At 74.2% G+C, this 57535-nt stretch carries 46 protein-coding genes, 1 tRNA gene and 1 pseudogene (1 of these 48 cut by a window edge); 22 read left to right on the top strand and 26 right to left on the bottom strand.

Annotated features, from left to right (window positions below):
• Positions 1 to 244 precede the first annotated feature (244 nt).
• From ABD981_RS26060 to ABD981_RS26030, 7 genes and pseudogenes are all read left to right on the top strand, one after another.
• The gene (locus ABD981_RS26060) at positions 245 to 1681 is read left to right on the top strand and encodes a hypothetical protein (RefSeq protein ID WP_382748330.1); all 1437 of its coding nucleotides are present in this window, start codon (positions 245 to 247) and stop codon (positions 1679 to 1681) included.
• A gap of 14 nt (positions 1682 to 1695) precedes the next feature.
• Positions 1696 to 2835: a glutamate ABC transporter substrate-binding protein gene (locus ABD981_RS26055; RefSeq protein WP_123954378.1), complete on the top strand. Its 1140-nt coding sequence runs from the start codon at positions 1696 to 1698 to the stop codon at positions 2833 to 2835.
• 15 nt (positions 2836 to 2850) lie between these two features.
• Positions 2851 to 4128, top strand: coding sequence for a coiled-coil domain-containing protein (locus ABD981_RS26050; RefSeq protein WP_046907226.1), 1278 nt, complete (start codon positions 2851 to 2853; stop codon positions 4126 to 4128).
• A gap of 59 nt (positions 4129 to 4187) precedes the next feature.
• Positions 4188 to 6608, top strand: coding sequence for a serine/threonine-protein kinase (locus tag ABD981_RS26045; protein ID WP_123954377.1), 2421 nt, complete (start codon positions 4188 to 4190; stop codon positions 6606 to 6608).
• 2 nt (positions 6609 to 6610) lie between these two features.
• Positions 6611 to 7972, top strand: coding sequence for a PP2C family protein-serine/threonine phosphatase (locus tag ABD981_RS26040; RefSeq protein WP_046907224.1), 1362 nt, complete (start codon positions 6611 to 6613; stop codon positions 7970 to 7972).
• 110 nt (positions 7973 to 8082) lie between these two features.
• Entirely contained in the window at positions 8083 to 9426 is a 1344-nt protein-coding gene (locus tag ABD981_RS26035) for a vWA domain-containing protein (protein WP_046907223.1), read from the top strand.
• A 79-nt stretch (positions 9427 to 9505) separates the two neighbouring features.
• Positions 9506 to 10745 (top strand): annotated as a pseudogene (locus ABD981_RS26030) (FHA domain-containing protein).
• A 7-nt stretch (positions 10746 to 10752) separates the two neighbouring features.
• Here ABD981_RS26030 and ABD981_RS26025 read toward each other — a convergent pair.
• Positions 10753 to 11718 carry a methyltransferase domain-containing protein gene (locus tag ABD981_RS26025; RefSeq protein WP_046907221.1) on the bottom strand — a complete coding sequence of 322 codons (966 nt, stop codon included), beginning with the start codon at positions 11716 to 11718 and terminating at the stop codon, positions 10753 to 10755.
• A 142-nt stretch (positions 11719 to 11860) separates the two neighbouring features.
• Here ABD981_RS26025 and ABD981_RS26020 point away from each other — a divergent pair, with 142 nt between their 5' ends.
• The 5 genes from ABD981_RS26020 (at position 11861) to ABD981_RS26000 (ending at position 20394) form a co-directional block, all read left to right on the top strand.
• Entirely contained in the window at positions 11861 to 12265 is a 405-nt protein-coding gene (locus ABD981_RS26020; RefSeq protein WP_046907220.1) for a globin, read from the top strand.
• A 140-nt stretch (positions 12266 to 12405) separates the two neighbouring features.
• On the top strand, positions 12406 to 15726 hold the full coding sequence (locus ABD981_RS26015; RefSeq protein ID WP_046907219.1) for an ABC transporter permease: 3321 nt from the start codon (positions 12406 to 12408) through the stop codon (positions 15724 to 15726).
• 145 nt (positions 15727 to 15871) lie between these two features.
• A complete protein-coding gene (locus ABD981_RS26010; RefSeq protein WP_240495172.1) occupies positions 15872 to 18700 on the top strand; it encodes an FtsX-like permease family protein in 2829 nt (942 codons plus the stop codon).
• Positions 18697 to 19650, top strand: coding sequence for an ABC transporter ATP-binding protein (locus ABD981_RS26005; protein ID WP_046907218.1), 954 nt, complete (start codon positions 18697 to 18699; stop codon positions 19648 to 19650). Before ABD981_RS26010 ends, ABD981_RS26005 begins: the two co-directional genes overlap by 4 nt.
• A 102-nt stretch (positions 19651 to 19752) precedes the next feature.
• Positions 19753 to 20394, top strand: a complete 642-nt coding sequence (locus ABD981_RS26000) for a hypothetical protein (protein ID WP_131723847.1) — start codon at positions 19753 to 19755, stop codon at positions 20392 to 20394.
• Here ABD981_RS26000 and ABD981_RS25995 read toward each other — a convergent pair.
• The 9 genes from ABD981_RS25995 to ABD981_RS25955 all read right to left on the bottom strand — a co-directional run bounded on the left by ABD981_RS25995 (position 20369) and on the right by ABD981_RS25955 (position 30255).
• Complete coding sequence (locus ABD981_RS25995; RefSeq protein WP_123954384.1) at positions 20369 to 20761, bottom strand: GNAT family N-acetyltransferase; 393 nt, start codon at positions 20759 to 20761, stop codon at positions 20369 to 20371. The genes ABD981_RS26000 and ABD981_RS25995 overlap by 26 nt on opposite strands.
• An 11-nt stretch (positions 20762 to 20772) precedes the next feature.
• On the bottom strand, positions 20773 to 21450 hold the full coding sequence (locus ABD981_RS25990; RefSeq protein WP_046907215.1) for a DUF8010 domain-containing protein: 678 nt from the start codon (positions 21448 to 21450) through the stop codon (positions 20773 to 20775).
• Entirely contained in the window at positions 21447 to 21872 is a 426-nt protein-coding gene (locus ABD981_RS25985) for an acyl-CoA thioesterase (RefSeq protein WP_046907214.1), read from the bottom strand. Before ABD981_RS25985 ends, ABD981_RS25990 begins: the two co-directional genes overlap by 4 nt.
• A 6-nt stretch (positions 21873 to 21878) precedes the next feature.
• Positions 21879 to 23543 carry an energy-dependent translational throttle protein EttA gene (gene ettA / locus ABD981_RS25980; RefSeq protein ID WP_123954376.1) on the bottom strand — a complete coding sequence of 555 codons (1665 nt, stop codon included), beginning with the start codon at positions 23541 to 23543 and terminating at the stop codon, positions 21879 to 21881.
• A gap of 120 nt (positions 23544 to 23663) precedes the next feature.
• Positions 23664 to 24050 carry a hypothetical protein gene (locus ABD981_RS25975; protein WP_131723846.1) on the bottom strand — a complete coding sequence of 129 codons (387 nt, stop codon included), beginning with the start codon at positions 24048 to 24050 and terminating at the stop codon, positions 23664 to 23666.
• 203 nt (positions 24051 to 24253) lie between these two features.
• On the bottom strand, positions 24254 to 25684 hold the full coding sequence (locus ABD981_RS25970; RefSeq protein WP_046907212.1) for a Cys-Gln thioester bond-forming surface protein: 1431 nt from the start codon (positions 25682 to 25684) through the stop codon (positions 24254 to 24256).
• 250 nt (positions 25685 to 25934) lie between these two features.
• Positions 25935 to 26468: a single-stranded DNA-binding protein gene (locus tag ABD981_RS25965; RefSeq protein WP_046907255.1), complete on the bottom strand. Its 534-nt coding sequence runs from the start codon at positions 26466 to 26468 to the stop codon at positions 25935 to 25937.
• 208 nt (positions 26469 to 26676) lie between these two features.
• Complete coding sequence (locus ABD981_RS25960; RefSeq protein ID WP_046907211.1) at positions 26677 to 28509, bottom strand: GTPase; 1833 nt, start codon at positions 28507 to 28509, stop codon at positions 26677 to 26679.
• A gap of 78 nt (positions 28510 to 28587) precedes the next feature.
• Complete coding sequence (locus ABD981_RS25955; RefSeq protein ID WP_046907210.1) at positions 28588 to 30255, bottom strand: dynamin family protein; 1668 nt, start codon at positions 30253 to 30255, stop codon at positions 28588 to 28590.
• A 306-nt stretch (positions 30256 to 30561) separates the two neighbouring features.
• Between ABD981_RS25955 and ABD981_RS25950 the strand changes: the two genes are divergently transcribed.
• The 6 genes from ABD981_RS25950 (at position 30562) to ABD981_RS25925 (ending at position 37635) form a co-directional block, all read left to right on the top strand.
• Positions 30562 to 30634: transfer RNA gene (locus tag ABD981_RS25950), tRNA-Arg, on the top strand.
• Between the two features lie 171 nt (positions 30635 to 30805).
• Positions 30806 to 31627: a hypothetical protein gene (locus tag ABD981_RS25945; RefSeq protein ID WP_046907209.1), complete on the top strand. Its 822-nt coding sequence runs from the start codon at positions 30806 to 30808 to the stop codon at positions 31625 to 31627.
• Between the two features lie 122 nt (positions 31628 to 31749).
• Positions 31750 to 32586: an FAD binding domain-containing protein gene (locus ABD981_RS25940; protein ID WP_046907208.1), complete on the top strand. Its 837-nt coding sequence runs from the start codon at positions 31750 to 31752 to the stop codon at positions 32584 to 32586.
• On the top strand, positions 32583 to 35408 hold the full coding sequence (locus tag ABD981_RS25935; protein WP_046907207.1) for a molybdopterin-dependent oxidoreductase: 2826 nt from the start codon (positions 32583 to 32585) through the stop codon (positions 35406 to 35408). The genes ABD981_RS25940 and ABD981_RS25935 overlap by 4 nt, the downstream gene beginning before the upstream one ends.
• A 268-nt stretch (positions 35409 to 35676) precedes the next feature.
• Positions 35677 to 36732 carry a serine hydrolase domain-containing protein gene (locus ABD981_RS25930; RefSeq protein WP_046907206.1) on the top strand — a complete coding sequence of 352 codons (1056 nt, stop codon included), beginning with the start codon at positions 35677 to 35679 and terminating at the stop codon, positions 36730 to 36732.
• A 69-nt stretch (positions 36733 to 36801) separates the two neighbouring features.
• The gene (locus tag ABD981_RS25925) at positions 36802 to 37635 is read left to right on the top strand and encodes a Sua5/YciO/YrdC/YwlC family protein (protein WP_240495171.1); all 834 of its coding nucleotides are present in this window, start codon (positions 36802 to 36804) and stop codon (positions 37633 to 37635) included.
• Between the two features lie 168 nt (positions 37636 to 37803).
• Here ABD981_RS25925 and ABD981_RS25920 read toward each other — a convergent pair whose 3' ends face one another.
• The gene (locus ABD981_RS25920; protein ID WP_046907205.1) at positions 37804 to 38487 is read right to left on the bottom strand and encodes a TetR/AcrR family transcriptional regulator; all 684 of its coding nucleotides are present in this window, start codon (positions 38485 to 38487) and stop codon (positions 37804 to 37806) included.
• 141 nt (positions 38488 to 38628) lie between these two features.
• On the opposite strand from ABD981_RS25920, the gene ABD981_RS25915 reads away from it, so the two are divergent.
• Both ABD981_RS25915 and ABD981_RS25910 read left to right on the top strand, forming a co-directional pair.
• Positions 38629 to 39270 (top strand): NADPH-dependent FMN reductase, encoded by a 642-nt coding sequence (locus ABD981_RS25915; protein ID WP_123954375.1) that lies wholly within the window; start codon positions 38629 to 38631, stop codon positions 39268 to 39270.
• 11 nt (positions 39271 to 39281) lie between these two features.
• Positions 39282 to 40712 (top strand): DHA2 family efflux MFS transporter permease subunit, encoded by a 1431-nt coding sequence (locus tag ABD981_RS25910; RefSeq protein ID WP_123954374.1) that lies wholly within the window; start codon positions 39282 to 39284, stop codon positions 40710 to 40712.
• A 122-nt stretch (positions 40713 to 40834) separates the two neighbouring features.
• Here the strand turns inward: ABD981_RS25910 and ABD981_RS25905 are convergent, their stop codons facing one another.
• From ABD981_RS25905 to ABD981_RS25880, 6 genes are all read right to left on the bottom strand, one after another.
• Positions 40835 to 41551: a response regulator gene (locus tag ABD981_RS25905; RefSeq protein ID WP_046907204.1), complete on the bottom strand. Its 717-nt coding sequence runs from the start codon at positions 41549 to 41551 to the stop codon at positions 40835 to 40837.
• A gap of 76 nt (positions 41552 to 41627) precedes the next feature.
• Entirely contained in the window at positions 41628 to 42302 is a 675-nt protein-coding gene (locus ABD981_RS25900) for a potassium-transporting ATPase subunit C (protein WP_046907203.1), read from the bottom strand.
• 5 nt (positions 42303 to 42307) lie between these two features.
• The gene (gene kdpB / locus ABD981_RS25895; protein ID WP_046907202.1) at positions 42308 to 44431 is read right to left on the bottom strand and encodes a potassium-transporting ATPase subunit KdpB; all 2124 of its coding nucleotides are present in this window, start codon (positions 44429 to 44431) and stop codon (positions 42308 to 42310) included.
• Entirely contained in the window at positions 44428 to 46092 is a 1665-nt protein-coding gene (kdpA, locus tag ABD981_RS25890; protein ID WP_046907201.1) for a potassium-transporting ATPase subunit KdpA, read from the bottom strand. Before kdpA ends, kdpB begins: the two co-directional genes overlap by 4 nt.
• An 8-nt stretch (positions 46093 to 46100) precedes the next feature.
• A complete protein-coding gene (gene kdpF / locus ABD981_RS25885; protein WP_046907200.1) occupies positions 46101 to 46190 on the bottom strand; it encodes a K(+)-transporting ATPase subunit F in 90 nt (29 codons plus the stop codon).
• Positions 46187 to 46333 carry a hypothetical protein gene (locus tag ABD981_RS25880; protein ID WP_165590922.1) on the bottom strand — a complete coding sequence of 49 codons (147 nt, stop codon included), beginning with the start codon at positions 46331 to 46333 and terminating at the stop codon, positions 46187 to 46189. Before ABD981_RS25880 ends, kdpF begins: the two co-directional genes overlap by 4 nt.
• A gap of 358 nt (positions 46334 to 46691) precedes the next feature.
• Here ABD981_RS25880 and ABD981_RS25875 point away from each other — a divergent pair, with 358 nt between their 5' ends.
• Positions 46692 to 47246, top strand: coding sequence for a hypothetical protein (locus tag ABD981_RS25875; protein ID WP_338058632.1), 555 nt, complete (start codon positions 46692 to 46694; stop codon positions 47244 to 47246).
• A 64-nt stretch (positions 47247 to 47310) separates the two neighbouring features.
• Here the strand turns inward: ABD981_RS25875 and ABD981_RS25870 are convergent, their stop codons facing one another.
• The 4 genes from ABD981_RS25870 to crcB (ABD981_RS25855) all read right to left on the bottom strand — a co-directional run bounded on the left by ABD981_RS25870 (position 47311) and on the right by crcB (ABD981_RS25855) (position 50463).
• Complete coding sequence (locus tag ABD981_RS25870) at positions 47311 to 49149, bottom strand: APC family permease (RefSeq protein WP_046907198.1); 1839 nt, start codon at positions 49147 to 49149, stop codon at positions 47311 to 47313.
• Positions 49150 to 49310: 161 nt separating this feature from the next.
• Entirely contained in the window at positions 49311 to 49664 is a 354-nt protein-coding gene (crcB, locus tag ABD981_RS25865) for a fluoride efflux transporter CrcB (RefSeq protein WP_046907197.1), read from the bottom strand.
• Entirely contained in the window at positions 49661 to 50044 is a 384-nt protein-coding gene (locus tag ABD981_RS25860; protein WP_046907196.1) for a DUF190 domain-containing protein, read from the bottom strand. The genes crcB (ABD981_RS25865) and ABD981_RS25860 overlap by 4 nt, the downstream gene beginning before the upstream one ends.
• A complete protein-coding gene (crcB, locus tag ABD981_RS25855) occupies positions 50041 to 50463 on the bottom strand; it encodes a fluoride efflux transporter CrcB (RefSeq protein WP_046907195.1) in 423 nt (140 codons plus the stop codon). The genes ABD981_RS25860 and crcB (ABD981_RS25855) overlap by 4 nt, the downstream gene beginning before the upstream one ends.
• A 372-nt stretch (positions 50464 to 50835) precedes the next feature.
• Between crcB (ABD981_RS25855) and ABD981_RS25850 the strand changes: the two genes are divergently transcribed.
• Positions 50836 to 52062, top strand: coding sequence for an IS701 family transposase (locus tag ABD981_RS25850; protein WP_046907194.1), 1227 nt, complete (start codon positions 50836 to 50838; stop codon positions 52060 to 52062).
• A 211-nt stretch (positions 52063 to 52273) separates the two neighbouring features.
• On the opposite strand, the gene ABD981_RS25845 is transcribed toward ABD981_RS25850, so the two are convergent.
• From ABD981_RS25845 to ABD981_RS25825, 5 genes are all read right to left on the bottom strand, one after another.
• A complete protein-coding gene (locus ABD981_RS25845; protein WP_046907193.1) occupies positions 52274 to 54307 on the bottom strand; it encodes a helix-turn-helix domain-containing protein in 2034 nt (677 codons plus the stop codon).
• Positions 54308 to 54515: 208 nt separating this feature from the next.
• Positions 54516 to 55418 (bottom strand): AfsR/SARP family transcriptional regulator, encoded by a 903-nt coding sequence (locus tag ABD981_RS25840; protein ID WP_046907192.1) that lies wholly within the window; start codon positions 55416 to 55418, stop codon positions 54516 to 54518.
• A gap of 304 nt (positions 55419 to 55722) precedes the next feature.
• Positions 55723 to 56370 (bottom strand): ScbR family autoregulator-binding transcription factor, encoded by a 648-nt coding sequence (locus ABD981_RS25835; RefSeq protein ID WP_046907191.1) that lies wholly within the window; start codon positions 56368 to 56370, stop codon positions 55723 to 55725.
• Positions 56371 to 56662: 292 nt separating this feature from the next.
• The gene (locus ABD981_RS25830) at positions 56663 to 57136 is read right to left on the bottom strand and encodes an anthrone oxygenase family protein (protein WP_046907190.1); all 474 of its coding nucleotides are present in this window, start codon (positions 57134 to 57136) and stop codon (positions 56663 to 56665) included.
• Between the two features lie 73 nt (positions 57137 to 57209).
• Positions 57210 to 57535, bottom strand: the end of a protein-coding gene (locus tag ABD981_RS25825; RefSeq protein ID WP_046907189.1) for a vWA domain-containing protein. It continues 1243 nt past the right edge of the window; 326 of the gene's 1569 nt are visible here — the last part of the coding sequence; the start codon falls outside the window, past its right edge; it ends in the stop codon at positions 57210 to 57212.

Genomic DNA, 57535 nt, shown 5'->3' with positions numbered 1-57535 from the left:
GCGTGTTCACTCGTACGAGCGACGTTCGAGAAGGAACCGATTCCGGCCGGGCGACGTATTCAAAGTGAGGGATGTGTGAAGGGGGGTTCGCCTGCGGAAGGCCCGCGGGCATGCGGCACGATAGGAACAAGATCCAGTCAATCCCGGTGTACGGGCGAGTCGCTGCGGCCATACTGCTGGCCGGGAGTCGTCCGCCGCTCCACCGGACGGACAGGTCGACGTCTCAGACCGAGGGGGAGGTCACGTGACACACCCGCCGAACGCGCCCGCCGCCTCGGCGGCGCAGGGCGCCACGAGCGCGCCCGTGCGACCGGCATCCGGCGTGCCCGCGCAGACCGGAGCGGGGGCTCCGGCCGAGGTCCCGCCGCCCGCGGCGCCCGGCGCCTGGGCGCAGGGCCGCGAGCTGCTGCGCCGGGCCGCCACGACCGAGCCCGGCCGGCTGCGCTTCCTGGGTGCCGTGCTGGCGCTGCTCGTCGTCGCCTTCGGGGCCGTCACGGCCTTCGAGGTCGCCGACCGCGCCTCGTACGCGGACGACGTGGTCGGCCGCAGCCAGCCGCTGAGCGCCGACGCGGCCGACATCTACCGCTCGCTCGCCGACGCCGACGCCACCGCCGCGAGCGGCTTCCTGGCCGGCCCGCAGGAGTCCGCGCAGATCCGCGAGCGGTACACGGACGACGTCACCACCGCCTCCCGGCTCCTGGTGAAGGCCGCCGCCAGCACCGACGCCTCCGGCGACTCGGCCCGCGAGCTCGCCACCCTCAGCGAGCACCTGCCCCGCTACACCGGCCTGGTGGAGCGGGCCCGCGCCGCCAACCGGCAGGGCCTGCCGCTCGGCGGCGCCTACCTGCGCTACGCGAACCAGACGATGGCCCAGGAGCTGCTGCCCGCCGCCGAACGGCTGTACGCGGCGGAGACCGAGCGGCTGCACGAGGACGACGACGCGGCGCGGGTCTGGCCGTTCCTCTCGCTCGCCCTCGGACTGCTGGCCCTCGCCGCGCTGGTCTGGGCCCAGCGCCGCAGCTACGAGCGGACCAACCGGGTCTTCAACCGAGGGCTGCTCGGCGCGACCGCGGCCTGCCTGGTCGGCCTCCTGTGGCTGCTCGCCGGACACGGCCTGGCCCGCGCGGGGCTCGACGACGCCCGGGCGCACGGCCAGGACTCCCTCCAGGTGCTCAACGAGGCCCGGATCAGCTCCCTGAAGGCCCGCGCCAGCGAGAACCTGACGGTCGTCGCGCGCGGCGCCGTGCTCACCGAGGACGGCAAGCGCGACAAGTACGAGGCGGACTACGCGGCCAGCGTGTCCGCCCTGACCGCCGCCCTCGGCTCGGCGACCCGGCTCGCCGACGACGAGGAGGGCCGCGGCCCGCTCACCGAGGCCGCCACCCGGGCCGGCGAGTGGCGCGAACGGCACGCCCAGGCGCGGGAGAAGGACGACGCCGGCGACTTCGACGGCGCGATGCAGCGGATCATCGGCCCGGCGGATTCGACCGGCCGCTCCTTCGACCAGGTCGACGCGGCCCTCGGCCGGGCCCTCGCCCACGAGCAGGACGAGTTCACCCGGGCCGCCGAGGGCGGCCGGGACGCGCTGACCGGGCTGCCGCTGGGCGCGGCCGTGCTCGGCGTGCTCGGCGCGGCGTGCGCCGTCACGGGGGTCAACCGCAGACTGTCGGAGTACCGGTGAGAGGGGGCGGCGCAATGCCGGACGGCGTCGAGCACACGAGCCCGGCGGGCCGGGTGCCGGACGGCACCGTGCCCGTCCGCCCGTCGGCGGGCCGCGCGGCCGCGCGCCGGGTCGCCCGACGCCTGCGCGGCTGGGGCGGGGTCGCCGCCATGGCGACCGTCTGCGCCCTGACCGTCTCGACGGCCCTGCTGTCGCTGCCGCGGGCGGGCGCCGGAGCCGCCCCGTCGGCCGTGGTCACGGGTCCCGGGGTGGGCACCGGCCTGCAGGTGCGGGCCGAGACCGCCGACAGCTGCAAGGACCCCGACGCCTCGCTGACCCCGTCCTCCGTCGACGGCCCCGCCGTGGCCGCCGTCAAGCGGCGCGGCAAGCTGATCGTGGGCGTCGACCAGAACAGCTACCGCTGGGGCTACCGCACGCCCGCCACCACCAAGGTGCTGCCGGACGGGCGGAAGGAGACCACCCCCGGCCGGCTCGTCGGCTTCGACATCGACCTGGCCCGGGCCATAGCCAAGGACATCCTCGGCGACGAGGACGCCATCGTCTTCCGGACCATCCCGACCAACCAGCGGATCGCCGCCCTGGAGAGCCGCAAGGTCGACCTCGTGGTCCGCACGATGACGATCAACTGCAAGCGCATCCAGCAGGTCGCCTTCTCCACCGCCTACTTCCAGGTCGGGCAGCAGATCCTCGCCCCCAAGGACTCGGAGATCACGGGCTACGACGCCTCCCTCAGCGGCAAGCGGGTCTGCACCGCGGAGGGCTCCACGGCCTACGAGGCCCTGGAGGAGAAGTCGTTCGGCGCGGTCTACAAGGACGTCGGCGACGGCACCAAGGACGACCCGGACCTGCTGACCGTCCCCAACCAGCTGGACTGCCTGGCCCGGCTCCAGATGGGCGAGGTCGACGCGGTCCTCACGGACAACGCGCTGGCCGCGGGCCAGGCGGCCCAGGACCCGGCCGTCGAGCTCAAGGGAGAGCCGTTCACCACCGAGTACTACGGAGTGGCCGCCAAGCTGGGCGACGACGACCTGGTCCGCCGGGTCAACAAGGTCCTCGTCGACTACCGGCAGGGCCCCTGGCAGCGGGCGTACGAGACCTGGCTGAAGGCGGACCTGCCCGGGATATCCGGGCCGCCCGCACCCAAGTACAAGTAGAGCGAGAGGTGATCGATGGGCGTCACGGGACCCCCTGGGCCGGTGATGGACCGGGACGAGGTGGACCGTGCGCTGGCGCGGCTCGGCGCCGAGCACAAGGCGGTCGAGGACTCGCTCCTCGCGCTCCAGGACCACGCCGGCCGCAGGCTGCTCGAAGGCGCCGGGCTGACCGGCACGACCCGGGACCGCTGGCAGTCCACCGAGCGGACGATCACCCTGCTCTGGGCCTACTTCGACGCCTACACCGCCGCCCTGCACGACGCCCGTGAGGTGCGCGCCCGGCGCCGCTGGCCCGGCCGGGAGGAGCTGGCCGAGCTGACCGACCGGCTGCGCGGCGAGAGCGTGCACGTCTCCGGCGGGGCGCGCGAACAGGCCCTGCTGTCGGAGCGGTTCACCCTCGAACAGCTGGTGCGGCGGATGAACGAGCTGTACGCGGCCTCGCTCGACGTGATCGTCACCGCCGACGCCGTCTGGTCCGCGCTGCCCGCGCGGATAGACCTGCTCGCCGCCGAGCTGGGCCGGACCCGCTCCCTGGCGCACTCGGTCGGGGTGCGGCCCGGCGAGCACCCGGCCGGGGACGAACTGGAGTCGATCACCGCCGAACTGACCGCGCTGCGCTCCCAGGTGGTGTCCGATCCGCTCGCCTTCTGGCAGCCCGCGACGGGCAGTTCGGCCCCGGGCGGCGGCCGGCCCGACACCGGACGGTACGACCGGGCGGCCCGCGCCCTGGAGGACATCCGGCGGGAGATCGAGGCCGTGCTCCAGGTCCGGCAGGACTCGGAGGACCGGCTGCTGCGGGTGCGGGACGTGCTGTCCCGGGCGGACCGCACGCTCGCGGAGGCCCGGACTGCCCGCGGCGAGGTCCTCGCGAAGATCGCCGCCTCGGAGGTGCCGGCCGTCAGCGGACCGCCGACGGTCCTGCACGAACGGCTGGCCACCGCCGCCGAGTACCGCAGGCACGCCCAGTGGCACCGGCTCTCCCCGCTCCTGGACTCCCTCGAACGGGAGGCGGAGGACGAACTGCTGCGCGCCCGCGAGTCGTTGACCGCGGTGACCGCGCCGCTGGCCGTCCGCGCGGAACTGCGCGGCCGGCTCGACGCGTACAAGGCCAAGGTGGCCCGGCTCGGCGCGGCGGAGGACCCGCTGCTGATCGAGCGGTACGACGCGGCCCGGCGGATGCTGTGGAGCGCCCCGTGCGACCTGCGGGTGGCCGAACAGGCGGTCCTGCGCTACCAGCAGGCGGCGACCGAGACGCTTTCGGGGCCGAGGGACGACAGGGGGAACCAGTGGTGAGCGGGGAGTCCGGAGTGAGCAGCTGTCAGCGTCCGTCGTGCGAGGGCTCGTACGAGGACATGGGCGGCGGCGAGCTGTACTGCGACACGTGCGGGCTCGCCCCCGTCGTCGCCCCCGGCGGGCTGCTCGCGTCCACGCCGACCGGGATGGCCGTGGCCGGGAAGGGCTCCGACTCGGCCCGGTCGGGCTCGCGCGCCTCGGCGCGCGGCTCCTCGCGCTCCTCCCGCTCCTCGACCTCGCGGCGGTCCGTCTCCGGCCGGCTCTCGCGCGCGCTGTCCGGGCAGAGCACCGCCCGCTCGGTGTCGGTGCGCAGCTCCGGCTCGGCCGGCGGCCAGTCCGGGCGGGGCCGGCTCGGCGCGGGCCTGGTGGCGGTGCCGGAGGTGCCGCGTCCCGACCCGCGCGCCGCGGTGATGGCGAACCCCGAGGTGCCCGAGCGGAAGCGATTCTGCTCGCGCTCCGACTGCGGGGCTCCGGTGGGCCGTTCGCGCGGCGACCGGGCCGGCCGCACGGAGGGCTTCTGCACCAAGTGCGGGCACCCGTACTCCTTCGTGCCGAAGCTGCGCGGCGGGGACGTGGTGCACGGGCAGTACGAGGTCGCGGGCTGCCTCGCGCACGGCGGCCTGGGCTGGATCTACCTCGCGGTGGACAAGGCGGTCTCGGACCGCTGGGTGGTCCTCAAGGGCCTGCTCGACACCGGCGACCAGGACGCCATGGCGGCGGCGATCTCCGAGCGCCGCTTCCTCGCCGAGATCGAGCACTCCAACATCGTCCGCATCTACAACTTCGTCGAGCACCTCGACCAGCGCACCGGCTCCATGGACGGCTACATCGTCATGGAGTACGTGGGCGGCAAGTCCCTCAAGGAGATCGCCAACGACCGGCGCACCCCCGACGGCCGCCGCGACCCGCTGCCGGTCGAGCAGGCCTGCGCGTACGGCATCGAGGCCCTGGAGGCCCTCGGCCACCTGCACAGCCGCAACCTGCTGTACTGCGACTTCAAGGTCGACAACGCGATCCAGACCGAGGACCAGCTGAAGCTCATCGACATGGGCGCGGTCCGGCGGATGGACGACGACGAGTCGGCGATCTACGGCACGGTCGGCTACCAGGCCCCGGAGGTCGCCGAGCTCGGCCCGTCGGTGGCCAGCGACCTGTACACGGTGGCGCGCACCCTGGCCGTGCTGACCTTCGACTTCCAGGGCTACACGAACGTGTTCGTGGACTCGCTCCCGGAGCCCGACGGCATCGAGGTGCTGCGCACCTACGAGTCGTTCTACCGGCTGCTCGTCCGCGCCACCGACCCGGACCCGGGCCGCCGGTTCGCCTCCGCGCAGGAGATGGCCGAGCAGCTGACCGGCGTGCTCCGGGAGGTCGTCGCCCTGCAGTCGGGCCGCCCCCGGCCGGCCCTCTCCACCCTGTTCGGCGCGGAGACGCGGGTCACCGACACCGAGCTGTTCGAGGAGCACACGGACGACGTGTCGGTGCTCGGGGCCCGCGCGCCCCGGCGCGGGCGCAAGGCGCTGCCGACGGCCGTCGCCGGGCGGGGCGGCAGCTTCCTGCGGCCGCTCGACGTCCCCGCGACGGCGCTGGCGCTGCCGGTGCCGCGGGTCGATCCGGGCGACCCCAACGCCGGCTTCCTCGCCGGTCTGCTGGCCGCCGCGCCCGCCGAGCTGATCACCGCCCTGCACGCGGCGCCCGTCCCCTCGCTCGAACTGCGGCTGCGCGAGCTGCGGGCCCGGCTGGAGATGGGCGACGTCGCCGCGGCTGGCCAGGCGCTGGCCGCGCTGGAGGAGCGGCACCCGGACGACTGGCGGGTGGTCTGGTACCGGGGCGTCGCCTCGCTGGTCACCGGCGACCAGGCGGGCGCCGCGCTCTCCTTCGACGCGATCTACGACGCCTTCCCCGGCGAGCCCGCGCCCAAGCTGGCGCTCGGCATCTGCGCCGAGTTCCTGGGCCAGCTGGACAACGCGGCGGAGTACTACCGCCTGGTGTGGGCGACCGACCCGAGCTACGTCAGCGCCGCGTTCGGCCTGGCCCGGGTGCAGCTCGCGGCGGGCGACCGGGCCGCCGCGGTGCGCACCCTGGAGTCCGTGCCGGAGTCGTCGATCCACTACACGGCGGCCCGGGTCGCCGCGGTGCGGGCCCGGCTGCGCCGCCGCCCCGCCAACGAGCCGCTGGGCGCCGATCTGACGGCCGCCGCCGCGCAGGTCTCGGCGCTCCAGGGCTTCGGCCTGGACGCGGTGCGCCGCGAGCGCCTCTCCACGGAGGTGCTGGGCACGGCGCTGGACTGGGTGCTCTCCGGCAGCCCCGGCGCGGGCCCGGCCGGCACGGTGCTGCTCGGCAGCGCACTGGACGAGCGCGGACTGCGCTTCGGCCTCGAACGCTCGTACCGGGTGCTCGCCCGGCTCGCCCAGCAGGGCGAGGAGAGGATCGAACTGGTGGAGCGGGCCAACCGCTTCCGCCCCAGGACGTGGGTGTGAGTATGTCCCTGAAGCCCAAGCCGCCGCACCCCCTGGGGACCTGCCCCGAGTGCGCGGAGCCGCTCGAGTCGGGCGACCGCTTCTGCGGGGCCTGCGGGTACGACCTGTCGGCGGTTCCGGAGCCGGAGCCGGGGACGGACCGCCCGACGGTGCCGATCAGCCTGCCGGTGGACTGGCCCGAGCCGCCGCCCCGGGACCCCCAGTCCCTGACCACGGCCACCCAGCACCCCGGCGACCTGCCCGGCACCGACTCGGGCGGCCGGGACCTGCCCACGGTCCCGGTCCGCACCGACGGCCTGCCGGAACCGACCGCCGCGGCCACCGCGGCCACCGCGGCCACCGCCGAACCGGGCGGTACGGGGGGCACGGGCGGCACCGGCAGCACCGGGGGCAGCGACGGTGACTTCACCCTCGCCGCGCCCGACCCGCGCACCGCCCTCCAGGGCGAGGGCGACGACCGGAAGCTGTGCGTGGCGTGCCGGACCGGCCGGGTGGACCGCGACGGGTACTGCGAGCACTGCGGGCACGCCCAGCCGCGCGAGCGCGACCACATGGAGGAGGAGCTGGCCTCGGTCGCCGCCGTGAGCGACCGGGGACTGCGCCACCACCGCAACGAGGACGCCTTCGCCGTGTCCTCGACCGCGCTCCCCGACGGCTCCCCCGCCACGCTGGCCATCGTCTGCGACGGGGTCTCCTCGGCGACCCGCCCCGACGAGGCGTCCAGCGCCGCCGCCTCCGCCGCCGGTGCCTCGCTGCTCGCCGCGCTGCCGCGCGGGACGCACCCGCAGCAGGCCATGCACGAGGCGATCGTGGCCGCCGCCGAGGCCGTCAACTCCCTCGCGGAGGAGACCGTCAAGGAGCGCGAGCACCAGAACGCCCCGGCCTGCACCATCGTCGGCTCGATCGTCGCGGGCGGGCTGCTCGTGGTCGGCTGGGTCGGCGACAGCCGCGCCTACTGGGTGCCGGACGACCGCACCGCGCCGGCCGCCCGGCTGACCGAGGACGACTCGTGGGCCGCGCAGATGGTCGCCGCGGGGCTGATGAACGAGGCGGAGGCCTACGCGGACGAGCGGGCCCACGCCATCACCGGCTGGCTCGGCGCCGACGCGTACGAACTGGAGCCGCACACGGCCTCGTTCAAGCCGGACCGGCCGGGCGTGGTCGTGGTCTGCACCGACGGCCTGTGGAACTACGCGGAGGGCGCCGAGGACATGGCCCGGGTGGTCCCCCCGGACGCCGCCGGGCGCCCGCTGCACGGGGCACAGGTCCTGGTCGGCCACGCGCTCGACGGCGGAGGCCACGACAACGTCACGGTCGCGCTGCTGCCGTTCGCCCTTCCGTCCGCGGGGGCAGGATCGGCCTGAGGCCGCGGCCCGTCGTTCCCACCCCGCCCACGACCACGACTCCGACCCACGACCACGACTCCGACCTTCCCTTCACCTCACGTGACCGTGAGCCGAGGAGCCGCATCACCATGGCCAACTTCTCCAAGCCGACCGGGCCCCAGTTCTCGGTGGACGTCTACCAGAACGAGTACCTGCCCGAGGGCGGCCGGGACGTCAACGCGATCGTCACCGTCACCGCCTCCGGAGCCGGACCCGGAACCGGAACCGGCACCTCCGTCGCCCCGGTCACCCCGGGCGGCGGCTCCGCCGCCGTCGTGCTGATGCTCGACTGCTCCGGCTCGATGGACTACCCGGCGACCAAGATGCGCGGGGCCCGCGAGGCCGCCGCCGCCGCGATCGACACCCTCCGCGACGGCACCGCCTTCGCCGTCGTCGCCGGCACCCACCTCGCCAGGGAGGTCTACCCGGGCGGGCGGCGGCTGGCCGTCGCCGACGCCCGCACCCGCGCCCAGGCCAAGGACGCGCTGCGCGGACTGAGCGCCGGCGGCGGCACGGCCATCGGCACCTGGCTGCGGCTGGCCGCCGGGCTGTTCGCCACGAGCGACGCGTCGATCCGGCACGGCATCCTGCTCACCGACGGGCGCAACGAGCACGAGTCGCCGGAGGACCTGCGGGCCGCCCTGGACGACTGCGCGGGCCGGTTCACCTGCGACGCCCGCGGGGTGGGAACCGACTGGGAGGTCAAGGAGGTCACCGGCATCGCCTCGGCACTGCTGGGCACGGCCGACATCGTCGCCAACCCGGCCGGGCTCGCCCAGGACTTCACGACGATGATGGAACACGCCATGGACAAGGAGGTCGCGGACGTCGCGCTGCGCCTGTGGACCCCGGTCGGCGTGGAGATCGGCTTCGTGAAGCAGGTGGCTCCGACGGTCGACGACCTGACCGGCCGGCGCACCGAGGCCGGGCCGCGCGCCGGTGACTACCCGACCGGCTCGTGGGGCGACGAGTCCCGCGACTACCACGTCTCGGTCCGGGTCCCGGAGGCCGCGATCGGCCAGGAGATGCTGGCCGCCCGGGTCTCGCTGATCGTCCCCGACCCGGCGGGCGGCACGCCGACGACGCTGTCCCAGGGGCTGGTGCGGGCGGTGTGGACGGACGACATGGCGATGTCCACCTCCATCAACCCGCAGGTCGCCCACTACACCGGGCAGGCCGAGCTCGCCGACGCGATCCAGGAGGGCCTGGACGCGCGCAAATCGGGCGATCGGGACGGTGCGACGGCCAAGCTGGGACGTGCGGTGCAGCTCGCGGCGGCCTCCGGCAACGCCGATACGGCGAAACTCCTTTCGAAGGTAGTGGACGTGGTCGACGCGGCGACGGGTACTGTGCGGTTGAAGGCGAAGGTCGCGGAAGCGGACGAGATGACTCTCGAGACGCGCTCCACCAAGACCGTTCGCGTGAAGAAGTAAGGCTCCGAAAAGCTCCGAAAAGCTCCGAATAGCTCCGGGAAGCGACGCTCGACGGACGACGAGAGGGGGAAGCACCGACATGCCGACCTGCCCGAACGGACACCAGTCGGTCTCCGACGACTGGTGCGAGGTCTGCGGCCATCGCATGGCCGGGGCGGGTGCGCCGACGGGTGCCGTCCCGCCGCCTCCCCCGCCGCCGCCCGCGTACGGATACCCCGGTCCCGGGGGTCCCGGGGGGGTACGAGCCGCACCACGGAGGTCCCGCGGGTCCCGGGGGTCCCGGGGGTTACGACCCGAACGCGACCGCCCAGGCCGAGCTGTGCCCGCAGTGCCGCACGCCGCGCGAGCACATGGCGCCGTTCTGCGAGGAGTGCCGCTGGAACTTCCTCACCAACACGGCGACCTCGTACACGCCGATCGCCCCGCAGCCGCAGCAGGGCCCGCCGCCCGGGCTGAACCTGCCGCCGGGCTTCCAGTCGCCGCCGGCACCCCCGCAGCCCCAGCACACGCAGCCGCCGCAGCCGCCGCACGCGCAGCACCCCCAGCCGCAGCACCCGGAGCCCTTCCGGGACCCGTACGAGTACCAGGGCTCGCGCCCCTCGCAGGTGAACCGTCCGGCCGAGCCGCTGGGCGCCGACCCGACCCACCACCAGGCGCCGCCGCAGCGTCCGCCGCTGGCCCCGCAGCCGCCGCAGGCCCCGCAGGGCTTCCACCAGGCGCCTCCGCCGCCGCCCGCGCCGCAGCCGATGGCGCCCCCGCCGCGGGCGGACGACGACTGGATGATCTCCCCGCCGTCGCAGCCTCGGTCGCCGGCGCCCGCGCCGCCCCCGCTGAGCGTGCCGCCCGCCCCCGTGCCGCCGGCCGGCCCGGCCCCGCAGGGTCCGCCGCCGGGGTTCCACCAGCCCGCGCCGCCCGCGGGGTGGACGGTGCTGATCGGCCCGGACCGCGACTACTTCATGGCGATGATGCAGCGCAGCGGCCCGGAGGCGACCGGGCTCAACCTGCCCGCGTACTCCCCGGAGCAGCACGTCCGGCTCCAGGGCAACCAGATCAGCATCGGCCGCCGCCGGCACTCCACCGGCGAGTCGCCCGACATCGACCTGTCGGTGCCGCCGGAGGACCCGGGCGTCTCGCACCAGCACGCGGTGCTCGTGCAGCAGCCGGACGGCTCCTGGGCGGTGGTGGACCAGAACTCCACCAACGGCACCACGATCAACGGCTCCGCCGACCCGATCCAGCCCTATGTGCCGGTGCAGCTCCAGGACGGGGACCGGGTGCACGTCGGCGCCTGGACGACGATCACCGTCCGGCGCGGCTGAGGTTCCCCTACAGGTCCGGCAGGGGCCAGGCGTACGGCCCCTCGGGGTCGTCCAGCCAGGCCCACTGCCGCCCGCCGCTCACCGTCACCCCGAAGCGCTCCCGCTCCGGCCGCCGTTCGCGCTGCCAGAGCGAGAGCGCTTCGCGCGTGTCGAGGCCCCCGGCCGCCAGGGACACCAGGAACCGGAAGCCCTCGTCCTCGTACACCCGCCGGGGCACCCCGGTGGTGCGCAGGCGCGGGGTGCGGGCGCTGCCGCCGCGCAGGGCGACGAAGTAGGCGGAGGTCGGCAGGAAGCGCCCCTCCGCGTGCTCGGGGTCGCGCACCCGCAGCAGCAGGAGCCCGGTGGAGAGCGGGGTGAGCACGAGGGCGTCCGGCCGGCACTGGTCGAGCCAGGAGTACGGGACGGAGGGCACCGCGCAGGTGGCCACGACCCGGTCGTAGGGGGCGTGCTCGGGGCAGCCCCGGGCTCCGTCGCCGGTGAGCACGGCGGGCCGGTGCCCGGCGGCGGCGAGGTGGGCGCGGGCCGACTCGGCGATCTCCTCGTCCAGGTCGACGGTGGTGACGTGGCGGTCGCCGAGGCGGTGGCAGAGCAGGGCCGCGTGGTAGCCGGTGCCCGCGCCGATCTCCAGGACGCCCTGGCCGTCGCGGACGTCGAGCGCTTCGAGCATCTGCGCCATGAGCGAGGGCTGGCTCGCGGAGGAGACCAGGGCGCCGTCCCGGACCCGGGTGGCGAGGGCGGTGTCCCGGTAGGCGCCGCGCAGCCAGCGGGTGCGGCGGGCGGGGTCGGGGTCGCCGGACCAGAGGCGCTCGTAGCCGCCGGCGCCGGGCACGTAGTAGTAGGGCACGAAGAGGTGGCGCGGGACCCGGCCGAAGGCGTCCCGCCAGGCGGGGTCGCGCAGGACCCCGTACGCCTCGATCTCGCGCACCAGCGCCCGTCGCGCCCGCGCCGCCTCCTCGGCGAACATCTCGGGCATGGGTCCACTGTGCTGCCCCGCGCACGGTTCCGGCCACCGGTCGGCGCGGACCGGCCCGGGGGGCGGCCGGGGGCGGCGGCGGGGGGCGGCCGGGAGTCCTAAGCCTCCGGTCCTCCGTCCGGGCATCTGAGACGATGGAACGGTGAACGAGATTCCGCGCGGCACGCTTCAGGAGCAGACCTTCTACGAGCAGGTGGGTGGCGAGGAGACCTTCCGGCGCCTGGTCCGCCGCTTCTACCAGGGGGTGGCGGAGGACCCGCTGCTGCGGCCGATGTACCCGGAGGAGGACCTGGGCCCGGCGGAGGAGCGCCTGGTGCTGTTCCTCATGCAGTACTGGGGCGGCCCGCGCACCTACAGCGACCACCGCGGCCACCCCCGGCTGCGGATGCGGCACGCCCCGTTCACGGTCGACCGGGCGGCGCACGACGCCTGGCTGCGGCACATGCGGGACGCGGTGGACGAGCTGGAGCTCGCCCCCGAGCACGAGGCGCAGCTGTGGCGGTACCTGACCTACGCGGCCGCTTCGATGGTCAACACCGCGGAGTGACACATTCCGGTGACGGCGCCCCGAATAACGGTCACGATCGTGTCAAGGTGGCACCGAAAGCGGTTTCCAGATCGATATCGCTCTGAAAGCATCCGATGAACGTTCGAAACTGAACGATCACGGTGTTTTCAGGGGGATGGGTGACGGGCTTCGTACTTCTGCGCGTCAGGGCACACCGGCTGCTTCTCGCGGCGGCCCTGCTCGCCGTCCTGCTCACCACCTCGGTGCTGGCCACCCTCGCCGCGTTCTCCGGCTCCATCGGGGACGCCGCGCTCCAGGGCACCCTCCAGGGCCGCTCGGCCCCGGCCGCCGCCCTGATCGTCACCGGCCAGGTCCCCGCCGACAAGCGGGCGAGCGCCGAGGCGGCCGTCGAGGCCGGGGCCCGCGCCACCTTCGACGGGCTCCCGGTGACCGTACGGAAGCTGGAGCGCTCCGGGCCCTACGCACTGCCCCGCTCGCTCCAGGCCCCGGCCGCCCGCGCCGGCGACCCGGACCTCACCCACTTCGCCGGCCTCGACCGCTCCCGCGTCGCCCTGGTGCGCGGCGCCTGGCCGAAGGCCACCGGACCCCGCGACGCCGTCGAGGCCGCCCTCCCCGAAGAGGCCGCCAAGCTGCTGAAGGTCGGCCCCGGCACGGTCCTCGACCTCACCGACCGGCTCGGCGGAAAGCCGCTCAAGGCCCGGATCACCGGCCTCTACCGGCCCCTCGACCTCGCCGACCTGTACTGGCAGCTCGACCCGGCCGCTGGCCGCGGGGTCAAGAGCCTCGTCTTCACCACCTACGGCCCGCTGGTCGCCGACCCCTCCGTGCTCGCCTCCGGGCGGGTCACCACCGGCGGCACCTCCTGGCTCGGCGCCGCCGACTTCACCGGGATCACCACCGACCGGATGGGCGCCCTGCACGCCGCCGCGGCCCGGGGGCCCGAGCGGATGGCCGCCGACACCGCCCCCTTCGGCACCACGGTGAGCGCCTACGCCTCGCTGCCCACCGTCCTGGAGCAGACCGACCGCGCCCTGCTGGTCTCCCGCTCCACCCTCAGCATCGTCGCCGTCCAGCTGGTGCTGCTCGCCGCGTACGCGCTGCTGCTGGTGGCCCGGCTGCTCAGCACCGAACGCTCCGGCGAGACCGAGCTGCTGCGCGCCCGCGGCGGCTCGCGGCGCCGCATCGCCGGACTCGCCGCCGTCGAGGCCCTGCTCCTCGCGGTGCCCGCCGCCATCGCCGCCCCGCTGCTCTCCGGACCGCTCACCCGGCTCTTCGCCGACCGCTCCGCGCTCGACGCGCTCGGCGTGCGGCTCGACGCCACCGCCCCGCCCGCCGTGTGGCTGGTCGCCGCCCTGGTCGCCCTCTGCTGCGCCGGCGCCGTCGTGGCGCCCGCGCTCGCGGCCGGCGACGGCGCCGCCGTCTCGCTGCGCAAGGGCCGGGCCGCCGCCCTGCCCGCGCCGGTGCGGGCCGGGGCCGACGTCGGCCTGCTGCTCATCGCGGGCGTCGCCTACTGGCAGCTGGACCGGCAGACCGGCGAGGGCTCCGGCGGCGGCGCGCTCACCGGCGACCGGGCCGGCGGCCTCGGCATCGACCCGCTGCTCGTCGCCGCGCCCGCCCTCGCCCTGCTCGCCGGCACCGTCCTGACCCTGCGGCTGCTGCCGCCCGCCGCCAAGCTGGCCGAACGGCGCGCCGCCGGCGGCCGCGGACTGCCCGCCGCCCTCGCGGGCTGGCAGCTCAGCCGCCGCCCGCTGCGCGGCGCGGGCCCGGTGCTGCTGCTGGTGCTCGCGGTGGCGATGGGCATGCTGGCGATCGGACAGAGCGCCTCCTGGGACCGCTCGCAGCGCGACCAGGCCGACTTCCGCACCGGCGCGACGATCCGGGTGCTCGGCGCGGGTCCCGGCGACCCGGCGCAGACCGAGCGGATCGCGGCCGTACCCGGCGTCCGCAAGGCGGCGTCCGTGCACCGCAGCGGCACCGACGTCGCCGGACACCTCGCCACCGTGCTCGCCGTGGACACCCGGCAGGCCGCCGACGGAATGCTCTTCCGCCCCGACCTCACCGACGGCCCCGCCGCGAAGAAGCTCGCGGCCCTCATGCCGAAGGCCGGCCCCCGGCCCGGGATCCCGCTGCCCGCGGGCGCCCGCGCGCTCCGCGTCGACCTGCGGGACACCGCGCCGCCCGGCGCGCCCGCGACACGGGTCACCGCCGTCCTGGAGGACCGCTACGGCGTCCCGTACCGGCGCCTCCTCGGCACGCTCCCCGGCGACGGACGCAGCCACCGGCTCGGCCTGCCCCTCGCCGAGCTCGGCGACCCCGAGAACTTCGGCCTGGCCGGCCTGGAGATCGGCGGGCAGTCCCTGTGGGGCGAGGGCGGCGGCGGGCACCAGCTCGTCGTCGAGCGGCTGGCCGTCGAGAAGGCCGACGGCGGCGAGCAGCCCATCGGCGGCACCTCCGTCCTGACCGGCTGGGCCGGGGAGTACGCGGCGGAGCTCGGCAACGGCGACACCACGTCCGTCCCGATGAGCGCCCGCCCCGCCGCGAACGCCCTGGCCACCGTCTACTTCCACGTCGCCACCGAGCACGAGGGCGACACCGGCGGCACCAAGGAGTACACCCTCACGCTCTCCGCGCCGCGCCCCGCGCCCCCGCGGACCGTCCCGGCGATCGTCACCGAGGCCTTCCTCGCCGCGAGCAAGGCCAAGCGGGGCGACCGGGTCGACGTCACCTTCAGCGGATCCACCCTGAGCGTGCGGATCGCCGAGGTCGTCCGCGAGCTGCCGACCACCGGACCGGGCGCCCGGGCGATCTCCGCGACCGCCCCCGCCGCCACCCCCGAGGACGCCGGCGCGATCCTGGTCGACCTGTCCACCGCGAACCGGGCGCTGTCCGTCACGCCCACCGCGAGCCTGCCGCCCACCGAGTGGTGGCTGAGCACCCTGCCCGGCCGCACCGCCGAGGTCGCCGAGACGCTGCGGGCCCGCCCCGACGCCGACCCCGCGCTGGTGCTGGTCCGGGACGAGGCCGCGGCCGACCTGCTCGGCGACCCGCTCGGCGCGGGCCCCAACTCGGCCCTGATGGCCGTGGCGGTGGCCGCGGCGGCGCTCGCCGCGGTCGGCTTCGCGGTCGGCTCGGCCGGCTCCCTGCGGGAACGGCAGGCCGAGTTCGGCCTGCTGCGGGCGCTGGGCGCGCCGCGCCGCCAGCTGGCCCGGCTGGTCGCCGCCGAACAGGGCCTGCTGGTCGGCATCGGCCTGCTCGTCGGCGTCGCCCTGGGCACCGTCCTCACCCGGGCGGTCGTCCCCCTGATCGTCCTCACCGGCCAGGCGGAACGCCCCGTGCCCGCCGTCCTGGTCCAGCTCCCCGTGGGCCACGTGGCCCTGCTCCTCGCCGGGGTGTCCGCGCTCCCGCTGGCCGTCGTCGCCGCCATCGCCCTGCGCCGCACCGACCCGGCCGTGACGCTGCGGACCCAGGGGGAGAACTGATGCCGCTGCCCAGCCCGCCGCCCCGTGTGGCCGCGATGGCCCTGCGGACCCCCCTGGCCGCGCGGACCCCACGGACCGCGGTGGCCGCGCGAGCCCCCCAGGTTCCGCCGACCCCGTCGACCCCGCGGACCGAGGGGGACCACTGATGCCCTCCACCGCCCCGACCCGCGGAAAGGCGGACGTCATGCCCCGCAAGCCCGCCCGCGCCGTGGCCCCCTGGGTCCGCACCCGGCTGCGGACCGCCCCGGGCACGGCCCTCGCCTACGGGCTGCTCGTGCTGGTGACGGCCTTCCTCGCGGCCGCGCTGCCGCGGGCCGTCGACGCGTACGAGACCGAGGGCATGTGGCACGCGGTCGACTCGGCCCCGCCGCGCCGCACCGTCGTCACCCTGACCAACAACGTGGCGGCCAGCCTCCCCCCGGAGCGGCAGGCCTCGGAGTACCGGCAGGACAAGCTGCGCGCGACCCGCGACCAGCTCACCCCCCTGCTGCCCAAGCCGCTGCGCGCCGACCTCGCGAACTCCGCGTACGGCGTGCACACCACGAAGCGGCTCCCGGCCCTCGACCCGTGGCTGCCGCAGCCCGACGGCCTGCCGCCGGAGTTCGTCCTCGACTCGCCCTCCGACCTGGCCGCCCACTCCACCCTCACGGCCGGCCGCGCGCCCGCCGCGGGGCCGGGCGGCGCCATGGAGGCGGCGGTCACCGCGAAGACCGCCGAGGCCCTGGGCCTGAAGGTCGGTTCCGTCGTCCACCTGCCCGGCACCGACGGCGGCGGGACACCGGTCACCGTCACCGGCGTCATCGAGCCGCGCGACGTCCACAGCGCCTACTGGGACATCGACCCGACCCTGCACACCCCGCTGTTCACCGCCCGGGGCATCGCCGAGGTCAAGTGGTACTGGGTGGCCAGCCTGATCGTGTCCCCCGAGAGCGCGCCCGCGCTCTCCCGCACCCTCGGCGAACCCGAGCAGTACTGGCGCTACGCCCCCTCCGTCGGCCACCTCACCGCGCGGGACGCCGACACCCTGCGCTCCTCGCTCGACTCGGCCGCCGGCGGCCCCGCCCTGGTGGAACTGCGGTCGGCCCTCGGCCCCAACGGCCAGTTCGCCACCGACCTCGACGAGGTCCTCGCCGAGTACGCCGGCATGCGGGACGCCATCGCCTCGGTCGTCGCCGTCGCCGCCGCCGGCGTCGGCGCGGTCGCGGCCGTCGTGCTCGCCATGACCGGCGGCCTGTTCACCGCCCGGCGGTACGCCGAACTCGCCCTGCTGCGCGCCCGCGGCGCCTCCCTGCCCGGCATCGGCCTGCGGCTGCTCGGCGAGACCGCCGCGGTCTGCGTCCCGGCCGCCGCGCTCGGACTGCTGCTCGCCGTCCCGCTCGTCGGCGATCCCGGCGGCGCCCGCCTGTGGCCCGCCGCCCTGGCCGCCACGGGCGCCGCCCTGATCGCCGCCCTCGTGCTGCCGGTGCGCGCGATGGTCCTGCACCGCCGCCCCGTGCTGCACGGGGGCCGCGAGGACCTGGTCTCCGCCCGGCCCTCCCGCCGCCGCACGGTCACCGAGCTCACCCTGCTGGTCCTCGCGGCGGGCGCGGTCACCGCGCTGCGCCGGCGCGGCACCGGCGCCGGCTCCGGCGACTACCTGGTCAGCAGCGCGCCCGTACTGGTCGGTCTGATCGCCGCGTTCGTGCTGATCCGGGTGTACCCGCTGCCGCTGCGCTGGGCGGCCCGCCCCGCCCGCCGGCTGCGCGGCGCGGTCGGCTACCTGTCGCTGGCCCGGGCCGGACGCTCCTCGGCGACCGGCGCGCTGCCGCTGCTCGCCCTCCTGATGGCCCTGACCACGGCCGCGTTCGGCGGCTCCGTCCTCGCCGGCGTCTCCGACGCCCGTGACCGGGCCGCGTACCTCGCGGCCGGCGCGGACGCGCAGATCACCCACGACGTGGGCTGGACCCCGCTGCCCGCCGGGCTCGCCGACACGGTCAAGGCCTTCCCCGGGGTCCGGGAGCTGTCGCCGGTGCAGATCGAGTACGGCCTGGAGCTGCCCTCCGCCCAGGGCAGCACCGACAACGGCATGGGCGCCCCGCTGGTAGGCATCGAGCCCGTCTCGTACGCCCGGCTCGCGGCCCGCAGCGGCTTCGGTCCCTTCCCCGCCGACCTGCTGAGGTCCACCGGCACCGGTGGCCCCCGCAACGTCGGCAACACCGACCGGGTGATCCCCGCGATCGCCTCGCCGCGGGTCGCCGAACGCCTCGGCGAGCGCCCCATGGAGATCACGGCCGCCGCCGGCCGCTTCCACGTCAAGGTGGTCGCCGTGCGCACGGTCACCCCCGCGCTGCCCGACCAGGACTTCCTGATCGTCAACGCCGACGACCTCGTCAACCGCGCGCCCACCGCGCTGTTCGTCACCGGCGGCCCGGACGACGCGCTCGACGGCACGGCGCTGCGGACCGCGGTCTCCGCCAAGGGCGGCAAGCTCCACGTCGTCCTGCGCGAGGAGGAGCGCGCCCGGTACGTCGACTCGCCGATGCAGACCGGAGCCGAACGGCTCTACCTGGCCGCCGTCGGCGCGGGCGCCGGCTACGCCGTCCTCGCCGTGCTGCTCTCGCTGCTCCAGGTCGCCCCCGAGCGCACCACGCTGCTGGCCAGGCTGCGCACCATGGGCCTGACCCGCGGGCAGGCCCGGCGGCTGCTCGTCCTGGAGGCGCTCCCGCAGGCGCTGCTGGCCGCCGTCGGCGGCGTCCTGGTGGGCTGGGCGACGATCCTGCTGCTCGCGCCCGGGGTCGACCTGGTCCGGCTCGCGCTGGCCGACGCCCCGGTGGAGACGCTGGCGCTCGGCGCGGCCCTGCGGGCGGACGTCTGGTCGCTCGGGCTCCCGGCGGCCGGGGTGGTGCTGCTCGCGGGCGCGGCGGCGACGGTACAGGCCTGGTGGGCCTCGCGCAGGGGCTCGATCAAGGAACTCAGGGCAGGAGACGCACGATGACCACGTCGACGGGTACGACCACCACGCTCGAAGAGCTGGAACGACGGGCGACGGCGCACCGCGACCGGCCCTCGTACGGTCATGACGCGCTGATCGCCTGCGACCGGCTGGTCCGCATCTTCACCACCGACGGGGTGGAGGTGCAGGCCCTGCAGGGCCTCGACCTGCTGGTCAAGGAGGGCGAGCTGATGGCCCTCGTCGGGGCCTCGGGCTCGGGCAAGTCGACCCTGATGAACATCCTGGCCGGCCTCGACGTGCCCACCGCGGGCGCGGCGAAGGTCGCGGGCTGCGACCTGCTCGCCATGGACGGCAAGGCCCGGCTGCGCTACCGCCGCGAGGTCGTCGGCTTCGTCTGGCAGCAGACCGCCCGCAACCTGCTCCCCTATCTGACGGCGGCCCAGAACATCGCGCTGCCGATGCAGTTGGCGGGCAGCTCCAAGAAGAAGGCGCAGCGCGCCGAGGAGCTCCTCGCCATGCTCGGCATCTCGGAGATCCGCGACCGGCGCCCGAGCCAGCTGTCCGGCGGTCAGCAGCAGCGGGTCGCCATCGCGGTCGCGCTCGCCAACCACCCGTCCGTGCTGCTCGCCGACGAGCCGACCGGTGAGCTGGACTCGGCCACCGGCGAGCAGGTCTTCGCCGCCTTCCGGCGGGCCAACGAGGAGCTGGGCACCACGATCGTGATCGTCACCCACGACCAGGCGGTCGCCACCGAGGTGCGCCGCACGGTCGCCATCCGCGACGGCCGCACCTCCTCCGAGGTGCTGCGGCGCACCGAGATCGACGCGGAGGGCCAGGAGTCGGTGGTGGCCCGCGAGTACGCGATGCTCGACCGGGCCGGGCGGCTCCAGCTGCCCGCGGAGTACACCGAGGCGCTGGGCATGGAGCACCGGGTGGCGCTGGAGCTGGAGCAGGACCACATCGGGGTGTGGCCGGACGACGCGGCCCGCTGAGGCGGCCGGGGGTCGCGGGGGTCGCGGGGGTCGCGGGGGTCGCGGGGGTCGCGGAGGAAACCGGTCCGCCCCCGCGCGCGTCCCCTTCCCCGGGGGTGACTCGTGCGAAGGAACCTGAGGTCTCTGCCGTCGCTGCCGTACCTGCGCTGCGCGGGCGCCGTGCTCGTACCCGTCGGCGCGGGTGTCCTGCTGCACCTGTGGGCGGGCTGGAGCATGCACAGCCCGGTCCGCCTGCCGGCCGTGCTCGCCCTGCTGGCCGGGCTGGGCCTGGCCGCCGTGGCGCTGTTCGCGCACAACGCCCTCTTCCGCGAGGGCGGCAGCGTCCTCGCGGTGCTGCTGATCCTGGCGGGCCTGGGGTCGGTGTGGGTGGAGGCGCGGGACTCGCGGATCCGCGCCGAGGTCGTCGAGTGCCTGGTGTCGGGCCGGGTCACGGTGACCCACCACCCGACCTTCGGCGAGGGCGCGCCCGCCGAGAAGACGCTGTACCACCACCCGCTGAGCTGCCCGGGCGGCTACCCCTCGCAGTTCGCGGCCGAGCGGAAGGTCGCGGAGGAGGGGCGGACGGTACGGATCGCCTACGACCCCGCGCACCGGATGGACCCGGTCCTGGAGAGCGAGAACACGGCCCACGGCTCGCTCGTCGTGCCGGCCGTCCTGCTGCTGTCCGGCGCGGCGCTGTCGGTCGCGGCGATCGCGGCGGAGGGGCGGGACGGGACGGTCAGGCGTCGCCGGTCAGCGCCATGAGGCCGGCCGCCGTGGGCCGGAAGCCGCACTGCTCGTAGAAGCCGGTGAGGTGCGGTTCGTAGTCGACGTGCAGCCAGTGCGCCCCGCGCTCCCGGGCGGCCTCGGCGGCGGCCCTGACCAGGGCGACCCCGAGCCCCTTGCGGCGCTCGTCGGGGTGGACGGTGGTGTCGAGCACGAAGGCGTGCGCGCCGCCGTCGCCGGCGACGTTCACGTAGCCGACGAGCCGTCCGTCCCGGCGCGCGGTGACGTGGACCAGGCGGCGGGCGAGGACCGGGCCGAAGTCGGTGTCCCGGTGGCCGGGCCAGGAGGCGCGGAAGAGCGCGTTGAGCTCGGGGCCGGGGAGTTCGGCGTCGACGGTGAGGAGCACGGACGGCTCCGTCACCGCGGCCCGCCCGGCGTGACGCTCAGGGACATCGGCACGCTGCGCAGCGCGACCGAGCCGTACGGGGTGCGCAGCCGCAGCCAGGGGCCCGCCGCGAGCAGGGCGACCGGGAGCTCCCGGTCGGGCAGGTCGGGCAGGAAGCCCAGCGACTGGGCGGCGTGGACGGCCCGCAGCGGAAGCCCGGAGGGGGCCAGGGTGCGGGACCAGATCTCGCGGCCGATGCGGTCGCGCTCGGCCCGGGTGCGCCGCTCCTCGCCGAGGGCCTCGTCGCGGGTGCGGAACTCGGCGACCGCCGCGGCCACCGCGCCCCGCAGGTCGGCGACCGACGGCACCCCGGCGACCGGCTCCCAGCCGGAGCGGGGCGGCAGGACGCCGGCCCAGGGCGGGCCGGTGACGGCGTCGGGGACGACCGCCTTGCCCGCCGACTCCTCGACGCCTTCGAGGAGTTCGCCCGCGGAGACGGTCACGTCCAGGTCGACGGCGTCGACCAGGCGTGCCGTGCGGATCGCGAGCACCTCGAAGGACGGCGGCCGCCCGAACACGGCGAGCGCGCCGGCGCCGGCCTGGAGGCGGACGGCGGCGGCGCGGTCGTAGTGCAGCAGCCGGCGCAGGAAGGCGGCGAGGCCCGCCGCCTCCCTGGCGTCGGCGAAGTGCAGGGGCGCGAGGACGGTCATGCGGCGGACGTCATCCCGTCGTCGACGTACTCCTGGAGGAACGAACGCTCCTCCTCGGTGATCCGGCGCGGGCGCTGGGACGCCAGGTCGAAGGGCACGACGACCGTGGAGGCCCGTACGTACGTGACGTCCGGGTCCTTGATCTCGTACGCGATCGTCAGCGACGCCGCGCCTATCTTCGTGACCCAGGACTCGACGGTCACCGGCTCGTGCCGGTGGACCAGCGGGCGCAGGTAGTCGATCTCGTGCCGGGCCACGACGGACCCGCCGGAGAAGGACGGGCTCCCGTTCCCCGGCGCCAGCCGGAACATGAAGTCGATCCGCGCCTCTTCCAGGTACCGCAGGAAGACGACGTTGTTGACGTGCCCGAAGGCGTCCATGTCCGACCAGCGCAGGGGGCAGGAGTAGAGGTGTCTCGCCATGGAGTCTCAGCCCCGGGTGAGCTTCTTGTAGGTGGCGCGGTGCGGACGGGTGGCGTCCGGGCCGAGCCGCTCGACCTTGTTCTTCTCGTAGGACTCGAAGTTGCCCTCGAACCAGAACCACTTGGACTCGCCCTCGTACGCCAGGATGTGCGTGGCGACTCGGTCCAGGAACCAGCGGTCGTGGGAGACGACCACCGCGGCACCCGGGAACTCCAGGAGCGCGTTCTCCAGCGAGGACAGGGTCTCGACGTCCAGGTCGTTGGTCGGCTCGTCGAGGAGCAGCAGGTTGCCGCCCTGCTTGAGGGTGAGCGCGAGGTTGAGGCGGTTGCGCTCACCGCCGGAGAGCACACCGGCCGGCTTCTGCTGGTCCGGGCCCTTGAAGCCGAACGCGGAGACGTAGGCGCGGGACGGCATCTCGACCTGGCCGACGTTGATGTAGTCCAGCTCGTCGGAGACGACGGCCCACAGCGTCTTCTTGGGGTCGATGTTGGCGCGGGACTGGTCCACGTACGAGATCTTGACGGTCTCGCCGACCTTGATCTCGCCGGAGTCCGGCGTCTCCAGGCCCTGGATCATCTTGAAGAGCGTGGTCTTGCCGGCGCCGTTCGGGCCGATGACGCCGACGATGCCGTTACGGGGCAGGGTGAAGCTGAGGTCGTCGATGAGGACCTTGTCGCCGAAGGCCTTGGAGAGGTTGGTGACCTCGACGACGATCGAGCCCAGACGCGGGCCCGGCGGGATCTGGATCTCCTCGAAGTCCAGCTTCCGCATCTTGTCGGCCTCGGCGGCCATCTCCTCGTAGCGCGCCAGACGCGCCTTGGACTTGGCCTGACGCCCCTTGGCGTTGGACCGCACCCACTCGAGCTCTTCCTTGAGGCGCTTGGCGCGCTTCTCGTCCTTCTTGCCCTCGACCTTGAGCCGCTCGGACTTCTTGGTGAGGTAGGTCGAGTAGTTGCCCTCGTACGGGATGGCGCGGCCGCGGTCGAGCTCGAGGATCCACTCGGCGACGTTGTCCAGGAAGTACCGGTCGTGGGTGATGGCCACGACGGTGCCCTTGTACTGGGCGAGGTGCTGCTCCAGCCAGTTCACGGACTCGGCGTCGAGGTGGTTGGTGGGCTCGTCGAGGAGCAGCAGGTCGGGCGCCTCGAGCAGCAGCTTGCAGAGGGCGACGCGGCGCTTCTCACCACCGGAGAGGTTGTTGACCGGCCAGTCGGCGGGCGGGCAGCCCAGCGCGTCCATGGCCTGCTCCAGCTGGGCGTCCAGGTCCCAGGCGTTGGCGTAGTCCAGCTCCTCCTGGAGCTTGCCCATCTCGTCCAGCAGCGCGTCGGAGTAGTCGGTCGCCATCTCCTCGGCGATCGCGTTGAACCGGTCGAGCTTGCCCTTGATCTCGGCGACGCCGTCCTCGACGTTCTCCAGGACCGTCTTGGACTCGTCGAGCTTCGGCTCCTGCATGAGGATGCCGACCGAGTAGCCGGGCGCGAGGAACGCGTCACCGTTGGAGGGCTGCTCCAAGCCGGCCATGATCTTCAGCACGGTGGACTTACCGGCACCGTTCGGGCCGACCACACCGATCTTCGCACCGGGCAGGAAGCTCAGCGTCACGTCATCGAGGATGACCTTGTCGCCGTGCGCCTTGCGCGTCTTGCGCATGGTGTAGATGTACTCAGCCAAGAGAAACCGTCCGGCAAGGAGTGAGTGGGCAGATACACCCCATCTTGCCTGACCGCCACCCTCAGAGGAAAACGAGTAGGCGGGAAGCCCCTGACCTGGGGCCCTCCAGGCCCCTCCCGCTCAGCAGGCGGACACGTCCCGGGACCTCGACGCCCTGCGGGACAGGTACGCGACCAGCCGGCCCGCGCAGGTGGCGACGTAGAACACGGTCAGGACGCCGAGTCCGAGGTCGATCAGATCGAAGTCGTCGCCCCTGAGGAGCGCGCCCGTCGCCGTGGTCCCCGCGACGGATCCGGCCACCACCACCAGCACCGCCGCCACGGCGTACAGCGCGCGGGCGGCCCGGGGCCGCCGCTCCTTGAGCAGCTCGCCACCGGCTCCGAGCGCGACGACGGCGGCGAAGGCGTGGTGCGGCTCGGGGCGGCCCGATCCGATCGCGTCCACGATGTTGATCAGGACGCCGATCGAACCGACCACCAGGGCGCCCTGGGTCATACGGCGGCTCATCGGCCCCCCTCGCTCTCGGATCGGTCTGCGAGGGCAGTGGAACAATTTTCTCCGTCCCAGGTCAACACGGTCGGCCGCGCCCCGGATCCCGCCCGGGTGACCGCCCGCTCACGCTCCGCCCTCCCGGGGCAGCGGACCGGCCCCGCCGCGCGGTGCGCGACGGGGCCGTCCCCTCAGATCACCCGATCGGTGACCCTGGTGCCTCAGTGACCGGCAGCCTTCTTCTTACGGAGGAAGAAGACCGCGCCGCCGCCGACCACGACGAGCGCGACGGCAACGCCGGCGATCATCGGGGTGGCGCTGGAGCCACCGGTCTCGGCGAGGTCGCCGCCACCGGTCGTGGAGCCGGTCGAGCCCGTGGTGCCACCGGTGGCCGGGGTCTCGGACGGCGAGGGGGTGCCGGACGGGGTCTCGGACGGCTTCGGGCCGGGGGTGGCCGTCTTGCAGTCGAGGACGCCCTCGATGACCTTCTCGAACTCGTTCGGGCCCGTGATGGTGAACTTGTAGGCCTCGTCCTCGGCGACCGGGACGGTGATCGTCTCGGAGGCGCCGGGGGCGATCTTGTAGGTCTGGCCCTTCAGCTCGAAGGTCCAGTCCTCGTCACCCTTGTTGGAGACGGTGATGTCCACGCCACCCTTGGCGCAGTTCTCCTTGAAGTCGACCGCAGGGACAGCGCCCTGCTTGGCCCAGGTCGCGTCGATCTGCGCGGTGACCGTGGAGTCGCTGCTGCCCGCGAGGATCAGCGTCTGGCGCCGCTTCTCGGTGGTGCTGGCGAACACACGGCCGATGGAGACCTTGGTGGTGGACTGCAGGTTCACCTTGGCGGAACCGTCACCGGTGCCGGCCGGAACATCGAGGTACAGCTCGTCACCGTTGCTGACCGAGGTGATGGCCTTGCCGGCCTTGTCGACCACCTTGACGCCCTGCGGGGCGTCGGCGGACAGGGACACCTTGGTGACACCCGCGGCCGCGTTGGTGGTGACCTTCGCGGGGCCGAGGCGGCCACCGGCCTTGCCGCCGATGGAGGTCGGCGAGACGCTGAGGGAAGCCTTGGGCTCCTCCTGGTCCGGCGCCTTCTCGGCCTCGGCGACGAGGTACTCCGTCAGCGCGTTGGCGTCGGCATCCTTGGGCGCGGTCTTCACGTTGTCCGAGAAGTGCCAGATCGCCGCCTGGGTCGCCGCCGCGGCGTCGTCGTTGGTCAGGCTCTTGGCATTGGCCTTGGAGGCCAGCGCGGCGAGGTCGTTCACCTCGGGGTACGAGTGCTGCAGGATCCAGCGGATCTTGCCGGCGTTCTTGTTGTTGTGGAGCGTCGACTCGTCCCAGCCGACCTCCTTGTACGACGTACCCACCTTGGTCCCGGTGAACAGGTCGATGCAGTAGGCCTTGAGCGAGCCGCCACCCTTGACCTCGAGGTTGAAGAGACCACCGCGGACGGTGTCGGTCTCCCCCCTGACCTCGATGGCGATGTCGCCGCCTTCGACAACGGACGTGCTCAGCGTCGCCGCCGCACCGCCCGTGCTGATCTCGTCGGCCATCGCCGGACCGGCGATGGCTATGGTCCCGGCCGCGACGAGGCCGGAGACCAGAGTCGCGGCGGCAAGGCGGGCAACGCCGCGCCTCCGTGCAGAAAACATGGAATTTCCCCTCCGGGCAGGCTGCTCCGCGTCATCGATCGATACGCGTGGGGGGAGCACCTGCCAGCAGACTCACACTGACCCATTGGAAGCAAGTGCCTCATGAGTACTCGGGAATCCTAGGTAAGCGGAACCCCCCGGTGTCCAGTCGTGCCATCTGATAACCATTCCGACTCGAAATCGTTATCAGGGACCTGAGTTGGCCATGAAACCGCTGGTCACGGTATCGACATATCCCCACAACGCAAGGTCAGGACGCGGTTACTAGATCGACCGATACCCCCTCAATCACAGCCACTTGGACTGGACCAACGGCCGGATCGACGGTATCGACCGCCGGGTCGACGGCCGGTTCCGGGGTCTGCCAGAGGTCGGCCGGGGGCGGTTTCGGAATCCCCGCGTCCAGGGCGGAGGCTTCGGGATTCTGGCGGACCGTCCGGCGGAAGGCGGCCGTGCCGCGGGTCAGGTCGTGGCCCACCGCCACCGCGTCGACGTCCACGAAGGTCTTGCGGCGCCCGTCGTGTTCCTCCTCGCGGACCTTCAGGCGACCGTGCACCACCAGCGGTTCGCCCACCGAGACCGAGGCCGCCACATTCATCCCCAGTGAACGCCAGGCCGATACCGAGTAAAAACTGGTGGGACCGTCCGTCCAGAGCGCCCTTTCACGGTCCCAGCGACGGGCCGTCACCGCGAAGCGGAATCTGGCCACCCCTCCCGTCAGCGTCTCCCGGTACTCCACATTGGTCGCCACGTTGCCGACCAGCGTCACCGTCGTCTCGTTCATGTCCCCGCCCCTCACCCTTCGTTCCGTCGGACCGCTCCGGCCACGGAATCCATGCTGGCCCCGGCGGAGGAAATCCGCCGAAGCCTGTGGACAACGGGAGAGTTGGGGAAAACGCCGTCACCCGCGCGAGGGGCCGTCAGGAACCGGCAGGGGCGGGCGCGAGGGGACGGCGCACGTCATCGCGGCGCCGCCTCACCGCGTCCTCGCCTCACCGCGTCCTCGCCGCGCCCGTCCTCCTCGTCGGGCCGAGCCGCGTCCCCCCGATCCGCGTCCCGCCGATCCGGCTCGCCACCCGCGTCGCGCCCGACGCCGTCACGTACTGCTCGCGCACCTCCCGATAGCGCATCAGCTCCGCCGCGATCGGGTCGAGCACCCGCGCCCTGCCGCACGCGGCCGCCGCCTCGCGCAGGCGTCGTTCGGCCTCCTGGCCGTAGCGCCGGGCAGGGCCCCGTACCGCCGCTGCGCAGGCCCACTCCACCAGCGGACCGCCGACGATCCCGACGATCATGATCAGCACCGGCGGCCACAGCAGGGGCTCCACGACGCCGACGATCTGGGCCACCAGCCACAGCGCGCCGAAGATCTGCAGACAGGTCATCACCACCTGCGCGAAGACCGCCGCCGGCCACCACGCGGGACGCGGCGGACGGGCCGCCGGATCGCCCATGGACACGGTCAGTTCGTCCAGCGCCTCCGGCAGTCCGTCGGCGCCCCGCAGCGCCGCCTCCCGCACCGCGTGCGCCCACGGCCCGGGCAGTCCGCGCGCGGCCTCGTCGGAGACGGTCCGCACCGCCTGCTCGACCCGCTGCCGCGCCGTCAGCTCGTCCTCGACCGGGTTCTCCAGCCGCGGGTCCGTACTGCCGTGCGCGCGGACCCGCTCGTACCAGCGGTACAGCCGCAGCCACGGCGTGCCGCAGGCGCGGATGGCGCCGCGCCGCCAGACGCGTTCGGCGGCCTCGCCCGCGGCCTGGGCGCCGACCGCGAGCGCGAGCCGGTCGGCGAACTCCTCCCGGGCCCGCTCCCCCAGACCGGGCCGCCCGTCCGCCACGTACACCGGGCGCAGCCGGGCCGCGGCGGCGTCCACGTCGGCGGACAGGCGCCGCTCGGGCGCGGTGCGGTCCAGCACGAACCGGCCGAGCAGCTCGCGCAGTTCCGGCACCCCGTCCCCGGTCAGCGCGGACAGGGCGAGGACCGTCGCGCCGGGCTCGCCGTGCTCGCCGAGGGCCATGCCGTCCTCGTCGAGCAGCCGGCGCAGGTCGTCGAGGACGAGGTCGGCGGCCTCGGTGCCGAGCCGGTCGGTCTGGTTGAGGACGACGAAAGTGATCTCGGCGTGACCGGCGAGCGGCCGCAGGTACCGCTCGTGCAGGGCGGCGTCCGCGTACTTCTCGGGGTCCACCACCCAGATCACCGCGTCCACCAGGCCGAGCAGCCGGTCCACCTGGTCGCGGTGCGCGGTGACGGCCGAGTCGTGGTCGGGCAGGTCGATGAGGACGAGCCCCTGCAGATCGGCGTCGCCCGCCCCGCCCGCGAGCGGCCTGCGCCGCAACCGCCCGGGGATGCCGAGCCGGTCGAGGAGTCCCGCGGCGCCCTCGGACCAGCTGAGGGCGATCGGCGCGGAGGTGGTGGGGCGGCGCAGTCCGGTGTCGGAGACGGGCACGCCGGCCAGGGCGTTGAAGAGGGTCGACTTGCCGCTGCCGGTCGCCCCGGCGATGGCGACGACGGTGTGCCGCGCGGAGAGCCGCTGCCGCGCCGCGGCCTCGTCGAGCACCCGGCCGGCCTCGGCGAGGGCGTCGTTCTCGACCCGGGTGCGGGAGAGGCCGACGAGCTCGTGGAGCGCGTCCAGGCGGGTGCGCAGTGACCCGCCGTAGACCCCGCCGAGCGGCGGCAGCCCGTCGGCTTCCTCGTCCTCGTCGCGCGCCGCGCCGGCGTCCTCCGCGCCCGCGGGCGCGGCCCGTTCGGCGGCCCGGCGCGCGATCAGCCCGTCGTCCCAGCGCTCGCGCCCGGAACCGGCGGCGCGCCCCCGCTCCCCCTCCCCGCCCACGGCCGGCTCCCCGGCCCCGCCCGCAGCGCCGCTTCCTCCCTCACGGCTCCGTGCGTCACTCCCTGCGTCACTCACTGCTCACTTCTCCTTCTGCAGTACGGAGAGCGCGGCGATCAGCTCGGCCTGCGGCTCGGGGGTCACGTCGAGGGCGTCGAGGGGCGCGAGACGCCGGTCGCGTTCGGTGTTCAGGGCGCGGTCGAGGTACGTACGGAGGAGTTCGCCGCCCTTGTCGCGGAGGAGCAGGGCGCCCTGGGCGCCGAGCAGTTCGGCGAGGCGGTCGCCCGCGGCGCGGGTGCGGCGCCCGCCGAGGAGGACGGCGGCGAGGAGGGCGGTGAGGGTCTCGCTGTCGGGCGCCGCGGCGGTGGCCCCGCGCCCACGGCCGGACGCCCGGCCGGAGCCCCGGCCCGATCCCCGCGAGGCGGCCGGGCGTTCCATCCCCCGTACCTCCTCCTCGACCGTCTCCTCCAGGACGCGCCGCCACCGCCGTACGGTCACGCCGATCCGCTCGCCCGCGTCCTTGCCGGGACCGGTCCGGTCGGCGGGGGCGAGCGCGCCGGCCGCGGGTTCGCGGTGCCAGGCGTCGCGCACCCGCTCGTCGGCCGCGGCGACGGCGCACTGGACGAGGGCGGCGAGGGATTCGACGAGGGCGTCGAGGAGCTCCTCGGCCGTGCTGTCGCGGGGGTAGCCGCGCCAGCGGGTACGGGCGTCGCCGGCCAGGACGGCGCCGCGGCGCACCTGTTCGCGGACCCGCCGCCCCTGTTCGCCGTACGCGCCCTCGACGGCGCCGCCGAGCCGTACGGCCGCCGCGTACTGGGCGGCGACGGCGCCGGCGAGCTCGGGCATGCGGGTGTCGAGCGAGTCGATGACGCCGGCGGCGGTGCGGCCGACGGCCTGCTGACGGGCGGCCGGGTCCTGGGCGCAGTGGGCGAGCCAGCCGCGCAGCGGGGCGACGGCGGTGTCGGGCAGCAGCCCGCTGCCGCCGCCCGCGGACTCGGGCAGCTCCGGGATGGTGAACCGGGGCAGGTCGCCGAGTCCGGCCTTGTCGAGCAGGGCCTCGTACTGGCGGGAGACCTCGCCGATGACCTGGTGGGGGACGCGGTCGAGGACGGTGACGAGGGTGGCGTCGTACTCCTTGGCGGTACGGAGCAGGTGCCAGGGGACGGCGTCGGCGTACCGGGAGGCGGTGGTGACCATCACCCAGATGTCGGCGGCGCAGATCAACTCGGCGGCGAGGAGCCGGTTCTCGACGACGAGGGAGTCGATGTCGGGGGCGTCGAGGAGGGCGAGGCCGCGGGGCAGGGTGGCGGCGGTCTCGACGCGCAGGGAGTTCTCCTCCTCGGGCTCCTCGGCCGGGTGCCCGTGCTCGTCGTCCTGCTGGGGCAGCCAGACGCGGGTGAGCTGGGGCAGCACGCGCATGCCGGCGAACCAGTGGTGGTCCTCGGGGTGGCAGACCAGGACGGGCGTGCGGGTGGTCGGCCGCAGCACGCCGGCCTCGCTGACCCGGCGGCCCACCAGCGAGTTGACGAGGGTGGACTTGCCGGCCCCGGTGGAGCCGCCGACGACGGCGAGCAGCGGGGCGTCGGGATCTCTGAGACGGGGCACCAGATAGTCGTCGAGCTGGGCGAGCAGCTCGGCCCGGGTCTGGCGGGCCCGGGGGGCGCCCGGGAGGGGGAGGGGGAGGCGCACGGCGGCGACTCGGTCGCGCAGGGCGGAGAGTGCGTCGATCAGCTGAGGCCGTTCGTCCAAGGTCACCACATGTGAAGAATGACCAATTTTGGAGGCTTTTTGAAGCATATAGAGGCCCTACGCGCCGACCGAACGGATGTAGCCGGAAGACCCCAGGCATAACGAGTGCACAACACCCGGCCCGAGTGGCGCGAAAAGCGCTGCACGAATCGCACCTGCCTGCGATTATCGGACCGCTTCACCGAACCTCCACATCGTGGCACGCAGGTGAAGCAAGCGGGCCAGGGGGATCGGAGCCCTATCCTTGTCCCGACAGGCCACACCCGCCCCACCCGCGGACCCCGGCCCACCACCGGGCCGCCGTCGGCCCCCGTAGCTCAGCGGATAGAGCAGGTGCCTTCTAAGCACTTGGCCGCAGGTTCGAGTCCTGCCGGGGGCGCATCGTTCAAGACCCTCCTTCGGGAGGGTCTTCTTGCTGCTCCAGGCCCCTTTCGGCCAAGTCCGGCCGAAGCCGGGAGGGTGAATCACCCGGGCGGGTGCGGGCCCGGGCCGGGCCGCGCGGCCATGCTGGGGGCCCGTCCGCCTGCGGGTCGCCACGAGGAGAACCGACATGGGCCGCTTCCGAACCGTCGCACTGGCCGCCACGACGATGCTCACCGCCGCACTGCCCGCCGCGGCCGTGCCCGCCTGGGCGGAGGGCGCGCCGGCGCCCGCCGCCCGCACCATCGGCCAGCACCCGGGCCACCCCGCGATCATGTACCCCGGCCGGCAGGTGACGGTGGCGGCGTTCTGCCCGGCGGGGACGAAGGCCACCGGGGGCGGCGCGACCGCCGAGAGCGACCCGCAGAGCGCCGTCTTCATCAAGGAGTCGGGCCCGGTCGGCGAGACCAGCTGGCGGGTGCGGGCCTACAACGCCTCCGACGAGGTGCAGACCCTGCACCCGCGGGTGATCTGCTCGTCGGAACCCGCCCTGGAGTACCACGAGGGACCGTCCAGCCCGCTGCGGCCCGGCGAGTCGGACAACCCCAGCGAGGTGGGCTGCGGCACCGAGCAGTTCGTCGCGGGCGGCGGGTTCCAGGCGGGCGACATGACGTACGCGAGCCAGTCGGTCTACGACAACATCAGGCGGTGGACCGCGCGGGCGAAGAACACGGGCTCCGGCCCTTCGTTCGTACGGGCGCTCGTCGTCTGCTCCGACGTCGAACCCAGCCTCCGGAGCGAGCGGATGGAGCTGCGGCCGGGTGCGGTGGGCACGGTCCACGTGGAGTGCCCGAGCGGGCAGGTGCCGACCGGCGGCGGCGTGGACGGCAGCCTGGACACCCTCCTCAACTCCTCGGGACCGACGCCCACCGGCTGGACGGTCCGCGTCACGAACACGGCCGCCGTCCCGCTCGGCGTCGCCTACGCCTCGGTGGTGTGCACCACCCCCTGACCGGCGCGGGGGAGGCGCACGGCCCTCCCTGGTCGATCCTCCAGGGCCGGCCCCTCCCCCGCCCCCTTATTCCGGGCCCCGCACCAGTCGTTCCGCCCCCGTCGCCGGGCTTCACTGGCGCCATGGACCTGAACACGGTGACGGACGTGCGCGATGCCCGGCTGCGCGAGCCCTGGCGGCCGGGGGACGCCTGGCTCGGCGGGGGCACGTACCTCTTCTCCGAGCCGCAGCCGCACCTGCGGCGGCTGATCGACCTCGGCGCAATGGGCTGGGAACCGCTCACCCGCCCTCCGGACGGGTCGCTGGAGATCGCCGCGACCTGCACGATCGCCCGGCTCTCGCGGTACGCGCGGCGGGGCCTGGACGCCGTGGCGGCGCCGCTGTTCGAGCAGTGCTGCCGGGCCTTCCTCGCCTCGTTCAAGATCTGGAACATGGCCACGGTCGGCGGGAACCTGTGCAACGGGCTGCCCGCCGGCCCGATGATCTCGCTCACCGCCGCCCTCGACGGCACCTGCCTCCTCCGGGCCCAGGACGGCTCGCTGCGGGAGGTGAAGGTCGTCGACTTCGTCACCGGCGCCGGGCGCAAGGACCTCGCCGAGGGCGAGCTGCTGCGCTCGGTCACCCTGCCCGCCCGGGCGCTGGAGTGCCGTACGGCGTTCCGGCAGGCCTCGCTGTACGGGCTCGGCCGGTCGGGCGCGCTGGTCATCGGCGCCCTCGACCCGGTGGACGGCTCGCTCGCGGTGACCATCAGCGCGGCGACCGTACGCCCGTTCCGGCTCTGGTTCCCGCTGCCGCCCTCCCGCGCGCAGCTGCGTGCGGCGATCGAGGCGGCCGTCGGGGACGAGGACTGGTTCGACGACATCCACGGACTCCCCGAGTGGCGGCGGCACATGGGCTTCCGCCTCGCCGAGGAGGTCCGCCGCGACCTCACCACCGGCCTTCAGGAGCGTGCCCGATGAGCTTCCGCGTCCGGGTCAACGACCGGCCCTTCGAGGACGAGCCCCGCGCCGGGCAGTGCCTGCGCACGTATCTGCGCGAGCGCGGCTGGTTCGGGGTGAAGAAGGGCTGCGACGCCGGCGACTGCGGCGCCTGCACCGTCCACGTCGACGGGGAGCCCGTGCACAGCTGCGTCTACCCGGCGGTGCGGGCGGCGGGGCGCGCGGTCACCACCGTCGAGGGGCTGGCCACCCCCGACGGCGGACTCCACCCCGTACAGGAGCGGTTCCTCGCGGCGCAGGGCTTCCAGTGCGGGTTCTGCACGGCCGGGTTCCTGATGACCGCCGCGGCCCTGGAGGCCGAGCGGGGCACCGAGCACGACGACGGCAAGCTGGACGACCTGCCCCGCGCCTTCAAGGGCAACATCTGCCGCTGCACCGGCTACCGGGCCGTCGAGGACGCCGTCCGCGGCGTCGCGCACACCGAACGCCCCCGCGCGGGGCAGGCGGTGGGCCGCAACGTCGGCGCCCCGGCCGGACCGCAGGTGGTCACCGGCACCGCCCGCTACACCTTCGACGTGCAGGTCCCCGGCCTGCTCCACATGAAGCTGCTGCGCTCCCCGCACCCGCACGCCCGGATCCTCGCGATCGACACCGAAGCCGCCCTGCGGGTCCCCGGCGTGGTCGCCGTCCTCACCCACGAGGACGCGCCGGACACGCTCTACTCCAGCGCCCGGCACGAGCACCCGACCGAGGACCCCGACGACACCCGGGTCCTCGACGACGTCGTCCGCCACGTGGGGCAGCGGGTGGCCGCCGTCGTCGCCGACAGCGAGCGGGCCGCCGAGGAGGGCTGCCGTCGGATCGAGGTGACCTACGAGGAACTGCCGTACGTCACCGACCCCGAGGCCGCGATGCGCCCCGGCGCGCCCGTGATCCACGCGGGCAAGGGGCCCGAGGTGCGGATCGCCCGGGTGGAGAACAACGTGGCGGGCGAGGTGCACGGGGAGATCGGCGACGTCGAGGCCGGCTTCGCCGAGGCCGACGTCGTCTACGAGGAGACCTTCCGCACCCAGCGCGTCCAGCACGCGAGCCTCGAGACCCACGGCTGCGTCGCGTACTTCGAGCCCCGGGAGGACGGCGAGGGGGAACGGCTGACCGTGCGCTCCTCCACCCAGACGCCCTTCCTCACCCGGCGCGCGCTCTGCGCGCTGTACGGCCTGCGCGAGGACGAGGTGCGGGTGGTCGCGGGCCGGGTCGGCGGCGGCTTCGGCGGCAAGCAGGAGATGCTCACCGAGGACGTCGTCACCCTCGCCGCGCTCAGACTGCGGCGCCCGGTGAAGCTGGAGTACACCCGCGCCGAGCAGTTCTACGGGGCCACCACCCGTCACCCGTTCACCATCGGCATCAAGGTCGGCGCCCGCGCGGACGGCACCCTCACCGCCGTGCAGATGCGGGTGGTGGCGAACACGGGCGCGTACGGCAACCACGGCCCGGCCGTGATGTTCCACAGCGTCGGCGAGTCCTTCGCCGTCTACCGCGCCCCGCACAAGAAGGTCGACGCCTACTCCGTCTACACCAACGCCGTCCCGGCCGGCGCCTTCCGCGGCTACGGCCTGGGCCAGGTGACCTTCGCCGTCGAGTCCGCCATGGACGAGCTGGCCCGCCGCCTGGACATGGACCCGCTGGCGCTGCGCGAGAAGAACGTCATCGGGCCCGGCGAGCCCATGCACAGCCCGATCGGCGAGGAGGAGGACCTGCACATCGCCTCCTACGGGCTCGACCAGTGCCTCGCGGTCGTGCGGAAGGCGCTCGCCGAGGACCGCAGCGCCGAGGAAGCCCCCGAGGGCTGGCTGGTCGGCCAGGGCAGCGCGATGGCGATGATCGCCACCGGCCCGCCCGGCGGTCACCACGCCGACGCCCGGGTGTCGCTCCTGGCGGACGGCACGTACGACATCGCCGTCGGCACCGCCGAGTTCGGCAACGGCACCACCACCGTCCACCAGCAGATCACCGCCGGGGCGCTGCGCACCACCGAGGACCGGATCGGCGTCCGTCAGTCCGACACCGACGTCGTACGGCACGACACCGGCGCCTTCGGCTCCGCCGGCACCGTCGTCGCGGGCAAGGCGGTCCTGCTGGCCGCGTCCTCGCTCGCGGAGCGGCTGCGCAGCCTCGCCGCCCGCCACACCGGCGTCGCCCGGCACCTGTGCGTGCTCGGCGCCGAGAGCGTCGACTGCGCCGGGCGGGCCGTCCCCCTCAAGGAGCTGTACGAGGCGGCGCACGCGCTCGGCGCGGCGGAGGAGCTCGCGGCCGACGGGCACTGGGGCGGCTCGCCGCGCTCGGTGGCCTTCAACGCGCAGTGGTTCCGCATCGCCGTCGACCCCGGCTCGGGCGAGATGCGGATCCTGCGCAGCGTCCACGCCGCCGACGCCGGAAAGGTCATGAACCCCATGCAGTGCCGCGGCCAGGTCGAGGGCGGGGTGGCCCAGGCGCTCGGCGCGACGCTCTTCGAGAACGTCCGGATCGACGAGCGCGGCGAGGTGACGACGACGGCCTTCCGGCGCTACCGGCTGCCGCAGTACGCGGACGTGCCCCGGACCGAGGTGCACTTCACCGAGACCACCGACTCCATCGGCCCGCTCGGTGCCAAGTCCATGAGCGAGAGCCCCTTCAACCCGGTCCCGCCCGCCTTCGCCAACGCCCTGCGCGACGCGACCGGCATCCGCTTCACGGAGGCGCCGTTCACCCGCGACCGGGTCTGGCTGGCGCTGGACCAGTTGGCGCATCGGCCTGGAGGTACCCAGCTGGTCGTCCCTCCGACCGCTGCGGCGCCCGGTACGTGAGCACGGTGACCGGGATCCGGGTCGGCACCCTGCCGGTGCGGGGGCTCTCGGGGGCGTGACGGCGGCCGGGCGCAGCGGCGGGCGGGTGCGGAGGACGGGCCGAGCGGGCGGGCCGGGGGTGCGTCGGGGGGTGCCGGGGCGTGGATGACGGGGGGGGATGCCTGGGGATGCCGGGGGGATGCCGGGGCGCGCGTCCGTGATCGTCGGCAACACGGACGGGATTCACCGGCCGGACGGGTCCCCTCCGGGGTAGACACCTCGTGTGAACATGACGTCCGGGACTCCCCGTATCGAGCGGCTCCTCCAGGACGGGGTGCGTTCCCTCGCCTTCCCCGGGGCCGTCTGGGCCGTCGGCGACGCCGGCGGGACGGCGGCGGGCGGGGCCGTCGGGCTGCTCGATCCCACGCGGCGCGACGAGCCCACGCGTCCCGACACCCTCTTCGACCTCGCCAGCCTCACGAAGGTGATCGCCGTGTGGCCGGTCGTGGGCACGCTGGTCGAGGCGGGCAAGCTCCAGCTGCACACGCCGCTGGGCACGTTCTGGCCGGAGGTCGCCGGGCATCCGCTGGCCGCGGTCACCCCGCACCAGCTCCTCACCCACACGGCGGGGCTGCCGCTGCGGGCCAACCTGCGCCATCTGTACGGGACGGACCCCCAGGACGTACGGGACGGGGTGCTGCGCGAGGAGCTGCGGCGGCGGCCCGGCGAGGCCGTCGAGTACACCGACCGGGCGGCGCTGGTGCTGGGCTACCTCGCCGAGCACCTCACCGGCCGGCCGCTGCGGGAGCTGGCCGCCGACCGGATCTGGGGCCCGCTCGGCATGACGGAGACGCGGTACGGGCCGCTGCCGGCGGCCGTGGCCGCGCGCTGCGCGCCGACGGAGTACGACGACCTGAGCGGCGCCCATCTGAAGGGCACCGTGCACGACTTCTCCAGCAGGCTGCTCGGGGGCGCGTGCGGGATAGCGGGCACCTTCTCCACCGCGCGGGACCTGGGGCGCTTCCTCTCCCATGTGCTGGCGGCGGGCGGCGGGCGGTCCGGGCCGTCGGGGCCGTTCGGGCCGAGCTGGGTCGCGGAGTCCCTCCGCATCCGGACCGGCGAACTCGTGCCGCCCCGGGGCCTGTTCTGGCACCTGGCGCCCGGCACGGGGGTGCGGGAGGACGTCTGGACGCACTACGGATTCACCGGCACCGGCATGTGGGTCAGCCCCACGCGGGGCCGCTGGGCGGTGCTGCTCACCAACAAGCTCTACTTCACGCGGGAGACGGGTCCCGTGACGGCGGTGCGGGACGCGTTCCGGGCGGCGGTCTTCCCGGCCACGTGACCGGAGGGCGGCGGCGTCGTTGCACGCCGTAAAACGATCACGTAGGCGAACGGCAGTGGAGGCGCGACCGTGGGTGACGAGCGGACGGTGCTGGTCAGGAACCTGGTTCTGGGCGACGCGGAGGACGCGCGGCGGGCGGCCGAGGAGGTGGCCGCGGGGTGCGCGGTGGTGCACGGCTTCGCGAACTTCTACGCGCTGACGGCCCGGGCCGACCGGGCCGTCGTGGAGCGGGTCAACCGGCTGAAGGGGCGTCCGGCCGGGCAGACCGGCTGCGTCACGACCGTGCCGGCCGCCGTCCCGGCCCTCTTCGACTGGACGCGGCTGCCCGCGGAGCTGCCCCGGCGGCAGGTCCGGTCGCTGATGGAGGAGCTGTACGGGCTCGGCCCGTTCGGCTTCCGGGGCCCGGCCGCGGAACGGCTCCCCGAGCATCTGACGGCGGTCCGGGACGGGGTGCCGACCGTGCAGGTCATCGCGCCGGGCCGGGTCTGCCCGTCGAACGCGTTCTTCGCCGCCGCGCTGGAGCGCACGGGCGCGGAGTTCCTGTTCATCACCTCGGCCAACCGCTCGCGGCAGCTGCCGCACTGGCGCGCCGAGGGGGTGGCCGCGGACTTCGGGCGGGAGCCGGAGACGCGGGTGCTCGCGCACGCGGACGACGTCGCCGCCCGGCACGGGTACCCGCACCATGAGCCGGTGTCGACGAGCGTGGTCTCGTTCCACCGCGCGGCGGGACGCGGGCGGTCGGGGCTGCCGGCGCTGACCCTGGAGCGCCAGGGTTCCCTGTCGGCCGACCACATCCGTTCGATCGCCGCCAACCACGGTTTCGCCCTGGCCCTCGCCCCGGGGGCGGCGCCCCGGCCGCAGCCCCGGGTCTACCTGCCGACGCCGGGCGCGCCGCGGGCGTAGGCGGTCCCGCCGCGGCGGGCTCGCCGAGGCGGGCTCGCCGAGGCGGGCTCGCCGAGGCGGGCTCGCCGAGGCGGGCTCGCCGAGGTCCGGCGGTCGGACCAGGCCCGGCCAGGCACAGTCAGGCCGGGTCAGGCGCGGTCAGGCCGGGTCAGGCACAGCCAGGCCGGGTCAGGCGCGGTAGGCGCGCAGGAAGGCGGCCACTCCGCCCTGGAGCAGGCGGTCGGACTCCTCCTTCGGGAGGGGCACGACGCCGTAGTGGGAACGCTGGACGATCGTGGCCGAGCTGAGGGCCACGAAGTGGACCGCGGCGAGGGGCGCGTCGCCGTGCACGTCGAGCAGGCCGGCGTCGGCGAGCCCGGCGAGGGCTTCGGCGAGGGCGTCGGTGACCGGGGCCGGACCGGCCTGCTGCCAGGCGGCCATGACGTCGGCGGGCACGTGGCCGGCCTCGGCGTGGATGTGCCGGACGAGCGCGAAGTGGTCCGGGTACTCGGCGATCAGGTCGGTGAACGCGTAGGCCAGGGCGACCAGGTCGCGCTCCAGCAGGTCGGGGTGGGGCGGCCGCTCGGGGTCCAGGAGGGCGTGCAGCCGGGCCAGCTGGGCGTCGCGGACGGTGTTGGCGGTCCAGGTGATGACCGTGCGGAAGAGCTCGGCCTTGCCGCCGGGGAAGTGGTTGTAGACCGTGCGCGTGGAGACGCCGGCCGCGGCGGCGAGCGCGTCGACGGAGGCGCGCGCGTAGCCCTCGCGGCCGAAGACGCCGCAGGCCGCACGGACCACGGCGAGCTGCTTCTCCAGCTTGCGGGGCGGGATCTCGCGCCGGGCCCGCTCGATCCACGCCTCGTTGGTGACGCCCATGCACTCCTCCTCGTCGACACCGCAGCGTATCCGCCGCGACGAAGTACAACGAGCGTTGCACTTTCTACAACGCTCGTTGTACTTTAGCGGAGCGCGCCGGACGCACCCCGCGTCCGCACCGCTCCGGGAGGGGACACCGCCATGCCTGACACCACCACCGAGACCGCCGCCGAAGCCGTCACCGACACCGCCGCCGTCGCCCCGCTGCGCGTCGCCGTGCTCGTCGGCAGCGTCCGCGAGGGGCGCCAGGGCGGCGCCGTCGCCGACTGGTTCCTGGGTGTCGCCCGGCGCCACGGCGGCCTGGAGCTCGACGTCGTCGACCTCGCCGAGGTCGACCTGCCGCTCGCCATGCCGGGCTGGGGCGGACAGCCGGACGCGCGGGCCGCCGCGGCGCTCGCCCAGGTCTCGCCGCGCCTCGCCGCCGCGGACGCCTTCGTCGTCGTCACGCCCGAGTACAACCACAGCTTCCCGGCCGCCCTGAAGAACCTCATCGACTGGCACCACGAGCAGTGGCACGCCAAGCCCGTCGGCTTCGTCTCGTACGGCGGCCTCGGCGGCGGCCTGCGCGCCGTCGAGCAGCTCCGGACGGTCTTCGCCGAGCTGCACGCGACCAGCGTCCGCGACTCCGTCAGCCTGCACGGCCCCTGGTCCGGGCTCGGCCCGGACGGCGCGCCGCGCGACACCGCCGTCGCCGAGGGCGCGGCGAAGGGGATGCTCGGCCAGCTCGTCTGGTGGGGGCGGGCGCTGCGCACCGCCCGGACCGCCCTGCCCTACCAGGCCTGAGCGGGGCCACGATGAACACCGCGCCCACCCGCACCGAGAAGGCGGCCACCGGCGACGGCTCCGGTGCCGCGCCCGGCACGCCGCTGGGCCTGGTCCTCACCGTCGTCGTCATCGGCTCCGTGATGTCCGTCCTCGACGTGACCATCGTCAACGTCGCCCTGCGCAAGCTCTCCGAGACCTTCGACGCCCCGCTGGCCACCATCCAGTGGACCGCGACCGCCTACTCGCTCGCCCTGGCCGCCGTCATCCCGACCGCCGCCTGGGCCATGGGCCGGATCGGCGCCAAGCGCACCTACCTCACCGCCCTCGCCCTCTTCACCCTCGGCTCGCTGCTCGCCGCGTTCGCCTGGGACGCGGGCAGCCTGATCGCCTTCCGCGCGGTCCAGGGGCTCGGCGGCGGGCTGCTCATGCCGGTGGGCATGGCCATGGTGATGCGGGCCGCCGACCCGGAGCGCTTCGGGCGGGCCATGGCCCTGCTCGGACTGCCCATCCTGGTGGGCCCGGTGGCCGGCCCCGCGCTCGGCGGATGGCTCCTCGACGCCGCCTCCTGGCACTGGATCTTCCTGGTGAACCTGCCCGTCGGCGCCGCCGCGCTGTTCCTCGCCGCCCGGCTGCTCCGCCCCGACGCCCCGCGCGCGGGCGCCCCCGCGCCCCGTCTCGACGTACCGGGCCTGCTCACCCTCTCCCCCGGCCTCGCGCTGCTCCTGTACGGGCTCGCCCGCGGCGGCGAGACCGGCGACTTCACCGCCCCGGGAGCGCTGGCCCCCACCCTGGCCAGCCTGCTCCTCGTGGCCGCCTTCGTCCGGCGGGCCCTGACGGTCCGCGAGCCGCTGCTCGACCTGCGCCTGCTGCGCGACCGGACCTTCGCGGTCGGCATCGCCACCCTGGCCCTGTTCACCTGCGGCTACTTCGGCTCGATGCTCCTCGCGCCCATGTACTGGCAGGGCGTCCGCGACTTCAGCCCGACCACCGCCGGCCTGCTCGTCGCCCCGGTCGGACTCACCGTCGGCGTGACCATGCAGATCGCCGCCCGGCGCATCGACACGGCCTCGCCCCGGCGGCTGATCCCCGTCGGCGTCGCCCTCGCGGCGCTCGGCATGGCGCTGACGGCCCTGCAGACCGGCACGGCGGGCGTGGCGCCCTGGCGGGTGGTCGCGGCGGCGATGCTCATGGGCGTGGGCGCCGGCATGGTCCTGATGCCGACGATGACCACCGCCACCCGCTCCCTCCCGAAGGACCGGATGGCCGCGGCCAGCACCGCGCTCGGCATCAACGCGCAGCTCGGCGCCTCGGTCGGCACCGCCCTGTGCTCGGTCGTCCTCGGCACGGCGGGCGCCGACCCGGCCGGCTTCCGTACGGCCTTCGCGGTGGCGGCGGCCCTGCTGGCGGCGGCGGTGCTGCCGGCGCTGCTGCTTCCGGGCCGCTCGTCCCGTACGGCCTGAAGGGACCGGGCGGCCGCTCCGGGAGCCGGTGCGCCGTCGAGCAGGTGGCCCCCTCCGAGAGCATCGCCCACGTCTTGCCGGCACCGGGTGCCGCGCCCAGGTGGATCCGGAGCCTGACCCGCCTAGCCACGAGCGCCCCCGGCCGGGTCCGGCCCGCCCGAGGGCTCGAACCGGTATCCCATCCCGGCCTCGGTGATCAGATACCGCGGGCGCGAGGGGTCCGGCTCCAGCTTCCGCCGCAGCTGGGCCATGTACACCCGCAGGTAGTTGGTGTTGCCCCGGTAGCCGGCGCCCCAGACCTCCTCCAGGAGGTGCCGCTGGGCGATGAGCCGGCCGGGGCTGCGGACCAGGATGTCGAGCAGGTGCCACTCGGTCGGGGTGAGCCGGACGTCGCGGCCCCCGCGCCGTACCCTCCGGGCCACCAGGTCGACGGTGAAGTCCTCGGTCGCCACGCCGGTGACCTCGGTCTCGGGGACGGCCTCCCTGCGCCGGGCGGCGGCGCGCAGCCGGGCGAGCAGCTCGTCCATGCTGAACGGCTTGGTCATGTAGTCGTCGGCGCCGGCGTCGAGGGCGTGCACCTTCTCCTCGGAGGCGCTGCGGGCGGACAGCACGAGGATCGGCACCCGGCTCCAGCCGCGCAGCCCCGCGATGACGTCGATGCCGTCCATGTCGGGCAGCCCGAGATCGAGGACGACGACGTCCGGCCTGCGTTCGGCGGCGAGCCGCAGGGCGGTGGCCCCGTCGGGCGCGGCGTCGACCTCGTACGTACGTGCCCGGAGGTTGATGACCAGCGCCCGCGCGAGCTGCGCGTCGTCCTCCACGACCAGTACCCGGGTCATCGTGCGGCCTTCCTGTTCACGGCCCCGCGGGCCCGGGAAGCTCCCGGGCCCGCGGGGCCTCGCTGCGCGGAGCGTGTCAGCCCTTGGCCGCCACGAGTTCCTTCAGGGCGATGTTGAGTTCGAGGACGTTGACCCGGGGCTCGCCGACGAAGCCGAGGATCCGGCCGTCGGTGTGGTCGGCGACCAGCTGGTCGACCGCCGCGACGTCGAGCTCGTTGCGCTCGGCGACCCGGTGGACCTGGAGCTTCGCGTACGCCGGGGAGATGTGCGGGTCGAGGCCCGAGCCGGAGGAGGTGACGGCGTCGGCGGGGACGTCGGACGGCTTCACCGTGTGGTCGGCGGTGGAGTTGTCCTTGACCACGGCGGCCTTGGCGTCCTTCACCCACGTGATGAGGTCGGCGTTGTCACCCGAACGGTTGGTCGCGCCGGAGAGGATCAGCTTGTACCGGGTGTTCACCGAGTTGCTGCCGAGGCCGTTCGACGGGCGCGGCTGGAACCACCTGAGGTCCGGGCTCGCGGTCTCCTCGCCGTCCTTCAGGGGGAGGGTGTAGGTCTGGCCGATGAGCGCGGAGCCGACGACCCGGCCGTTCGCGTCCTTGATCTCGGATCCGTTCGCCTTGCCGTGGAAGGCGAGTTGGGCGATGCCCGTGACGGCGAGCGGGTAGAGCACGCCGCAAACGACCGTGAGGACGAGGAGGGCGCGCAGGCCCGCCCAGAGCAACCGCCCGGCGTTTCCCACTGAGTTGTTCATGTCCGTCAGCCGATTCCGGGGATGAGGGAGAGGAGCAGGTCGATGATCTTGATGCCGATGAACGGGGCGACCAGGCCGCCCAGTCCGTACAGGCCGAGGTTGCGGCGGAGCATCGTGTCGGCGCTGGTCGGCCGGTAACGGACGCCCTTCAGGGCGAGCGGCACGAGCGCGATGATGATCAGCGCGTTGAAGATGACGGCCGACAGGATCGCGGACTCGGGCGAGGCGAGCTGCATGATGTTCAGCTTGTCCAGGCCCGGGTAGGCGACCGCGAACATCGCGGGGATGATCGCGAAGTACTTCGCCACGTCGTTGGCGATGGAGAAGGTGGTCAGCGCGCCGCGGGTGATGAGGAGCTGCTTGCCGATCTCGACGATCTCGATGAGCTTGGTCGGGTCGGAGTCGAGGTCGACCATGTTGCCGGCCTCCTTGGCGGCCGACGTGCCCGTGTTCATCGCCACGCCGACGTCGGCCTGGGCCAGGGCGGGGGCGTCGTTGGTGCCGTCGCCGGTCATCGCGACCAGCTTGCCGCCCGCCTGCTCGCGCTTGATCAGCGCCATCTTGTCCTCGGGGGTGGCCTCGGCGAGGAAGTCGTCGACACCCGCCTCCTCGGCGATGGCCTTGGCGGTCAGCGGGTTGTCACCCGTGATCATGATCGTCTTGATGCCCATGCGGCGCAGCTCGTCGAACCGCTCGCGCATGCCCTCCTTGACGACGTCCTTCAAGTGGATGACGCCCAGGACACGCGCGCCCTCACCGTCCTGAACAGCCACCAGGAGCGGCGTGCCACCAGCCTGGGAAATGGTGTCGGTGAGTGCCTGCGCATCCTCGGCGACATGCCCGCCGTTCTCCTTCACCCAGGCCACGACCGAACCGGTCGCGCCCTTGCGGACCTTGCGCTCCTCGCCGTTCTCGGTGAGGTCGACGCCGGACATGCGGGTCTGGGCGGTGAACGCGATCCACTCGGCGTGGGCCAGCTCGCCCTGGTGGCGCTCGCGCAGCCCGTACCTCTCCTTGGCGAGGACGACGATCGAGCGGCCCTCGGGCGTCTCGTCGGCCAGGCTGGAGAGCTGGGCGGCATTGGCGACCTCGGCCCCGGTGGTGCCCTTGACCGGGACGAACTCGGCGGCCTGGCGGTTGCCGAGGGTGATGGTGCCGGTCTTGTCGAGCAGCAGCGTGGACACGTCGCCGGCGGCCTCGACGGCGCGGCCGGACATCGCGAGGACGTTGCGCTGGACGAGCCGGTCCATGCCGGCGATGCCGATCGCGGAGAGCAGGGCGCCGATCGTGGTCGGGATCAGGCAGACCAGCAGCGCCGCGAGGACGATCATCGAGGTCTGCCCGTCGGCCCCGGCGTAGATCGCGAAGGGCTTGAGGGTGACGACGGCCAGCAGGAAGACGATGGTGAGGGACGCCAGCAGGATGTTGAGGGCGATCTCGTTGGGCGTCTTCTGGCGGGCGGCGCCCTCGACCAGGTTGATCATCCGGTCGATGAAGGTCTCGCCGGGCTTCGTCGTGATCTTGATGACGATCCGGTCGGACAGCACCTTCGTGCCGCCGGTGACGGCCGAGCGGTCGCCGCCGGACTCCCGGATGACGGGCGCGGATTCGCCGGTGATCGCGGACTCGTCGACGCTCGCGACGCCCTCGACGACGTCACCGTCGCCGGGGATGGTGTCGCCGGCCTCGCAGACCACCAGGTCGCCGACGCGCAGCTCGGTGCCGGGGACCCGCTCCTCGTCGCCGCCGGTGATCCGGCGGGCGACCGTGTCGGTCTTGGCCTTGCGCAGGGTGTCGGCCTGGGCCTTGCCGCGGCCCTCGGCGACGGCCTCCGCCAGGTTGGCGAAGATCGTGGTGAGCCACAGCCAGGCGGTGATCGCCCAGCCGAACCAGTCGCCCGGGTTCTTGATCGCGAGCGCGGTGGTGACCACCGAGCCGACCAGGACCACGAACATGACCGGCGACTTGACCATCACCCGCGGGTCGAGCTTCCGGACGGCGTCCGGCAGCGACCTGAGCAGCTGCTTCGGATCGAAGAGCCCGCCGCCGACCCGTCCTGCGTCGGACGCCTCGCGCGGAGTCCGGGCGCCCTCGTCGTGCGGAGCGCGGGTGGGTGTGAGGGTGCTCATGCTGCCAGCCCTTCGGCGAGCGGTCCCAGCGCGAGGGCCGGGAAGTAGGTCAGACCGGTGATGATCAGGATCGTGCCGACGAGCAGGCCGGTGAACAGCGGCTTCTCGGTGCGCAGGGTGCCCGCGGTCTCGGGGACGGGCGTCTGCTCGGCGAGGGAACCCGCCAGCGCGAGGACGAACACCATCGGGAGGAACCGGCCGAGCAGCATCGCGATGCCGATCGTCGTGTTGAACCACTGGGTGTCGGCGTTCAGGCCGGCGAAGGCGGAGCCGTTGTTGTTGGCGCCGGAGGTGTAGGCGTACAGGATCTCGGAGAAGCCGTGCGCGCCGGAGTTGGTCATCGAGTGCACGGGCGTCGGCAGGGCCATCGCCACGGCGGTGAAGCACAGCACGAGGGCCGGGGTGATCAGGATGTAGCAGGCCGCGTACTTGATCTCGCGGGTGCCGATCTTCTTGCCCAGGTACTCGGGGGTGCGGCCGACCATCAGGCCGGCGATGAACACCGCGATGATCGCCATGATCAGCATGCCGTAGAGGCCGGAGCCGACGCCGCCGGGCGCGATCTCTCCGAGCTGCATGCCCAGCATGGTGATGCCGCCGCCGAGGCCGGTGTACGAGGAGTGGAAGGAGTTCACGGCACCGGTCGAGGTCAGCGTGGTCGCCACGGCGAAGATCGACGAGCCGCCGATGCCGAAGCGGGTCTCCTTGCCCTCCATGGCGCCGCCCGCGAGGTCGAAGGCGGGACCGTTGTGCGCGAACTCGGTCCACATCATCAGCGCGGTGAAGCCGACCCAGATGGTGGCCATCGTCGCCAGGATCGCGTACCCCTGCCTGACCGAGCCGACCATGCGGCCGAAGGTGCGGGTGAGCGCGAACGGGATGACCAGGATCAGATAGATCTCGAAGAGGTTGGAGAGCCCGTTGGGGTTCTCGAAGGGGTGGGCCGAGTTGGCGTTGAAGTAGCCGCCGCCGTTGGTGCCCAGCTCCTTGATGACCTCCTGCGAGGCGACCGCGCCGCCGTTCCACTGCTGGGTGCCGCCCGTGAACTGTCCGACCTCGTGGATGCCGGCGAAGTTCTGGATCGCGCCGCACGCGACGAGGACCAGGGCGCCGACCACCGAGATCGGCAGCAGGATCCGGACGGTGCCGCGGACCAGGTCGGCCCAGAAGTTGCCCAGCTCACCGGTGCGGGACCGGGAGAAGCCGCGCACCAGGGCCACCGCCACGGCGATCCCCACCGCCGCCGAGACGAAGTTCTGCACCGCGAGGCCGCCGGTCTGCACGACGTGGCCCATGGCCTGCTCGCCGTAGTACGACTGCCAGTTGGTGTTGGCGACGAAGGACGCGGCCGTGTTGAACGCCTGGTCCGGGTCGATCGAGACGAAGCCGAGGGAGCCGGGCAGGGAGCCCTGGACGCGCTGCAGCAGGTAGAGGAAGAGGACGCTCACCGCGGAGAAGGCGAGCACGCCGCGCAGGTACGCGGGCCAGCGCATCTCGGTGTCGGGGTTGGCTCCGATGGCCTTGTAGATCCACTTCTCGGGCTTCAGGTGCTTGTCCGAGGAGTAGACCTTCGCCATGTACTCGCCCAGCGGCCTGTACGACAGGCCGAGGGCGACGATCAGGGCGAGGAACTGCAGGACGCCGGCGAGGACGGGAGACATGTCGGTGCTCAGAACCTCTCCGGCTTGACGAGGGCGAGGACCAGGTACCCCAGGAGGGCGACGGCGACGATGAGGCCGACGACGTTCTCGGCGTTCACAGCTTCGCCACCCCCTTGGCGATGAAGGCCACCAGCGCGAAGACCGCGATCGTGGTGACCACGAAGGCCACGTCGGCCATCGTGAGCTCCTGACAGAGAGAGCGGATTTTTCTGACGTCCAGAGCAAACCGCTTTTCGGACACGCCACCGCCGCCGTTGACGGGCCCCTAACGCAGCGGGACGCCCTCTTGACGCATCCTCTACGCCGGATCCGGTCAGCAGACGGCCGGAAGCCGATCCGTACTGGTCAGCGCCGCTCGGGAGGGCACGGCGGGACCGCCGGCCGGTGCTGCTCCCGGGACGACCGGCCCGGCCGGCTGCTCGCCCGGACGGCTCCTCGCCCAGCCGGCTCCTCGCCCGGCCGGCCGGCCTCCGGCTCGCGCGCGTACACGCACCGCGCGACGGGCCCCGTCAGACCGGCGTCAAGGTTGCCGTGGGCCGCGTCAACGGTGTGTCAGGGCGGCCCGGCGGCCCCGGCGGCCGGGCCTAGCGTCCGTCGGCATGAAGCCCATGAAGGTCCACCCCAGCCCTTTCGCGGCCGCCGCCCCCGACGAACCCCCCGACACCGCCCAGGACACGAGCTGGCCCGGCGAGGCACGGGCCGCCGCCGGCTGCGCCGGACTCCTCCTGGCGGCCTGCCTCGGCATCGACGCCCTCGACGGCGGCCTGGAGACCTGGGGCGCCGCGCTGTGGCCCGCCCTCGCCGCCCTGCTCTTCGTCGTCCTGCTGCCCGGCCGGGTGTCCGCGGCGCCGGGCCGGCTGACCGTACGCGGCCTGTGGTCCCGGCACACCGTGCGCACCGACGAGCTGGTGTCGGTCCGCTGGTCGAACGGGGTCGCCCAGCGTCTCGTCCTGCGCGACAGGCACGGCGCCCGCGCGGAGCTCGACCCGGGCGTCCTGGTGGCCAACCCGCCCCTCTGGCACCTCCTCGACACCGCCGCCCGCGCCTCCCTGCGCGCGGGCACGCTGCTGTGCGGGGGAACGGCCCTGGACCAGCTGCGGCGCCGGATCGACCGGGAGACGGCGGAGACGGTGTTCAGGGTGTCGGGGCTCTGAGCACCCGCGAAGGGCGCCGCACCCGACGCGGGGTGCGGCGCCCTTCGCGCATGCGGGGACGGGCTCAGATCTTCAGCCGCAGCCGGCACACGGTGGCGTCCGTGTCCCGCCGCACCGCGTGGGCGACGACGGCGCCCCGCTGGTTCTGCAGCAGCCGCTGCCACAGCCGCTCCGGTTCGGCCTCCGGCACGAGGACGGTGACGCGGATGTCCGGTCGGGCGACGGCGAGTTCGCGTACGTACGCGGTGATCGGGCGCCCCAGGGAGCGGCGCTCGGAGCGGAGCCGGACCAGGGGGACGCCCGGGTTCCAGAGGGCCCAGTCCCGCTCCAGCGCCTCCGTCTGCTCCCGGTCCTCCGGGTCGGGGTGGCAGACGGTGACCGCGCGGACCTCGTCGCCGAGGGAGACGGCGGCGGTCAGGGCCTCGCTGGTGAGCCGGGTCAGGGAGGAGACCGGGACCAGGACGAGGGAGTGCGCGCGGTGCGGCGGCTCGGGGATCCGGCCGACCCCGAGCCGCTCGCCGATCCGCCCGTACGTCCGGTGGACGAGCTCGAAGGCGCCGACGAGTAGGGGCAGGGCCATCACGATCAGCCAGGCGCCGTCGTGGAACCTGATGACCGTCACGACCACCGCGCAGACGCCGGTCAGCAGCGCGCCCAGACCGTTCAGGAGGGCCTTGCCGGCCCGGCGCGGGCCGCGCTCCCGGCGCCAGTGCAGGACCATGCCGGTCTGCGCGATCGTGAACCCGACGAAGACGCCGATCGCGAAGAGCGGCACGAGCGTGTTGGTGTCGCCGCCGGAGAAGACCAGCAGCCCGGCCGAGACCACGGCGAGCCACACCACGCCGTGCCGGTGCACCTGGCGGTCGGCCTTCAGCCCGAAGACGTGCGGCACGTAGTCGTCGCGGGCGAGCAGCTTCAGCAGCACCGGCAGCCCGCCGAAGGAGGTGTTGGCCGACAGGGCGAGCAGCGCCATGGTGGCGAACTGCACCACGTAGAAGACCCAGTTGTGGCCGAAGGAGGCGTCGGCGAGCTGGGCGAGGACGGTGACGCCCTCGACCGGCTGGAGGCCGAAGCGGGAGATCAGCACCGACAGGCCGATCAGCATCACGCCGAGGAGCGCGCCGAGGGCGACCTCCGCGCGCTGGGCGCGGCGGACGGCGGGGGCGCGGAAGGACGGCACCGCGTTGGCGATGGCCTCGACGCCGGTGAGGGCGGAGCAGCCGGAGGCGAAGGCCTTCAGCAGGAGCAGCGCGCCGACCGTGGTGGCGTCGTCCGCGAGGACGGAGGCGTGTCCGGCGGAGGTGGCGGTGGAGACGGGCGCGTCGCGGAGGAGGCCGACGACGACCATGGCGAGGATCGCGCCGACGAACACGGCGGTGGGCACGATGAAGGCGCGGGCCGAGTCCACGATGCCCCGCAGGTTCACCGCGGTGACCAGGGCGAGGACGGCGAGGCAGATCCAGAGCCGGTCCCCGTGGAGCCCGGGGAAGGCCGAGGTGAGGGCGGCGACCCCGGCGGTGACGGCGACGGCGACGTTGAGGACGTAGTCGAGGACGAGCGAGGCGGCGGCGACCAGGCTGGTGCGGCGGCCGAGGTGCGCCTTGGCGACGGCGTAGGAGCCGCCGCCGTCCGGGAAGGCCGCGATGACCTGCCGGTACGAGGCCACGAGCACGGCCAGCAGTCCGGCGATGGCCAGCGTCACCGGCAGGGTGAAGCCGAGGCCGTGGGCACCCGCCGCGGCGAGGACCAGGACGATGGCCTCCGGCCCGTACGCCACCGACGCCATCGCGTCGAGCGAGAGGGCGGCCAGCCCGGTGACGGCGGTGAGCCGGTGCCGGGCCCCGGTATCGGGAGGCTCCTCGGCACCCCGTACCGCTGAGCTCTCGGTGGTCTGGACGCCCATGCGCGCGTTCCCTTTCACGGTCGGATCCCCACAGGAGTGCCCAGCCTGGGGTGTGTTCCGGCCACGGACGCGCGTTCCTCCCGCGCTCTTGACGCCCGCGCGCGCCCTCTTGACGGGATCCTGACGTGCGGGCCGCCGCGCGCGGGCGGGAAGCCGCCCGGTCAGCGCGGGGCGACGAGCGCCACGCCGAGCCAGACGGCGCCGAGCCCGGCCGCGATGCTCCCGAGGACGTTGGCCACGGCGTAGGCCCGGGCGCCCGACTCGTACAGCTTCAGCGTCTCGTACGAGAAGGTCGAGTACGTGGTGAGCGCCCCGCACAGGCCCGTGCCGAGGAGGAGTCCCGCGCGGGTGGAGGCGACGCCGGTGAGGAGGCCGAGGACGAGGGAGCCGACGACGTTGACGGCGAAGGTCCCCCAGGGGAACACCGAGTCGTGGCGGGCCTGGACGGCGCGGTCGGTCAGGTAGCGCAGGGGCGCGCCGACGGCGGCGCCCAGCACGACGAGCAGCCAGTTCACTCGGGCGGCTCCTGCGCCGGCGGCCGCGAGGGCTCGGGCGGCTCCCCGCCGCCCCCGAAGTGGACGACCTCGCACGCGTCGAGGAGGACGAGCCCGTCCGGAACCAGCCCCTCCAGCCGCGGCAGGAAAGCCCGTACCCGCTCCTCGGTGTCCACGATCAGGACCGCCACCGGAAGGTCGTCGCCGAGCGAGAGCAGCCGGGTGGTGTGGACGCGGGAGGAGGCGCCGAAGCCCTCGATCCCGCGGAAGACGGAGGCGCCGGCGAGACCGGCCGCGTGGGCGCGGTGGACGATCTCGGTGGAGAGCGGCCGGTGGTGCCAGGTGTCGCGTTCGCCGACGAGGACGGTCAGGCGCAGGGCGCGGCCCGTGAGCCGGGTCATCGCGGCCTCCTCTCCGGTGCGGCGCGGGTGGCGGCCCGGGCCGCGGTGACGCCCGCCCACACCGCGCCGAGGGCGGTGAGCGCGGTCGCGGCCAGGTAGAGCAGCCCCCGCGCGGCGTCCCCGTCGGCGAGCAGCCGCTGGGTGTCGAGCGCGTAGGTGGAGAAGGTGGTGAAGCCGCCGCAGACGCCGGTGCCGAGGAAGGGGCGCAGGAGCGGGTGCGGCGGGGTGAGGGTCTCGGTGGCGAGCACCATGATCACGCCGAGCAGCGCGCAGCCGGCCGCGTTGACGGTGAGGATCGTCCAGGGGAAGGCGCCGGCCGGGGTGGGCCAGGCGAGCGTCGCCGCGTACCGGGCGCAGGCCCCGAGCGCGCCGCCCGCGGCGACCACGCCGACGACCGGAAGCTGCGCGCGGAATCCCATGGGACCAGCGTAGGCGCTGGGAGCGTACGGGCCCGGGCGCGGGTCCGCGGGGGCGGTCGACGCCGCGTACGCAGGGGCGCCGCCGGGCACCTTCGGGTGCGGGTGAAGCGAGGCGCACAGGCGCGGACCCCGGCCTGGGGCATTAACCGGAGCCCGGCCCGTGCAGCCTCGCCATGATGGTCCGGGCCGGGCCGCGCACGGGTCAAAGCTCGTCCGGCGAGTCTGTCAGATCCCCCCGCGGGGTATGGCGGTGGTCCGGCCACCATCAGGCGGCCCAGACGGGTGCCGGGTACACCTCGTCCTGGAGGGCACCGAACCGCGACGGTGGAGGGGCAGCTGGAGGGAGCTGCGCAACCGTCGGTCAGGAGTGTCGTGAGTACATCCGTCGCAACCAGGTTCAGGACCGTCGCCGCGCCCCGGGACGCGGCGGACGAGGACGTCTACGGCGAGCTGTGCGCCGCGCTCTTCTCCGCCTTCCCGCGCCGCGACCAGCGGATCAAGGCCGAGCAGTACCTGCGCGGGCTGCTGACCGCGCAGGGCCGCAAGTCGATCCGCAACATCGCCGCCCAGATCGGCGGGCCGGCCGCGGAGCAGAGCCTGCACCACTTCATCTCCAGCTCGACGTGGGACTGGCGCCCGATGCGGGCCGAGCTGGCCCGGTTCCTGCAGCAGAACAGCGGGCCCCAGGCGTGGGTGGTGCGGCCGATGCCGATACCGAAGGCCGGCGACCACTCGGTCGGCGTCGACCGCCGCTTCGATCCCGAGCGCGGCCAGGTCTTCCGGGGCCAGCAGGCCTTCGGGGTGTGGATGGCCTCGGAGGAGCTGAGCGTCCCGGTCAACTGGCGTCTCTTCCTGCCGGACCCCTGGGTGAAGGACCGCACGCGGCGCGACCGTGCGGAGGTCCCCGAGGGCGCGGCGGAGGAGACGCTGGAGGAGTGCGCGGTCAACGCGGCGCTCGACACCGCCCGCTGGCCGGAGGTGACCCGCAAGCCGCTGCTGCTGGACATCCGCGGCGGCGCGGGGCGGGCGGCGCTGCACCGGCTCGCCGTGGCCGGCGTGCCGGTGGTGGCCCGGATCGGCACGGGCTGCCGGCTGACCGTCGCGGACCGCTCGCTGCCCGGTTTCGGCGCGGGCCCGCTGACGGCCCAGCAGATCCTGGAGTCCCTCAAGGGACTGCGCCGCCCGGTGAGCTGGGTGGACTCGGCGGCCGGAGTGCGCACCTCGCGGACCTCGCTCGCCACGGCGGTACGGGTCACCCTGCCCGTACCGGCCGGGGAGCGGCAGCGCCCGCTGCTGCTGCTCGGCGAGTGGGACGACCCGCGGCGTGCCCCGGCCCGGCTGTGGATCACCGACCTGACCGGCTCGGCGGTCGGCCCGCTGCTGCGGCTGACGAAGCTGTCGCGCCGGGTGGAGCGGGACTTCCGCGCGGTCGGCGAGGGCGCGGGCCTGCGGGACTTCGTGGGCCGCTCGTTCCGCGGCTGGCACCGTCACATCACGCTCGCCTCCGCGGCCCACGCGGCGACCGTCCTCGCCCCCGGCTGGAACACGGCGGCGGCACCGACGGCGTTCGGGCAGGTCCAGGGGCGCTCGGCGGGCTGACGACGAGGGGCGGGGCCCGGGCGACCGCCCGGGCCCCGCGCCCGCGCGCGTCGGCCAGGCCTCCCGTCCGGCGGCCCGGCACCCCGGGCGTGGGCCGCCGGACGGGAACGGGACGGGTACGGGACCCGGGGGGCTCGGGGCCCGGGATCCGGCACCCGGTCCGGGGCTCAGTCGCGTACGGCGGTGCGGGTGGTCCCGGGCCCGGTCGCCCTCATGTCCCCGGCCGCTCGCAGGACTGGGACGCGGTCGTGCCGGTGGTGCGGGCGTCGCGGAGGTCGGCGCGCTGGCGGGCCAGGACGTCGCGGGTGCGCTGGAGCCGCAGCGCCAGCTGCACCTCCAGGACGTGGCCGGGCTTCTGCCACTCCGCGCCCAGGAGTTCGCCGATCCGCTCCAGGCGGCGCGAGACCGTGTTCGGGTGGACGTGCAGCGCCTCGGCCGCGTTGGTGGGGCTGCCGCCGGAGGCGAAGTACGCCTCCAGGGTGCGGGTCAGATCGGTGAACCGCTCGGCGTCGTAGTCGAGCACGGGCCCGATCGCCGACTCGATGAACCCGTCCACGTCGTGGTCGTCCGAGAGCAGCAGTCCGAGGAAGCCGAGGTCCTGCACGGACGCCGCCGCGCCCGAACCGCCCAGCGCGCCCATCGCGTCCAGGCAGCGCATGGCCTCCAGATACAGCCGGCTCACGCTGTCCGGGCTCCAGCCCGGGCCGGCCGCGCCCACGGACACGGGGTGGCCGAGCAGCGGGGAGAGCTCGCCGGAGACGGCCTTCGCGGCGGCCGAGGCGTCCACGCCGGGCAGCAGCAGCACGATGGCGCCGCCGTGCACGGTCTTCAGACCGGACATGCGGTAGGCGTACGAGGAGGCCCAGACGACCGCCCGGCCCTGCTCGCCCCCTTCCGGGCGGGCCACCACGACGACGTGCGGCTTGCGCAGGTCGAGGCCGAGGCGGCGGGCCCGCTGGGCGATCTGCTGCGGGGAGTGCTGCGGCTCGGCGAGCAGGTCGTCGAGGAGTTCGTCGCGGACCGGGCCCTCGGCGACGGCGGTGGAGCGCTGCATCAGGAGCAGGAACGCGACCGACTGGGCGGCGAGTTCGAGCAGCCGCTCGTCCTCGCCGGTCAGCGGGGTGGCGGCGCGGACCACGAGCACGCCGAGGTCCTCGGAACCGGCCAGGACCGGGGCGACCCAGGTCTGGTCGCCGCCGTCGTCCTCGTGTCCGCGCTCCCCCGCGGAGCCCGCGCCCCTCGTGGTGAGGACCGGGCGGCGGCCCGCGTGGGCGTCGAGCGAGGCCTTGGCGACGGCGTCCTCGTCGAGGCCGGGCAGCTCCCCGGCCTGGGCGAGCGTGCGGCCCCCCGGGTCGCGGACGAGGACGGCGCCGTCGAGCGCGTCGCCCGCGGCGGTCGCGACGTTCCGCAGGTCGCCGCCGGCCAGGATCAGGTTCATGATGCGGCTGTGCGCCTCGCCGATGTAGCGCATGCGGGTGAGCCGGGTGCGGGCGCGGGAGCTGTCCCGTTCGAGCTCGGTGACCTCGGCCCTGGTCTGGTCGAGCAGCCCGGCCTTCTCGGTGGCGACGGCGGCGAGGTCGGCGAGCGCGGCGACGAGGGCGATCTCGTCGGCGGTGTACCGGCGGGTGCTGCGGTCGGCCCCGTAGAGCACGCCGAGGGTGGTCTCCCCGGTGCGCAGCGGCACGGCGAGGACGCCGCGCAGGCCCTCGGCCCGTACGAGCTCGTCTATGGCGGCGGAGTGGGCGAACCGCGCGTCGTCGAGGTAGTCCTCGGTCCAGGCGGGCTCGCCGAGGGCGTGCACCAGACCGCCGAGTCCGTCGCCTTCGAAGAGGGTGGGGCAGCCGGCCGGGTCGAGTGCGGTGAGGGCGCCTTCGGCGCTGTGCAGCAGGCGCCCGCCGTGCGGGCCGCGCAGGGTGACGCAGGCCAGGTCGAGGCCGAGGAGGCGCTTGGCCCGGCGGGTGATGACCCGCAGCAGGCCGTCCAGGTCGTACGGGAGGGTCAGGTCGCGCGTGGTGTCGAGGAGCGCGGCGAGCCCTTCCTCCCGCTGCTCGCGGCGGGCGAGGGAGCAGCTGACGCCGGTGGCGAGGTGAACGGCCCTTTCCAGAGCGGCGAGTTCGTGCTCGGGGCGGCCTGCCACGCGGGCTTGGTCGAGCAGCTCGGCGAACCGGCCCGGCGGGGCCTGTCGGGCCAGGAGCTCCAACACGGTGAGCGCGTCGGCGCCCCCGTCCGCGCTGTCGTTGGACATGCCTCAACTCCCTCCGCTGGCCGAAAATAATTCGGTCGTCGACGACGGTCAACGGTGAGATCGACCACTTTCATTCCCCTTTGGGCTTGACGGCACGTCAAAGGCCTTTCGGGGTCCTGCCGGATGCCCGGAAAACGTCTGCGGGTCGCCTGCCGGACGCCCGCAGTGCCCCTGCCGTACGGGGTGCCGGACCTCCGTCGGGCGTCCATCAGACCAGGCTGCCCGCCAGGCCCGCCACGGCCGGCACGGGACGGGGGCGGAGCCAGAGACCGCTCGACTGGGCCGGGACCCGGGGCAGTCCGGCGTCCCGGACGGTCAGCACCGACCGGTGCAGCCGGCGCAGCCGCGCCGAGGGCTCCCGGCCGCCGTCCCGCTGGAGGCCGACGCAGAGCCTGCGGTAGGCCTCCAGGGCGTCGTCGGCGCGCCCGGAGCGCAGCAGGGCCACCATGAACTGGCCGTGCAGCGACTCGTTGACGGGGTGCCGCGCGGCGAGCACGGCGAGCTCGGGCACCATCTCGACGTGCCGGCCGATCCCCAGCTGCGCCTCGACCCACTGGTCGAGCACGCTGAGCCGGGAGGCTTCGAGGCGCTCGGTCTCCGCGCGTAGCCTCGGCCCGGCGTCGACGCCGGCGTACGGCTCGCCGCGCCACAGGGCGAGGGCCTCGCCGAGGCGGAGCGCGGCGCGCGGGAGGTCGCCCGCCTCCATGGCCCGGTAGCCGGCGCCGGCCGCGCGCTCGAACTGACGGACGTCGTGCGAGCCGCCGCCGGTGTCGAGGCGGTAGCCGCCGGACTGGGCGGCGAGGACGGTCTCGGCGGTGCGCCCGTCGGTCCCTTCCGGGTACCCGCCGGCCCTGCCGCCGACGTCGGGCGCGCCCTCCGTGAGCGCGGCGGCGATCAGCGCCCGCAGTCCGAGGATGTGCGACTGGAGCTCGACCCGGGCGCCGCGCGGCGCGCCGGACGGCCACAGCTCCTCCATGAGCACGGTGACCGGAACGACCTGGTCGGCACTGGCGGCGAGCAGGGCGAGAAGTTGTCGTGGCGCGGCGGCGGTCGGGGTGATCGACACCCCGTTCTCGCGTACCGACAGCCCCCCCAGGATCCGGACGTCCACTTTGCCCCCTCAGCGTCTGTGCACGGGATGACCCTCGACGATTAGAAAAGAGACCGCGATGCATGTCAATAAGAAACCGGACGGTACGGAATCGCCGGACCCCCAGGGCGGCGTTTTCGTCCCTTTCATCCCGATTCACCCTCATCAACGAGGCGTCAACGCCCAGGGAAACGTACCTAAGAATCCAGATACTGGACCCACGGGTATCTTTTGGGGATCGTTTTCAGGCAGCCGCGCAGGTGTCATCCGGCCAGGGTGTCAAAGAAACCGCCGTGGCGGTTTGATTTCACGTGCCGAAGGCCCCCTAGGAGCCGTTCTCCGACACTCCGAGTGCACGGGCGCCCCGGCCGGGCTCCAGATCGAGCATGGTCAGCACGGAGGGGACGACGATGCTGGGCAGCAGGTGGTGGTAGAGCGCCGAGGCCCAGCGCTCCATCGAGGAGCGGTGCCCTTCGAGCGCGTGCGTCATCAGGTTGAGTCCCGCGTAGGAGCCGACGACCAGCGGGGCGATCTCCTCGGGATCGGCGTGGGGCAGCAGCTCGCCGCCTTCCTTCGCCGCGGTGAGCAGCCGCAGGTTGATCTCGGTCCACTCCCGGTAGGGGCCGCTCCGGTTGAGCTCGTGGCCCCCCTGGTCGAGGGTCAGCCGGACACTGCCGCTGAGCACCCGGTCGCAGGTCAGCCGGTGTGCGAACACCATGCCGACGTCGACGAACTCCTGCACCTTGGAGATCTGCGGCGGCGCCGTGGGCACCACCGACACCTGGGCGTCGATCACCGCGTGCGCGAGGTCTTCCTTGGAGTCGAAGTGGAAGTAGAGCGCGCCCTTGGTCACCTGGGCGAGCCGGAGGATGTCGGAGAGCTTGGCGGCCTCGTAGCCCCGCTCGTCGAAGACGGCGGCGGCCGCCTCCAGGATGGCCTGACGGGTACGGATCGCCCGATCCTGCTTCGCCATGGGAGTCACGTCCCTCTCATCGCCCGAACCGGCATCCCGGTGGCCCGAGAAAACAAACCTGGGGGTACCGATTTTCCGGCAGCTGGAAGATACCCGAAGCCTTGTTCGCAGTGAACCCGACCATCTCACGTACTGGACGGAAACGGCTCTCACCTGCGTGAATGCCCGGAGGGGCGGCATACAGAACGTCAGGTCTCCCCGACTTCCACACCATCGCTCCGCACGGACGACGCACCACCGTCACTCAGTGCGACGAAAAAACAGACCTTCCGGTCCGCGGTAAGCGGTTTCCTCAGCCGGTGACCACGGCGGAGGCGGTGAGCAGCCCGAAGGAGCCGAGGACGAGCAGGGTGCGGATCCGGTGGAACCCGTTCCAGCGCCTCTCGAAGGCCGCCCGGACCTCGCCCGCCGGCTCCCCGCCGGTCTCGGAGGCCGCCAGGGCGGTGTTGAGCGGGACGTTGCCGGCGACGGTGACCAGGTGATTGGCCACGGCGCACACCAGCCCGGCCAGCACCAGCCACTTCTGGGTGTCCGTCCGCCCGTCGACGGCGACGAACAGGGCGGCGGCGGGGAACACCAGGACCCCGAGGAAGACGAGCAGGAAGACCGGCCTCGGCACGTACTCGTTGATCCGCCGCATGGCCCGGACGAACTCCTCGTCGGAGAGCCGGGCGAGGGCGGGCATGACACCGGTCTGGAAGATCAGCATGAAACCGGCGTAGAGCCCGGTGGAGACGACGGCGAGGGCGAGCAACAGGGCGGCCATGGGCCCATGATGACGGACGGACGGGCGCGGGGGGAGGGACATCGCTCCGGGCACCCGCCCCCGCGCGCCGCGATCAACCCGCGTACGGATCCCCACCCCCGTACCCGTCTCCGTCCCCGGAGCCGTTCCCGTCCCCGGGGCCGGCCCCCAGCGTGTCCGCCCGCCGGATCGCGTCCGCGAGCTCCTGGACGGACGCCGAGCGGGCCCGCTCGGCGAGCGCCTGCGCGCGGGAGGCGAGTTGCCGGAGGCCGGGCGCGCCGGGCAGGGTGCCGCCTCGCAGCCGGTCGGCGAAGTAGGCGGCCATCGCCGTCAGTTGGAGGCTGTCGTGGCCGGGGCCCCACAGGGGCGCGGTGAGGGCGGCGGCGTCGACCGAGCCGGAACGCTCGTGCGGGGCACGGG

Origin of the sequence: Streptomyces showdoensis (genome assembly GCF_039535475.1) — a bacterium.
Classification (GTDB): domain Bacteria; phylum Actinomycetota; class Actinomycetes; order Streptomycetales; family Streptomycetaceae; genus Streptomyces; species Streptomyces showdoensis.
Note: the sequence above shows the minus strand (reverse complement) of the source record. Positions and strands in the feature narration are given on the sequence as shown.

Excerpts from the sequence above, each read along its gene's own strand:
- ABD981_RS26055 (WP_123954378.1), top strand. The coding sequence starts at position 1,696 with ATGCCGGACGGCGTCGAGCACACGAGCCCGGCGGGCCGGGTGCCGGAC.
- ABD981_RS26050 (WP_046907226.1), top strand. The coding sequence starts at position 2,851 with ATGGGCGTCACGGGACCCCCTGGGCCGGTGATGGACCGGGACGAGGTG.
- ABD981_RS26045 (WP_123954377.1), top strand. The coding sequence starts at position 4,188 with ATGGGCGGCGGCGAGCTGTACTGCGACACGTGCGGGCTCGCCCCCGTC.
- ABD981_RS26040 (WP_046907224.1), top strand. The coding sequence starts at position 6,611 with ATGTCCCTGAAGCCCAAGCCGCCGCACCCCCTGGGGACCTGCCCCGAG.
- ABD981_RS26035 (WP_046907223.1), top strand. The coding sequence starts at position 8,083 with ATGGCCAACTTCTCCAAGCCGACCGGGCCCCAGTTCTCGGTGGACGTC.
- ABD981_RS26025 (WP_046907221.1), bottom strand. The coding sequence starts at position 11,718 with ATGCCCGAGATGTTCGCCGAGGAGGCGGCGCGGGCGCGACGGGCGCTG.
- ABD981_RS26010 (WP_240495172.1), top strand. The coding sequence starts at position 15,872 with ATGCCCTCCACCGCCCCGACCCGCGGAAAGGCGGACGTCATGCCCCGC.
- ABD981_RS26005 (WP_046907218.1), top strand. The coding sequence starts at position 18,697 with ATGACCACGTCGACGGGTACGACCACCACGCTCGAAGAGCTGGAACGA.
- ABD981_RS25990 (WP_046907215.1), bottom strand. The coding sequence starts at position 21,450 with ATGACCGTCCTCGCGCCCCTGCACTTCGCCGACGCCAGGGAGGCGGCG.
- ABD981_RS25985 (WP_046907214.1), bottom strand. The coding sequence starts at position 21,872 with ATGGCGAGACACCTCTACTCCTGCCCCCTGCGCTGGTCGGACATGGAC.
- ABD981_RS25975 (WP_131723846.1), bottom strand. The coding sequence starts at position 24,050 with ATGAGCCGCCGTATGACCCAGGGCGCCCTGGTGGTCGGTTCGATCGGC.
- ABD981_RS25970 (WP_046907212.1), bottom strand. The coding sequence starts at position 25,684 with ATGTTTTCTGCACGGAGGCGCGGCGTTGCCCGCCTTGCCGCCGCGACT.
- ABD981_RS25965 (WP_046907255.1), bottom strand. The coding sequence starts at position 26,468 with ATGAACGAGACGACGGTGACGCTGGTCGGCAACGTGGCGACCAATGTG.
- ABD981_RS25945 (WP_046907209.1), top strand. The coding sequence starts at position 30,806 with ATGGGCCGCTTCCGAACCGTCGCACTGGCCGCCACGACGATGCTCACC.
- ABD981_RS25940 (WP_046907208.1), top strand. The coding sequence starts at position 31,750 with ATGGACCTGAACACGGTGACGGACGTGCGCGATGCCCGGCTGCGCGAG.
- ABD981_RS25935 (WP_046907207.1), top strand. The coding sequence starts at position 32,583 with ATGAGCTTCCGCGTCCGGGTCAACGACCGGCCCTTCGAGGACGAGCCC.
- ABD981_RS25930 (WP_046907206.1), top strand. The coding sequence starts at position 35,677 with ATGACGTCCGGGACTCCCCGTATCGAGCGGCTCCTCCAGGACGGGGTG.
- ABD981_RS25920 (WP_046907205.1), bottom strand. The coding sequence starts at position 38,487 with ATGGGCGTCACCAACGAGGCGTGGATCGAGCGGGCCCGGCGCGAGATC.
- ABD981_RS25915 (WP_123954375.1), top strand. The coding sequence starts at position 38,629 with ATGCCTGACACCACCACCGAGACCGCCGCCGAAGCCGTCACCGACACC.
- ABD981_RS25910 (WP_123954374.1), top strand. The coding sequence starts at position 39,282 with ATGAACACCGCGCCCACCCGCACCGAGAAGGCGGCCACCGGCGACGGC.
- ABD981_RS25905 (WP_046907204.1), bottom strand. The coding sequence starts at position 41,551 with ATGACCCGGGTACTGGTCGTGGAGGACGACGCGCAGCTCGCGCGGGCG.
- ABD981_RS25900 (WP_046907203.1), bottom strand. The coding sequence starts at position 42,302 with ATGAACAACTCAGTGGGAAACGCCGGGCGGTTGCTCTGGGCGGGCCTG.
- kdpB (WP_046907202.1), bottom strand. The coding sequence starts at position 44,431 with ATGAGCACCCTCACACCCACCCGCGCTCCGCACGACGAGGGCGCCCGG.
- kdpA (WP_046907201.1), bottom strand. The coding sequence starts at position 46,092 with ATGTCTCCCGTCCTCGCCGGCGTCCTGCAGTTCCTCGCCCTGATCGTC.
- ABD981_RS25875 (WP_338058632.1), top strand. The coding sequence starts at position 46,692 with ATGAAGCCCATGAAGGTCCACCCCAGCCCTTTCGCGGCCGCCGCCCCC.
- ABD981_RS25870 (WP_046907198.1), bottom strand. The coding sequence starts at position 49,149 with ATGGGCGTCCAGACCACCGAGAGCTCAGCGGTACGGGGTGCCGAGGAG.
- ABD981_RS25860 (WP_046907196.1), bottom strand. The coding sequence starts at position 50,044 with ATGACCCGGCTCACGGGCCGCGCCCTGCGCCTGACCGTCCTCGTCGGC.
- crcB (WP_046907195.1), bottom strand. The coding sequence starts at position 50,463 with ATGGGATTCCGCGCGCAGCTTCCGGTCGTCGGCGTGGTCGCCGCGGGC.
- ABD981_RS25845 (WP_046907193.1), bottom strand. The coding sequence starts at position 54,307 with ATGTCCAACGACAGCGCGGACGGGGGCGCCGACGCGCTCACCGTGTTG.
- ABD981_RS25835 (WP_046907191.1), bottom strand. The coding sequence starts at position 56,370 with ATGGCGAAGCAGGATCGGGCGATCCGTACCCGTCAGGCCATCCTGGAG.
- ABD981_RS25830 (WP_046907190.1), bottom strand. The coding sequence starts at position 57,136 with ATGGCCGCCCTGTTGCTCGCCCTCGCCGTCGTCTCCACCGGGCTCTAC.